This is a genomic window from Streptomyces sp. NPDC091416, from assembly GCF_044756845.1.
GTDB lineage: Bacteria > Actinomycetota > Actinomycetes > Streptomycetales > Streptomycetaceae > Streptomyces.
In genome coordinates this window covers 1-56898 of record NZ_JBIVTU010000011.1, presented here as the reverse complement: position 1 = coordinate 56898, position 56898 = coordinate 1, and the positions used below count along the sequence as shown (strand labels likewise).

50 protein-coding genes and 1 riboswitch (1 of these 51 only partly in view) are annotated in these 56898 nt (G+C 71.1%); of the genes, 15 read left to right on the top strand and 35 right to left on the bottom strand.

The window, feature by feature from the left end; translation table 11 throughout:
- The 10 genes from ACIQMX_RS29070 to ACIQMX_RS29025 form a co-directional block, all read right to left on the bottom strand.
- Positions 1 to 317: the 5' end (the start) of an MMPL family transporter gene (locus tag ACIQMX_RS29070; RefSeq protein ID WP_402482482.1), read on the bottom strand. Its footprint begins 1915 nt before the window's first position; only the first 317 of its 2232 coding nucleotides appear in the window; its start codon is at positions 315 to 317; its stop codon lies off the left edge, out of view.
- A gap of 240 nt (positions 318 to 557) precedes the next feature.
- Positions 558 to 2066, bottom strand: a complete 1509-nt coding sequence (gatB, locus tag ACIQMX_RS29065) for an Asp-tRNA(Asn)/Glu-tRNA(Gln) amidotransferase subunit GatB (RefSeq protein WP_363067864.1) — start codon at positions 2064 to 2066, stop codon at positions 558 to 560.
- 14 nt (positions 2067 to 2080) lie between these two features.
- Positions 2081 to 2323 carry a hypothetical protein gene (locus tag ACIQMX_RS29060; RefSeq protein WP_148020961.1) on the bottom strand — a complete coding sequence of 81 codons (243 nt, stop codon included), beginning with the start codon at positions 2321 to 2323 and terminating at the stop codon, positions 2081 to 2083.
- Positions 2320 to 3822, bottom strand: a complete 1503-nt coding sequence (gene gatA, locus ACIQMX_RS29055) for an Asp-tRNA(Asn)/Glu-tRNA(Gln) amidotransferase subunit GatA (RefSeq protein ID WP_363067866.1) — start codon at positions 3820 to 3822, stop codon at positions 2320 to 2322. The genes ACIQMX_RS29060 and gatA overlap by 4 nt, the downstream gene beginning before the upstream one ends.
- A gap of 2 nt (positions 3823 to 3824) precedes the next feature.
- The gene (gene gatC / locus ACIQMX_RS29050) at positions 3825 to 4121 is read right to left on the bottom strand and encodes an Asp-tRNA(Asn)/Glu-tRNA(Gln) amidotransferase subunit GatC (RefSeq protein WP_003966094.1); all 297 of its coding nucleotides are present in this window, start codon (positions 4119 to 4121) and stop codon (positions 3825 to 3827) included.
- Positions 4122 to 4501: 380 nt separating this feature from the next.
- Positions 4502 to 6679 (bottom strand): bifunctional diguanylate cyclase/phosphodiesterase, encoded by a 2178-nt coding sequence (locus ACIQMX_RS29045; RefSeq protein WP_363067868.1) that lies wholly within the window; start codon positions 6677 to 6679, stop codon positions 4502 to 4504.
- A gap of 256 nt (positions 6680 to 6935) precedes the next feature.
- Entirely contained in the window at positions 6936 to 9146 is a 2211-nt protein-coding gene (ligA, locus tag ACIQMX_RS29040) for an NAD-dependent DNA ligase LigA (protein ID WP_402482476.1), read from the bottom strand.
- A gap of 30 nt (positions 9147 to 9176) precedes the next feature.
- Positions 9177 to 10202: a methionine synthase gene (locus ACIQMX_RS29035; RefSeq protein WP_363067872.1), complete on the bottom strand. Its 1026-nt coding sequence runs from the start codon at positions 10200 to 10202 to the stop codon at positions 9177 to 9179.
- Positions 10203 to 10314: 112 nt separating this feature from the next.
- Positions 10315 to 11004, bottom strand: a complete 690-nt coding sequence (locus ACIQMX_RS29030) for an SDR family oxidoreductase (RefSeq protein ID WP_402482472.1) — start codon at positions 11002 to 11004, stop codon at positions 10315 to 10317.
- Positions 11005 to 11043: 39 nt separating this feature from the next.
- Positions 11044 to 11583, bottom strand: a complete 540-nt coding sequence (locus ACIQMX_RS29025; protein WP_363067876.1) for a TIGR00730 family Rossman fold protein — start codon at positions 11581 to 11583, stop codon at positions 11044 to 11046.
- Positions 11584 to 11660: 77 nt separating this feature from the next.
- On the opposite strand from ACIQMX_RS29025, the gene ACIQMX_RS29020 reads away from it, so the two are divergent.
- From ACIQMX_RS29020 to ACIQMX_RS29010, 3 genes are all read left to right on the top strand, one after another.
- The gene (locus ACIQMX_RS29020; RefSeq protein ID WP_363067878.1) at positions 11661 to 11996 is read left to right on the top strand and encodes a DUF427 domain-containing protein; all 336 of its coding nucleotides are present in this window, start codon (positions 11661 to 11663) and stop codon (positions 11994 to 11996) included.
- Positions 11997 to 12102: 106 nt separating this feature from the next.
- Positions 12103 to 12903 (top strand): alpha/beta fold hydrolase, encoded by an 801-nt coding sequence (locus ACIQMX_RS29015; RefSeq protein ID WP_363067880.1) that lies wholly within the window; start codon positions 12103 to 12105, stop codon positions 12901 to 12903.
- A 119-nt stretch (positions 12904 to 13022) separates the two neighbouring features.
- Positions 13023 to 13901 (top strand): GNAT family N-acetyltransferase, encoded by an 879-nt coding sequence (locus tag ACIQMX_RS29010; RefSeq protein ID WP_402482468.1) that lies wholly within the window; start codon positions 13023 to 13025, stop codon positions 13899 to 13901.
- A gap of 6 nt (positions 13902 to 13907) precedes the next feature.
- Here ACIQMX_RS29010 and mnmA read toward each other — a convergent pair whose 3' ends face one another.
- Positions 13908 to 15044 (bottom strand): tRNA 2-thiouridine(34) synthase MnmA, encoded by a 1137-nt coding sequence (gene mnmA / locus ACIQMX_RS29005; protein WP_219575558.1) that lies wholly within the window; start codon positions 15042 to 15044, stop codon positions 13908 to 13910.
- 61 nt (positions 15045 to 15105) lie between these two features.
- Here mnmA and ACIQMX_RS29000 point away from each other — a divergent pair, with 61 nt between their 5' ends.
- On the top strand, positions 15106 to 15783 hold the full coding sequence (locus tag ACIQMX_RS29000; RefSeq protein WP_363067884.1) for an N-acetylmuramoyl-L-alanine amidase: 678 nt from the start codon (positions 15106 to 15108) through the stop codon (positions 15781 to 15783).
- A gap of 102 nt (positions 15784 to 15885) precedes the next feature.
- On the opposite strand, the gene ACIQMX_RS28995 is transcribed toward ACIQMX_RS29000, so the two are convergent.
- Positions 15886 to 17055, bottom strand: coding sequence for a cysteine desulfurase family protein (locus ACIQMX_RS28995; RefSeq protein ID WP_402482465.1), 1170 nt, complete (start codon positions 17053 to 17055; stop codon positions 15886 to 15888).
- A 510-nt stretch (positions 17056 to 17565) separates the two neighbouring features.
- Between ACIQMX_RS28995 and ACIQMX_RS28990 the strand changes: the two genes are divergently transcribed.
- Positions 17566 to 21363, top strand: a complete 3798-nt coding sequence (locus ACIQMX_RS28990; protein WP_402482463.1) for a S8 family serine peptidase — start codon at positions 17566 to 17568, stop codon at positions 21361 to 21363.
- Positions 21364 to 21476: 113 nt separating this feature from the next.
- On the opposite strand, the gene ACIQMX_RS28985 is transcribed toward ACIQMX_RS28990, so the two are convergent.
- The 3 genes from ACIQMX_RS28985 to ACIQMX_RS28975 form a co-directional block, all read right to left on the bottom strand.
- The gene (locus ACIQMX_RS28985) at positions 21477 to 22487 is read right to left on the bottom strand and encodes a helix-turn-helix transcriptional regulator (RefSeq protein WP_363067890.1); all 1011 of its coding nucleotides are present in this window, start codon (positions 22485 to 22487) and stop codon (positions 21477 to 21479) included.
- Positions 22488 to 22621: 134 nt separating this feature from the next.
- Positions 22622 to 22954: a DUF4190 domain-containing protein gene (locus ACIQMX_RS28980; protein ID WP_402482460.1), complete on the bottom strand. Its 333-nt coding sequence runs from the start codon at positions 22952 to 22954 to the stop codon at positions 22622 to 22624.
- Positions 22955 to 23018: 64 nt separating this feature from the next.
- Positions 23019 to 23231 carry a hypothetical protein gene (locus tag ACIQMX_RS28975; RefSeq protein ID WP_363068009.1) on the bottom strand — a complete coding sequence of 71 codons (213 nt, stop codon included), beginning with the start codon at positions 23229 to 23231 and terminating at the stop codon, positions 23019 to 23021.
- A 65-nt stretch (positions 23232 to 23296) separates the two neighbouring features.
- Here ACIQMX_RS28975 and ACIQMX_RS28970 point away from each other — a divergent pair, with 65 nt between their 5' ends.
- Together ACIQMX_RS28970 and ACIQMX_RS28965 are read left to right on the top strand one after the other, a co-directional pair.
- A complete protein-coding gene (locus ACIQMX_RS28970) occupies positions 23297 to 23938 on the top strand; it encodes a TetR family transcriptional regulator (protein ID WP_402482457.1) in 642 nt (213 codons plus the stop codon).
- A gap of 27 nt (positions 23939 to 23965) precedes the next feature.
- Positions 23966 to 24829 carry an alpha/beta fold hydrolase gene (locus ACIQMX_RS28965; RefSeq protein WP_402482454.1) on the top strand — a complete coding sequence of 288 codons (864 nt, stop codon included), beginning with the start codon at positions 23966 to 23968 and terminating at the stop codon, positions 24827 to 24829.
- Here ACIQMX_RS28965 and ACIQMX_RS28960 read toward each other — a convergent pair.
- The 11 genes from ACIQMX_RS28960 to ACIQMX_RS28910 form a co-directional block, all read right to left on the bottom strand.
- On the bottom strand, positions 24777 to 25772 hold the full coding sequence (locus ACIQMX_RS28960; protein WP_363067897.1) for a YafY family protein: 996 nt from the start codon (positions 25770 to 25772) through the stop codon (positions 24777 to 24779). The two genes, ACIQMX_RS28965 and ACIQMX_RS28960, sit on opposite strands and share 53 nt — an antisense overlap.
- Before the next feature lie 127 nt (positions 25773 to 25899).
- Positions 25900 to 26766, bottom strand: a complete 867-nt coding sequence (locus tag ACIQMX_RS28955) for a thioesterase family protein (protein WP_363067899.1) — start codon at positions 26764 to 26766, stop codon at positions 25900 to 25902.
- Between the two features lie 149 nt (positions 26767 to 26915).
- Positions 26916 to 27575: a trimeric intracellular cation channel family protein gene (locus tag ACIQMX_RS28950; protein WP_363067901.1), complete on the bottom strand. Its 660-nt coding sequence runs from the start codon at positions 27573 to 27575 to the stop codon at positions 26916 to 26918.
- Positions 27576 to 27593: 18 nt separating this feature from the next.
- Positions 27594 to 28877, bottom strand: a complete 1284-nt coding sequence (locus ACIQMX_RS28945) for a dipeptide ABC transporter ATP-binding protein (protein WP_363067903.1) — start codon at positions 28875 to 28877, stop codon at positions 27594 to 27596.
- Complete coding sequence (locus ACIQMX_RS28940) at positions 28874 to 29959, bottom strand: ABC transporter ATP-binding protein (protein ID WP_402482449.1); 1086 nt, start codon at positions 29957 to 29959, stop codon at positions 28874 to 28876. Before ACIQMX_RS28940 ends, ACIQMX_RS28945 begins: the two co-directional genes overlap by 4 nt.
- Entirely contained in the window at positions 29956 to 30945 is a 990-nt protein-coding gene (locus ACIQMX_RS28935) for an ABC transporter permease (protein ID WP_363068002.1), read from the bottom strand. The genes ACIQMX_RS28940 and ACIQMX_RS28935 overlap by 4 nt, the downstream gene beginning before the upstream one ends.
- Positions 30946 to 31035: 90 nt before the next feature.
- A complete protein-coding gene (locus ACIQMX_RS28930; protein ID WP_402482446.1) occupies positions 31036 to 32793 on the bottom strand; it encodes an ABC transporter substrate-binding protein in 1758 nt (585 codons plus the stop codon).
- A gap of 44 nt (positions 32794 to 32837) precedes the next feature.
- Complete coding sequence (locus ACIQMX_RS28925) at positions 32838 to 33830, bottom strand: ABC transporter permease (RefSeq protein WP_219571117.1); 993 nt, start codon at positions 33828 to 33830, stop codon at positions 32838 to 32840.
- A gap of 392 nt (positions 33831 to 34222) precedes the next feature.
- Positions 34223 to 35029 carry an enhanced serine sensitivity protein SseB C-terminal domain-containing protein gene (locus ACIQMX_RS28920; RefSeq protein WP_363067909.1) on the bottom strand — a complete coding sequence of 269 codons (807 nt, stop codon included), beginning with the start codon at positions 35027 to 35029 and terminating at the stop codon, positions 34223 to 34225.
- 175 nt (positions 35030 to 35204) lie between these two features.
- The gene (locus ACIQMX_RS28915; RefSeq protein WP_402482442.1) at positions 35205 to 35975 is read right to left on the bottom strand and encodes an enhanced serine sensitivity protein SseB; all 771 of its coding nucleotides are present in this window, start codon (positions 35973 to 35975) and stop codon (positions 35205 to 35207) included.
- A 103-nt stretch (positions 35976 to 36078) separates the two neighbouring features.
- A complete protein-coding gene (locus ACIQMX_RS28910) occupies positions 36079 to 36765 on the bottom strand; it encodes an AAA family ATPase (protein ID WP_363067913.1) in 687 nt (228 codons plus the stop codon).
- 169 nt (positions 36766 to 36934) lie between these two features.
- A riboswitch (glycine riboswitch) is annotated at positions 36935 to 37027 on the top strand.
- Between the two features lie 143 nt (positions 37028 to 37170).
- Here ACIQMX_RS28910 and gcvT point away from each other — a divergent pair.
- The 4 genes from gcvT to ACIQMX_RS28890 all read left to right on the top strand — a co-directional run bounded on the left by gcvT (position 37171) and on the right by ACIQMX_RS28890 (position 41585).
- On the top strand, positions 37171 to 38286 hold the full coding sequence (gcvT, locus tag ACIQMX_RS28905) for a glycine cleavage system aminomethyltransferase GcvT (RefSeq protein ID WP_363067915.1): 1116 nt from the start codon (positions 37171 to 37173) through the stop codon (positions 38284 to 38286).
- A 92-nt stretch (positions 38287 to 38378) separates the two neighbouring features.
- Positions 38379 to 38756, top strand: a complete 378-nt coding sequence (gene gcvH, locus ACIQMX_RS28900; RefSeq protein ID WP_363067917.1) for a glycine cleavage system protein GcvH — start codon at positions 38379 to 38381, stop codon at positions 38754 to 38756.
- Between the two features lie 20 nt (positions 38757 to 38776).
- Positions 38777 to 40036, top strand: a complete 1260-nt coding sequence (gene glyA / locus ACIQMX_RS28895) for a serine hydroxymethyltransferase (RefSeq protein ID WP_363067919.1) — start codon at positions 38777 to 38779, stop codon at positions 40034 to 40036.
- A gap of 166 nt (positions 40037 to 40202) precedes the next feature.
- Positions 40203 to 41585 carry an L-serine ammonia-lyase gene (locus ACIQMX_RS28890; RefSeq protein ID WP_363067921.1) on the top strand — a complete coding sequence of 461 codons (1383 nt, stop codon included), beginning with the start codon at positions 40203 to 40205 and terminating at the stop codon, positions 41583 to 41585.
- A gap of 56 nt (positions 41586 to 41641) precedes the next feature.
- Here the strand turns inward: ACIQMX_RS28890 and ACIQMX_RS28885 are convergent, their stop codons facing one another.
- The gene (locus ACIQMX_RS28885) at positions 41642 to 43969 is read right to left on the bottom strand and encodes a family 20 glycosylhydrolase (RefSeq protein WP_402482438.1); all 2328 of its coding nucleotides are present in this window, start codon (positions 43967 to 43969) and stop codon (positions 41642 to 41644) included.
- 382 nt (positions 43970 to 44351) lie between these two features.
- On the opposite strand from ACIQMX_RS28885, the gene ACIQMX_RS28880 reads away from it, so the two are divergent.
- From ACIQMX_RS28880 to ACIQMX_RS28870, 3 genes are all read left to right on the top strand, one after another.
- Entirely contained in the window at positions 44352 to 45698 is a 1347-nt protein-coding gene (locus ACIQMX_RS28880) for an SGNH/GDSL hydrolase family protein (protein WP_402482436.1), read from the top strand.
- A gap of 800 nt (positions 45699 to 46498) precedes the next feature.
- Positions 46499 to 47479 (top strand): terpene synthase family protein, encoded by a 981-nt coding sequence (locus ACIQMX_RS28875; protein ID WP_402482433.1) that lies wholly within the window; start codon positions 46499 to 46501, stop codon positions 47477 to 47479.
- Between the two features lie 672 nt (positions 47480 to 48151).
- Positions 48152 to 48562, top strand: coding sequence for an STAS domain-containing protein (locus ACIQMX_RS28870; protein WP_363078895.1), 411 nt, complete (start codon positions 48152 to 48154; stop codon positions 48560 to 48562).
- Between the two features lie 62 nt (positions 48563 to 48624).
- Here ACIQMX_RS28870 and ACIQMX_RS28865 read toward each other — a convergent pair whose 3' ends face one another.
- Complete coding sequence (locus ACIQMX_RS28865) at positions 48625 to 48834, bottom strand: EF-hand domain-containing protein (RefSeq protein ID WP_363078894.1); 210 nt, start codon at positions 48832 to 48834, stop codon at positions 48625 to 48627.
- Between the two features lie 143 nt (positions 48835 to 48977).
- Between ACIQMX_RS28865 and ACIQMX_RS28860 the strand changes: the two genes are divergently transcribed.
- Positions 48978 to 49616, top strand: coding sequence for a GNAT family N-acetyltransferase (locus tag ACIQMX_RS28860; protein WP_402482430.1), 639 nt, complete (start codon positions 48978 to 48980; stop codon positions 49614 to 49616).
- A gap of 216 nt (positions 49617 to 49832) precedes the next feature.
- Here the strand turns inward: ACIQMX_RS28860 and ACIQMX_RS28855 are convergent, their stop codons facing one another.
- The 7 genes from ACIQMX_RS28855 to ACIQMX_RS28825 all read right to left on the bottom strand — a co-directional run.
- Positions 49833 to 51017 carry a hypothetical protein gene (locus ACIQMX_RS28855; RefSeq protein WP_402482428.1) on the bottom strand — a complete coding sequence of 395 codons (1185 nt, stop codon included), beginning with the start codon at positions 51015 to 51017 and terminating at the stop codon, positions 49833 to 49835.
- Positions 51017 to 51820 (bottom strand): polysaccharide deacetylase family protein, encoded by an 804-nt coding sequence (locus tag ACIQMX_RS28850; RefSeq protein ID WP_402482425.1) that lies wholly within the window; start codon positions 51818 to 51820, stop codon positions 51017 to 51019. The genes ACIQMX_RS28855 and ACIQMX_RS28850 overlap by 1 nt, the downstream gene beginning before the upstream one ends.
- A 374-nt stretch (positions 51821 to 52194) precedes the next feature.
- On the bottom strand, positions 52195 to 52710 hold the full coding sequence (locus ACIQMX_RS28845) for an ATP-binding protein (RefSeq protein ID WP_363078890.1): 516 nt from the start codon (positions 52708 to 52710) through the stop codon (positions 52195 to 52197).
- Positions 52711 to 52961: 251 nt separating this feature from the next.
- A complete protein-coding gene (locus ACIQMX_RS28840; RefSeq protein WP_402482423.1) occupies positions 52962 to 53729 on the bottom strand; it encodes an enoyl-CoA hydratase/isomerase family protein in 768 nt (255 codons plus the stop codon).
- A 126-nt stretch (positions 53730 to 53855) separates the two neighbouring features.
- Positions 53856 to 54299: a cold shock domain-containing protein gene (locus ACIQMX_RS28835; RefSeq protein ID WP_363078888.1), complete on the bottom strand. Its 444-nt coding sequence runs from the start codon at positions 54297 to 54299 to the stop codon at positions 53856 to 53858.
- A gap of 162 nt (positions 54300 to 54461) precedes the next feature.
- Positions 54462 to 55394 carry a proline iminopeptidase-family hydrolase gene (locus tag ACIQMX_RS28830; RefSeq protein ID WP_402482420.1) on the bottom strand — a complete coding sequence of 311 codons (933 nt, stop codon included), beginning with the start codon at positions 55392 to 55394 and terminating at the stop codon, positions 54462 to 54464.
- A gap of 114 nt (positions 55395 to 55508) precedes the next feature.
- Positions 55509 to 56898, bottom strand: a 1390-nt coding sequence (locus tag ACIQMX_RS28825) for a thioesterase domain-containing protein (RefSeq protein ID WP_402482417.1), incomplete at its 5' end; no start/stop codon positions are given.

The following is a 56898-nucleotide window of genomic DNA, read 5'->3' as shown; positions in this document are numbered from 1 at the left end:
GGCCCGGTGACGGCGCCGACGCCGGGCAGCCGTTCCACGGCGTGCAGGGTGGCGGTCATCTTCTGGGTGACGTCGGCGGCCCGCACGGTGGAGTCGTCGGTGTGCCAGACGATGGTGTCGGTGTCACCGCCGAGATCCGTGAAACCGCCCTTGAGCAGCTCGGCCGCCTGCCCGGACTCGGTGCCCGGGGCCTCGTAGTCGTTGGAGTAGGCGGAACCCGCGAACCCCGCTGCGGCCGCCGTGCCGCCGAGGGCGAGCAGCCAGATGAGGACGGCGAGGAGGCGGTGCGTGACGCACCAGCGGGCGATGGCAGCCAAGGGACGTGCTCCCTGCGGGTTCGTGGTCTCCACGGAGGTTCGGCAGAACCGTCCGTGTGAGAACGCATGACCTTGAGAACCGTCACTCTTGCAGCCAACTGTGATCGTTTGTCCGTTTCGTGGCCTTACTCACAGGACTACGAGACGGTTCCGGTGCCCGACGGCACCCGCATACGCGCAGGGGCGGTGCACCGGCTTCTCACCGGGTGCACCGCCCCTGCGCGGTCGTACGGAACGGGCTCAGCCCTCGACGCCGAGCTTCTCCAGGATCAGCTCGCGCACGCGCGCCGCGTCCGCCTGGCCACGGGTGGCCTTCATGACGGCGCCGACGAGCGCACCGGCGGCCGCGACCTTGCCACCGCGGATCTTGTCCGCGATGGCGGCGTTGCCCGCGATGGCCTCGTCCACGGCCGTGGACAGCGCGCCCTCGTCGGAGACGACCTTCAGGCCGCGCTTCTCGACGACGGTGTCGGGGTCGCCCTCGCCCGCGAGGACACCCTCCAGGACCTGCCGGGCCAGCTTGTCGTTGAGGTCACCCTTGCCGACCAGCTCGGCGACCCGGGCGACCTGCGCCGGGCTGACACCCAGCTCGTCGAGGGCCCGGCCGGTCTCGTTGGCGTTCCGGGCGAGCTCGCCCATCCACCACTTGCGGGCCTGGTCCGACGGGGCGCCCGCCTCCGTCGTGGCGACGATGAGATCGACCGCACCGGCGTTGAGGATGGACTGCATGTCGTGCTCGGAGACACCCCACTCCTCCTTGAGCCGGGCGCGGCGCAGCCGCGGCAGCTCGGGAAGGCCCTTGCGGAGCTCCTCGACCCACTCCCGGGCCGGCGCGACCGGCACCAGGTCGGGCTCGGGGAAGTAGCGGTAGTCCTCGGCGTTGTCCTTGATGCGGCCGGCCGTGGTGGAGCCGTCCTCCTCGTGGAAGTGCCGGGTCTCCTGCACGATCGTGCCGCCCGAGTTCAGCACCGCGGCGTGGCGCTGGATCTCGAAGCGGGCGGCGCGCTCGACGGAACGCAGCGAGTTCACGTTCTTCGTCTCGGAGCGGGTCCCGAACTCCTCGCGGCCGTGCGGGCGCAGCGACAGGTTCACGTCGCAGCGCATCTGGCCCATCTCCATGCGGGCCTCCGAGACGCCGAGCGCCTTGATGAGCTCGCGGAGCTCGGCGACGTACGCCTTGGCGACCTCGGGGGCCCGTGCGCCCGCTCCCTCGATCGGCTTGGTGACGATCTCGATGAGCGGGATGCCCGCGCGGTTGTAGTCGAGCAGGGAGTGGGACGCGCCGTGGATACGGCCGGTGGCACCGCCGACGTGCGTCGACTTGCCGGTGTCCTCCTCCATGTGGGCGCGCTCGATCTGCACCCGGAAGATCTCCCCGTCCTCCAGCTGGACGTCCAGATAGCCGTCGAAGGCGATCGGCTCGTCGTACTGGGAGGTCTGGAAGTTCTTCGGCATGTCCGGATAGAAGTAGTTCTTCCGGGCGAAGCGGCACCACTCGGCGATCTCGCAGTTCAGCGCGAGGCCGATCTTGATGGCGGACTCGACGCCGATCTCGTTCACGACCGGCAGCGCGCCGGGCAGCCCGAGGCAGACCGGACAGGTCTGCGAGTTGGCGTCCTGCTTGAGCTCGGTCGAGCAGCCGCAGAACATCTTGGTCTTGGTGCCGAGCTCGACATGGACTTCGAGGCCCATGACGGGGTCGTACGTCGCGAGGGCGTCCTCGTACGACTCCAGGTCAATGACAGTCACTGAAACTTTCCCTCTCAGCCCAGCAGGACGTCGTCGTCGCCGAGACGCTTGAGCTCGCGGTAGAGGATCGCGAGTCCGGTCACGATCGCGGCGGCGGATACGGCGGCGTCGATCAGCCGCAGTGTGTCGTTGTCCTGGCGGGCCATCTTCACCTGCTTGAACACGCTGAGCGCGCCGAAGGCGGTAGTACCCATGGACACGTACGCGCCGGTCTTGGACTTCTTGAAGTTCTTGGCCTTCTTAGCCATTGCGCTCATAGCGACGGAGCCTCCTCAAGCAGCGGGTGTCCCCACTTTTCCACGAATGCGGCCTCGACGGCGGCTCCGACCTTGTACAGCCGGTCGTCCTTCATGGCGGGCGCGATGATCTGCAGCCCGACCGGGAGGCCGTCCTCCGGCGCCAGGCCGCAGGGCAGCGACATCGCGGCGTTGCCGGCCAGGTTGGTCGGAATGGTGCACAGGTCCGCGAGGTACATCGCCATCGGGTCGTCGGCGCGCTCGCCGATCGGGAAGGCGGTGGTGGGCGTCGTCGGCGAGACGATGACGTCGACCTGCTCGAAGGCCTTCTCGAAGTCCCGCGTGATCAGCGTGCGGACCTTCTGCGCCGAGCCGTAGTACGCGTCGTAGTAGCCGGAGCTCAGCGCGTACGTACCGAGGATGATGCGGCGCTTGACCTCGTCGCCGAAGCCGGCCTCGCGGGTGAGCGCGGTGACGTCCTCGGCGGACTTCGTGCCGTCGTCGCCGACCCGCAGGCCGTAGCGCATGGCGTCGAAGCGGGCGAGGTTCGAGGAACACTCGGACGGCGCGATGAGGTAGTACGCCGAAAGGCCGAGGTCGAAGGACGGGCAGTCCAGCTCGACGACGGTGGCGCCGAGCGACTTCAGCAGCTCGACGGACTCGTTGAAGCGCTGGACGACACCGGCCTGGTAGCCCTCGCCCGAAAACTGCTTGACGACGCCGACGCGCATGCCCTGTACGGAGCCGTTGCGCGCGGCCTCGACGACCGGCGGGACCGGTGCGTCGATGGACGTCGAGTCGAGCGGGTCGTGGCCGGCGATGGCCTCGTGCAGCAGGGCCGCGTCCAGGACCGTGCGGGCGCAGGGCCCGCCCTGGTCGAGGGAGGACGAGAAGGCCACCATGCCGTAGCGGGAGACGCCGCCGTAGGTGGGCTTGACGCCGACGGTGCCGGTGACGGCGGCGGGCTGGCGGATGGAACCGCCGGTGTCCGTGCCGATGGCGAGCGGGGCCTCGAACGACGCGAGGGCCGCCGAGGAGCCGCCTCCGGAGCCGCCCGGGATGCGGGTGAGGTCCCACGGGTTGCCGGTCGGGCCGTAGGCGCTGTTCTCGGTGGAGGACCCCATGGCGAACTCGTCCATGTTGGTCTTGCCGAGGATGACGACGTCCGCGGCCTTCAGCCGCTTGGTGACGGTCGCGTCGTACGGCGGGACCCAGCCTTCGAGGATCTTCGAGCCGACGGTGGTCGGCATGTCCTGGGTGGTGAAGATGTCCTTCAGCGCGAGCGGGACGCCGGCCAGCGGGCCCAGCTTCTCGCCGGCCGCCTTCTTGGCGTCGACGGCGCGGGCCTGCGCGAGCGCGCCCTCGCGGTCGATGTGCAGGAAGGCGTGGACCTTCTCGTCGACGGCTTCGATCCGGGCCAGGTGGGCCTCGGTGACCTCGACGGCCGTGAGCTCGCCCGAGGCGATCTTCTCGGCGATCTCGGCGGCGGTGAGCTTGATGATGGTGCTGATGTCCGTCACTTCTAGTCCTCCCCCAGAATCTGCGGCACCTTGAAACGCTGCTGCTCCTGGGCCGGAGCGCCGGAGAGCGCCTGCGCGGGGGTGAGCGACGGACGGACCTCGTCCGCCCGCATGACGTTGGTCAGCGGCAGCGGGTGGGAGGTCGGCGGTACGTCTTGGTCGGCGACCTCGGAGACGCGGGCGACCGCGCCGATGATGTCGTCGAGCTGACCGGCGAAGTGATCGAGCTCTTCGCCCTTCAGCTCCAGACGTGCCAGCCGGGCGAGGTGGGCGACCTCCTCGCGCGTGATGCCAGGCATGCAGCGATCCTCAGGGGTTGGTGTGGTTTCTGGCCGGTGGTCGGTGGCACATTTCCACCGTCCGTCCGAAGAACGGGCCGTGCGGTGTCCGGTGCGTGCGATCGCAGGGCGCCGGAGCGCCCTCGTGACAGAGCCACGTGGGCGTTTCGGCAACGCGGCGAGCGTGCGTGCCAGGCGTCGTACGGCAGGTGGAAATGTGCCACCGGCCCCCAATCCTATGGGGTCGCCCGGACCGGCTACGGCCACCTGTGGACGACCCGCCCCACGTCCGGGGACGGCGCAGGCGCCGGCACGATCGGGCCCGTCCGGCGATTGAGGGCAAAACGGTCACCGGGCGCGCCTGTGGCCGCCACGCCGCAGCCCGCGGCCCGGCGCCCCCGTTACGTCGTCGCGGGCCGCGAATCGACCGCCCGCCCGGACGGCCGCTGCTCGGGCTCGGGTGTCACCTGCCCGGCCGCGGCACCCGTACCCGCGGCTGCGGCGGCCGCCGCGGCCGCCGCCAGTTCCGCAGGCCGCCGCCAGCCGTGCTCGCCTCGCGCCCGCAGCCATGCGGTCGTCTCCTGGGGCGGCATCGCGGCCGCCACCAGCCATCCCTGGACCGCGTCGCAGCCCAGGTCCCGCAGCCGCTCCCACGTCTCGTCGTCCTCGACGCCCTCGGCGACGACCACCAGACCGAGCGAGTGGGCCAGGTCGATCGTGCAGCGGACGATCTCCGCGTCCTCGTGGTCGATGGCGAGCCGGGCCACGAACGACCGGTCGATCTTGAGCTCGCTGACCGGCAGCCTGCGCAGGTGGACCAGCGAGGAGTACCCCGTACCGAAGTCGTCCAGGGACATCTTGACGCCGTGTCCGGTCAGCCCCGCGAGGGTGTCCGCGGCCCGCTGCGGGTCCTCCAGCAGGACGTGTTCCGTTATCTCCAGCTGGAGGGCGCCGGCCGGGACGCCGTGCCGGGCCAGCCGGGCCGCGACGCCGCCCGCGAACCCCGGGGTGTGGACATCGCGCGGGGACACGTTGACCGCGACCGGGACGAACAGGCCCTGCGCCCGCCACCGGGCGACCTGGGCCAGCGCCGTCTCCAGGACGTACTCCGTGAGGTGCGGCATCAGCCCGGACGACTCCGCTATGGCGATGAACTCGTCCGGGGGCACTCTTCCCCGCTCCGGATGCACCCACCGGACCAGGGCCTCCAGACCGGCCACCTGACCGTCGAAGCGGACCTTCGGCTGGTAGTGCAGCTCCACCTCGCCGGCGTCCAGCGCACGCCGCAGGTCGCCGAGGAGGCCGAGTCGGTCCGGGGTGTTGCTGTCGCGCTTCGACTCGTACACCTCCACGCCCGTCCGGTCGCGCTTGGCCTGGTACATCGCCACGTCCGCCCGCCGGAGCAGGCCCTCCGCGTCCAGTGCGTGGTCGGGGTGGACGGCGACTCCGGCGCTGGCCTCCAGGACCAGCGTGAGTCCGTCGAGGTCCAGCGGGGAGGAGAGCTCGGCGACCAGATGGCGGGCGACGCGCTGGGTGCTGGTGGTGGAGTCCGCCGTCGGCAGCAGGACGGCGAACTCGTCACCGCCGAGCCGGGCCGCCTCCGCCCCCCTCGGCAGCGCGAGGCGCAGCCGGTCCGCTATCTGCAGCAGGAGCCGGTCCCCGGCGAGATGGCCGAGGGTGTCGTTGACCGCCCGGAAGCGGTCGAGGTCGATCAGGACGAGACCGACCCGGCTGCCGAGGCTCTCGGCCTCCTCCAGCGCCGTCCAGGTCCGCTCCAGCAGCCACTGCCGGTTGGGCAGCCCGGTCAGCGGGTCCCGCAGCTGTTCCTCCGCCCTGGCGCGGGCGATCCACAGCGTGGAGTCCAGCGCGATCAGCGGGACCGCGAAGAGCGGCAGCAGGACGGGCATCGCCATCGCGACGACGCAGATCAGCGGCGCGATGCCGAGGAGCGCCACGGCGACGAGTCCCTGCCGCAGCAGCGCGGTGCGGGCCACCGTCGGCAGGCCGCCGCCCTGCGGCGACCGGGCGTACCACAGCAGTACCCGGGTGACGAGCAGATACGTGGAGGCGGCGAGCAGGACCTCCGGGACGGCGTCGATGCCCCAGTCGAGTGGCTGCCAGGGCGACTCGACGGTCTGCACCTCACCGAACGCCGCCAGGACCAGGGCCGCGGCGCCCACGCCCAGGATGTCCACCGCCCCGTGCAGCAGCCCCTGCCACCAGCGGTGCCTGCGGGCCACGCCGACGAGCACGACGACGACCAGGCTGACCAGGCCCGCGGGCACCCAGCCGTAGAGGAGGAGGACGGCGAGGGTGAGGGCGGCCCCGGAGCCCGTGCCGCCCCACCAGCGGTCGCGGCCGAGCGCGACCAGGTGACCGACGACGATCCCGGTCAGGACGGCCAGCGACCAGCCGGCCCGCCCGTCCGGGAAGAGGGCGTGCCCGCTGCTCACGGTCCGGTAGAAACCGGTCGCCAGCTGCACCGTGGCGAGAGCCACGACGACGGCACCCACTTTGGGCGTGAGGCCGGTGAAACCTTGCAGCCGCGACACCGGTGCGGCGTTCTCGGTCGGTTTCATTCCGTCCCTCTCACAGCCGGCGGTGCCGATGTCACCCGATGGTTCCGTTCCGTGCCACCCCGCCCCGTCCCGTGCGGTGACCGGGTGCCGCGGGCGCGTCTCCCAACAGTAGGCCGCGGAAGGGGTCCACGGGCAGCGGTCTGCCGCTCTTGCCCGAATGCGAACCGACCACCCGTCAGCATCTGCTATGCGCCGATCGGGTGAATCCGACGGTGTGTCATCTCCTCCCCGCCCTCAGCCGCGCCACTGCCGCTCCCTACTGCTCCCCGGCCGGAACCGCGGCATCGCGCGCCGCCTCGGGTCCCTGGTCGAGCAGTACGGCGAAGCCGTCCTCGTCCAGCACGGGCACTTTCAGCTGCATCGCCTTGTCGTACTTCGATCCTGGGTTGTCGCCCACGACGACGAAGGAGGTCTTCTTCGAGACGGATCCGGTGACCTTCGCCCCGCGGCTCTGCAGGGCGTCCTTCGCACCGTCCCTGGTGTGCCCGGTCAGGGTGCCGGTCACGACGACGGTGAGTCCTTCGAGCGGCCTCGGCCCCTCCTCCTCACCGGCGCCCTCGTCCTCCATCCGTACCCCGGCCTCCCGCCACTTGCGCAGGATCTCCCGGTGCCAGTCCTCTGCGAACCACTGCTTGACCGAGGCGGCGATGATCGGCCCGACCCCGTCGGCGTCGGACAGCTCCTGCTCGGTGGCCTCCTCGATCCTGTCGATCGACCGGAACTGGCGGGCCAGCTCCTGCGCGGCGACCGGCCCGACATGGCGGATGGAGAGCCCCGTGAGGATGCGGGCCAGCGGGGCCTCCTTCGCCGCGGCGATGGCGTCGAGCATGGCGACGGTGTTCTTCTTCGGTTCGCCCTGCTGGTTGGCGAAGACCGTCACGATCTTCTCCTCGCCGGTCTTCGGGTCCCGCTTGGGCAGGCCGCTGTCCATGTCGAGGACATGGGCGCGGATGGGCAGCAGCTGCTCGACGGTCAGTCCGAACAGGTCGCCCTCGTCCCTCAGCGGCGGGTCCGCGGGCTCCAGCGGCTGGGTCAGGGCTGCGGCGGCGACGTATCCGAAGTGGTCGATGTCCAGGCACTTGCGGCCCGCCAGATAGGCGACCCGCTCCCGCAGCTGCGCCGGGCAGGAGCGGGCGTTGGGGCAGCGGACGTCGATGTCGGCCTCCTTCATCGGCCGCAGCTCCGTCCCGCACTCGGGGCAGTGCGTGGGCATGACGAAGGCCCGCTCCGTGCCGTCCCGGAGGTCGGCCACCGGTCCGAGGATCTCCGGGATCACGTCGCCGGCCTTGCGGAGCACGACGGTGTCGCCGATCAGGACGCCCTTCGCGCGCACCACGTTCTGGTTGTGCAGGGTCGCGAACTCGACCTCGGAGCCCGCCACCACGACCGGTTCGACCTGGGCGTACGGGGTGACGCGGCCGGTGCGGCCGACGCCGACGCGGATGTTGACGAGCTTGGTGTTGACCTCCTCCGGCGCGTACTTCCAGGCGATCGCCCAGCGCGGGGCGCGGGAGGTGGAGCCGAGGCGGCCCTGGAGCGGAATCTCGTCGAGCTTGACGACGACTCCGTCGATCTCGTGCTCCACGGAGTGCCGGTGCTCGCCGAAGTACGCGATGAACTCCCGCACCCCGGCGAGGGAGTCCACCACCTTGTTGTACTTGGCGGTGGGCAGACCCCACTCGTGGAGCAGCTCGTAGGCGTGCGAGAGGCAGTCGATGTCGAAGCCCTCGCGGGCGCCGATGCCGTGGACCACCATGTGCAGCGGCCGGGTGGCGGTGACCTTGGGGTCCTTCTGGCGCAGTGAACCGGCCGCCGCGTTCCGCGGGTTGGCGAAGGGCTTGTCGTCGGCCTCGACGAGCCGGGCGTTCAGCTCCTCGAACCCCTCCATCGGGAAGAAGACCTCGCCGCGGATCTCGACGAGCTCCGGGATCCGGTCGCCCTTCAGCCGGTGCGGGATCTCCGCGATCGTGCGGACGTTGGGCGTGATGTCCTCGCCGGTGCGGCCGTCGCCCCGGGTCGCGGCCCTGGTCAGCAGCCCGTTCTCGTAGGTGAGGTTGACCGCGAGGCCGTCGATCTTGAGCTCGCACAGGAAGTGGTAGCCGGTCGCGCCCACGTCCCGGGCGACCCGCTCGCCCCAGGCGGCCAGCTCCTCGTCGTCGAAGGCGTTGTCCAGGGACAGCATGCGCTCGCGGTGCGCGACGGAGGTGAATTCCGTCCGGTACGGGCCCGCGACCTTCTGGGTCGGCGAGTCGGGCGTGCGCAGCTGCGCGTGCTCGTCCTCCAGCGCCTCCAGCTCACGCATCAGCCGGTCGAACTCCGCGTCGCTGACGACCGGCTGGTCGTTCACGTAGTAGCGGAAGCGGTGCTCCTCGATCCGCTCGGCGAGGAACGCGTGCCGCTCCCGCGCCTCCGCCGGCACCGCCGCCTCCTGTTCGCCTGGCAGTGACGTCTGCTGTTCGCCGGCCATCGTCCCGTCCTCCCGTTACCCGATACCCCGTTACTCAGGGTTGTCTGCGAGCGATTTCGCGGCCCGGGCGCAGTGGGCGAGCGCGGCACGGGCGTACGCGGGCGAGGCACCCGCGAGACCGCACGAGGGAGTGATCGCCACGGACTCGGTCAGAGTCCCCGGATTCAGCCCCAGCCTGCGCCACAGCGTCCTGACACCCATGACGCTACCGCCCGGGTCCGACAATCCGCCCGAGGCCGGGTCGGTGCCCGGCACCACCCCGAGGAACAGCCGGGTACCGCCCTCGACCGCTTCCCCGATCGCCTCCTCCTCACGCTCGGTGAGCAGCGAGAAGTCGAAGGAGATCCCGTCGGTCCCCGCCCGGCGCAACAGGGCGAACGGCACGTCGGGAGCGCAGGTGTGCACGAGGGTGGCGGTGTCGCCCGCCGCGCCCAGCACGTCGCGCAGGGTGTCCTCCACGACCTGGCGGTCCACGGCCCGGTAGGTGCGATAGCCGCTGGCCGTCCGGATCCGCCCGAGCAGGACCCCGGTCAGCGACGGTTCGTCGAGCTGGAGGATCACGCGGGCACCGGGCATCCGGCGCCGTACCTCGGCGAGGTGGTCGCGCAGCCCTTCCGCGAGCGAGCCCGCCAGGTCGCGGCAGGCGCCGGGGTCGCCGAGGACGGCCTCGCCGCCCCGGCGCTCCAGTGCGGTGGCCAGCGTCCACGGCCCGACGGCCTGCACCTTGAGCGGGCCCTCGTATCCCTGGGTGAACTCCTCCAGGGCGTCGAGGTCCTCACCGAGCCAGGACCGCGCCCGGCGGGTGTCGCGCCCCGGCCGGTCGCTGATCCGCCAGCCGCTGGGCTCGACGTGTCCGTACATGTCGACGAGCAGACCGATGGACCGTCCGATCATGTCCGCGCCGGGGCCGCGCGCGGGCAGTTCCGCCAGATACGGCACGCCCTGGCCGTCCCCGAAGGAGCCGGTGACGGTCTTGGCCGCCTCCCGTGCGTCGCCTCCGGGCATCGAACCGATTCCGGTGGCCGGGCACCCGCTGAACTTGCTCTTCTCGCTCACGCGGGAAGCCTACGGCGGTCTGCCGCCCGAGCCGTCGGCGGCCGGGCGGACGGCGAGACGGCGGCTCCCCGCCCCGGCCGTCAGCGGCCGGGCCGCGATGAACCCCCGGCCGTCAGCGGCCGGGGCGCACCGTGAGGTCGTTGACCTCGGCGTCGCGCGGCAGGTCCAGGGCCATCAGGATCGTGGTGGCGACGGACTCGGGGTCGATCCAGCGCGAGGCGTCGTACTCCTTGCCCTCCTGCTGATGGACCTTGGCCTGCATGGGGCTGGCCGTGCGGCCCGGGTACACGGACGTCACCCGCACCCCGTTCCCGTGCTCCTCGTGGCGCAGGGAGTCGGCGAGCGCCTTCAGTCCGTGCTTGCTGGCCGCGTACGCGCTCCACTCGGGGCTCGCGGAGAGCCCGGCGCCGGAGTTGACGAAGAGCACGTGGCCCTCGGCGACGCGCAGCTGGGGCAGGAGGAGGCGGGTGAGCTCGGCCGGGGCGATCAGGTTGGCGTTGAGCTGGAAGTGCCAGGCCTTGGGCGTGAGCTCGCCGACACGGCCGAGCTCGACGACGCCCGCGATGTGCAGCAGCGAGTCGAGCCGCTCCGGCATCGGCTGCTGGCCGAAGGCCCAGGAGAGCCGGTCCGGGTTGGACAGGTCGCCGACGAGCGTGCGGGCGCCGGGGTGGAGCGCGGCCAGTTCCTTGGCGCGGCCCGCGTCACGGGCCAGCAGGACGAGCTCGTCCCCGCGCTCCGTGAGACGACGGGCGACGGCTGCGCCGATGCCGGAACCGGCACCGGTGATGAGGTGAGTGGACATGGGCCCCATGGTCGCACCCGGCGCCCGGCCGCCGGCACGTCACTGCAGGCCGGCCCACTCCTCCAGGTACGCCAGGGCGCCGACCCCGTCCTTCGCGAAGAACACAAGGTCGGTCAGCGGGACCGGCAGGAAGCCCTCGTCCTCCATGCGCTGGAACTGCTGGCGCAGACCGTCGTAGAACCCCGCCGTGTTGAGCAGCACGACCGGCTTGGTGGTCTTGCCGTGCTTCTTGAGCTCCAGGATCTCGGTGGCCTCGTCGAGCGTGCCGGTGCCGCCCACCATGATCACGACGGCATCGGACTTCTCCAGGAGCAGCGCCTTGCGCTCGGCGAGGTCCCGGGCGATCACCATCTCGTCCGCGTCGGTCCGTGCCTTCGCGGCCAGGAAGTCCACCGACACCCCGACGAGCTTGCCGCCCGTCTCCTGCACGCCGTCCGCGACGACCTTCATCAGCCCGCTCTCCGAGCCGCCCCAGACCAGGGTGTGCCCGCCGCGGCCGATCAGCTCGGCGAATTCGCGGGCGGGCACGGTGTAGCGGTCGTCGAGGTCGGCAGCGGAGAGGAAAACGCAGATCTTCATGACTGCCACGTTAGAGGCCGGCACCGACAGCGCCGCATCCGGGGAAGAATCCGGCGGACGGCGGGGCTGAACAGAACATGACTGCCACCCGAGGACACCGCATCACCGTCGAGCCCGGCACCGCGCATGTGCGGGTGGTCCGTGACGGGGTGCTGCTCGCCGAAAGCCGCCGCCCGCTCGTCCTGCGCGAGACGGGCTGCCCGGTCCGCTACTACCTGCCTCCGGAGGACGTCCGTACCGAACTGCTGACGCCGTCGGACACCCGGACCCACTGTCCGTTCAAGGGAGACGCCTCCTACTGGTCGCTGCCGGGAGCGGCCGACCTGGTCTGGGCGTACCCGGAGCCGAAGTCCGAAGTGGCCGCCATCAGGGACCACTTCTGTTTCTACGACACCGAGACGGTGGCGGCCTGACAGCCGGCACCGCGTCAACACCCCTTCTGAGCTGCGGAGAAGAGAAACCTCAGAAAGTTCTCGCGGGGAGCGATGAGTTTTCGAAGGCTCCGCAGTCCACCTCCACATGGACAAGACTCTCTCCCGCGACGGCACCCTGATCGCCTACCGGCGGCGGGGCGAAGGACCACCGTTGATCCTGGTGGGCGGGGCTCTGCACACCTCGGAGAACGCGGCCCCGCTGGCCCGCCTCCTCGCGCCGCGCTTCGAGGTCGTCACGTACGACCGGCGCGGCCGGGGCGCCAGCGGCGACGGGTCGCCCTATGCGGTGGAACGCGAGATCGAGGATCTGACGGCACTCGCGGAGGCGGTGGGCGGCCGGCCCTCGGTGTTCGGGGCCGGGGCCGGCGGCGCGCTGGCCCTGGAGGCTGTGGCGGCCGGGCTGCCGGCCGCCCGGCTCGCGGTGTACGAGCCGCCCTACACCCCGGGCGCCGCGGGCCTGCTGTTCAAGGCCGGCTGCACGGCCCGGCTGCACCGGCTGCTGTCCGCCGGGGACCGGAGCGGGGCGGTGGAGCTGTTCCTGGCGATGACGGGGGTCACGGCCGACACGATCGCCAGGATGCGGCGGGCGCCGCTGTGGCGGACCCTGGAGTCCGTGGCACACACACTCGCCTACGACGACGCGGTGCTGGGCGACGGCGCGGTTCCGGACGAGCGGTTCGCCTCGGTGACGGCGCGGACCCTGGTGGTCTGCGGCGGCTTCAGCCCGGCCACCGCGAGGACGTCGACCCGGCTGCTGGCCGACGCCCTGCCCCGGGGCCGGCACCGCACCCTGACCGGGCAGATGCGGGAGCTGGCGCCACAGGCGGTCGCCCCGGTGCTGGCGGAGTTCTTCACGCGGGACGTGTACGTGCACCAGGCGTCCTGAGCACACGGGCGGGCCGGGGGGCCCAAGCACCCCGCGCGGTCACGCCCGTACAGGGGTCGGGCGTTGCCGTGCGGGGGTACCGGGGGGCGTCCGGTACAGGCCGTCCGGGACCATGAGGCATGACCCCGGACAGCTGGCACCTCACCCATGACGTCGACGACTTCCTCGCCCGGGCCGGAGACTTCCTGCGCTCGCGTCCGGCCCTGCACAACACGCCCCTGACGGACATCGAGAAGCTGCGGGCTCACGGGCCCACCGGCCCTGACGGCGAATCCGCCCTGTTCGGCCGGCTGGAGTCGGAAGGCCGGGTCCGCGCGATCCTCTACCTCACTCCGCGTGGCCGCCTGGGCCTCACACCCCTGTCCCCCGAGCGGACCGACGCGCTCGCGGCCCGTCTGGGAAGCCTCGGCCTCTCCCCCGCCCACGTCATCGCCGACCTCGGCACCGCCGGTGCTTTCGCCGAGTCGTGGCAGCGGCACGCGGGGGCGGCGTCCCGGCCCTTCTGGCGCACGCATCTCTACCGGCTCGGCACGCTCACTCCCCCGCGGCCGGAGGGCCGGGGGCGCGTCGTGGACGGCGGGGACCGCGACCAGGTCGTGCGCTGGTGCCGTGAGTTCTGTGCCGACGTCGGGGAACAGTCCTCCATCGACCTGATCGACGCCGGGGCCTGGGACGAGTCGCGCTTCGGCGACCGGCACTTCATCTTCTGGGAGACCCCGGACGGCACCCCCGTCTCCATGGCGACGACGTCGCTCGTCGGCGGCATGGTCCGCGTGGACCCCGTCTACACCCCGGCCCGCCTCCGCGGCCGCGGCTACGCGGGCGCGGTGACGGCCGAGGCGAGCAGGGCGGCGCTGGCGGCCGGCGCGACGGACGTCGTCCTGTTCACGGACCCGGACAACCCCACGAGCAATGCCCTGTACCGGCGCATCGGGTACGTCCATGTCGCCGACTTCGCCGGGCACGCGTTCTCCTACGGCGCGCCGCAGGCCGGATAGGGGCCCTCAGTCGGAAGCGACCGCCGCCGTCTCCCGCCGCACCGTCGTGGCGATCGTCGCCGACCCGACCACGCGTGTTCCGTCGTACAGCACGACGGCCTGGCCGGGGGCCACGCCCCGTACCGGCTCGGTGAAGGTGACGTGGAGCGTGCCGTCGAGCAGCTCGGCGCTCACCTCGGTCTCGCCGCCGTGGGCGCGGAGCTGGGCGGTGTACGTGCCGGGGCCGGACGGCGGGGTGCCGCACCAGCGGGGCCTGATCGCCGTCAGCGCGGTCACGTCGAGGGCCTCGACGGGGCCGACCGTGACCGTGTTGTTCACCGGGGAGATGTCCAGGACGTAGCGCGGCTTGCCGTCGGCGGCCGGGTGGCCGATGCGCAGGCCCTTGCGCTGGCCGATGGTGAAGCCGAAGGCGCCCTCGTGGGTGCCGAGCTTCGTACCGGACTCGTCGAGGATGTCGCCCTCCGCCTTGCCACCGAGGCGGTCCGCCAGGAAGCCCTGGGTGTCGCCGTCGGCGATGAAGCAGATGTCGTGGCTGTCGGGCTTCTTGGCGACCGCGAGACCACGGCGCTCGGCCTCGGCCCGGATCTCGTCCTTGGTGGTGAGGGTGTCGCCGAGCGGGAACATCGCGTGGGCGAGCTGACGCTCGTCGAGGACGCCGAGGACGTAGCTCTGGTCCTTGGCCATGTCGGAGGCGCGGTGCAGCTCGCGGCTGCCGTCGTCGGCGAGGACGACGGTGGCGTAGTGGCCGGTGCAGACCGCGTCGAAGCCGAGTGCCAGGGCCTTGTCGAGCAGGGCCGCGAACTTGATCTTCTCGTTGCAGCGCAGGCACGGGTTGGGCGTGCGCCCCGCCTCGTACTCGGCGACGAAGTCCTCCACGACGTCCTCGCGGAAGCGTTCCGCGAGGTCCCAGACGTAGAAGGGAATGCCGATGACGTCCGCGGCACGGCGGGCGTCACGGGAGTCCTCGATCGTGCAACAGCCCCGGGCCCCGGTCCGGAAGGACTGCGGATTGGCCGAGAGCGCGAGGTGCACGCCGGTCACGTCATGGCCCGCCTCGGCGGCGCGGGCCGCCGCGACGGCGGAGTCGACACCGCCCGACATGGCGGCGAGCACACGGAGGGGGCGCTGGGAAGTCTGAGTCATAGCTCCACCAGGGTACGGGTCCCGGGGAACCGAACGCTCGCGGATAAGCGTTGTCGATCACATGGGGACCAAGGGGACGGCGGGCGCCGAGGGCCCCGCAGGATCGGGGACCGGCAGCGGCATCAGCCGCCGCGCGGTGCTGATCGGCGGTGTCGTCACGGCGGCGGGTACGGCGGCGCTGGCACGGGACCGGCTGAAGCGGGCCTGGTGGCGGCTGCCCGGTGTGGAGAAGCCGCGCAAGCCGGGTGAGGTGGACTATGCGCGGGCGACGTGGACGGCCGCCTCCGAGGCGAACTGGCGGCGGGCGGACCGCCCCGACGACTACGACATCGACCGCGTGGTCGTGCACATCACACAGGGCGGCTTCAACAGCGCGGTCCGCGCCTTCCAGGACCCCGGGCACGGGGCGGCGGCGCACTACATCGTGCGCAAGGACGGTCATGTGACGCAGATGATCCGCGAGCTGGACGTGGCGTTCCACGCGGGCAACCGCGGCTACAACGAACGCAGCGTGGGCATCGAGCACGAGGGCTACGTGGACCGCCCGCAGGGCTTCACCGCCGCGATGTACGGGGCGTCCGCCCGGCTCACCGCGGCGATATGCGCGAGGTACGACATACCGGTGGACCGCGAACACATCATCGGTCACGTGGAGGTACCGGGGGCCGACCACACGGACCCGGGGAAGCACTGGGACTGGGACCGGTACATGAAGCTGGTCCGGGCGGCGAAGGTCTGAGGCGGACCGGCGAGGGCCCGGGCCGGACCGGCGCGGGAAGCGGCGCCGGGCCGGCCCCGCCCACCGGGCGCAAGCCGTCGGCCGACGCCCGGTCAGCGAGCGTCAGCTCAGTCCCGCCGTCCTCGCCCGCTCCACCGCCGGGCCGATCGCCCGCGCCACGTCCTCGACGTCCTGCTCGGTCGAGGTGTGGCCCAGCGAGAAACGCAGGGTGCCGCGGGCCAGGTCCGGATCGGTGCCGGTGGCCAGCAGGACATGGCTGGGCTGGGCGATCCCGGCCGTGCACGCGGAGCCGGTGGAGCATTCGATGCCCTGGGCGTCGAGCAGCAGGAGAAGGGAGTCGCCCTCGCAGCCGGGGAAGGTGAAGTGCGCGTTGGCCGGGAGCCGGCCGCCGGGAGCCGGGTCACCGCCGAGGATCGCGTCGGGCACCTGGGCCAGGACGGCGTCGACGAGCTCGTCGCGGAGCCCTCCGATCCGCCGGGCGAAGTCCTCGCGCCCGTCGGCGGCCAGCCGTCCCGCGACGGCGAACGCGGCGACGCCGGGCACGTCCAGGGTGCCGGAGCGCACATGGCGTTCCTGCCCGCCGCCGTGCAGGACGGGTACCGGGGCGTACTCACGGCCGAGCAGCAGCGCGCCGACGCCGAACGGGCCGCCGATCTTGTGCGCGCTCACGGTCATCGCGGCCAGCCCGGACCCGGCGAAGTCGACTTCGAGCTGCCCGAAGGCCTGTACCGCGTCGGCATGCATGGGGACGTCGAACTCACGGGCGACCGCGGCCAGTTCGCTTACCGGCAGGACGGTACCGATCTCGTTGTTGGCCCACATCACAGTGATCATCGCGACGTCGTCGGGATTGCGGTCCAGAGCCTCGCGCAGCGCTTCGGGGTGGACGCGGCCGTAGCGGTCGACGGGGAGGTATTCGACGGTCGCGCCCTCGTGCTCGGCGAGCCAGTCGACCGCGTCCAGCACCGCGTGGTGCTCGACGGGGCTGGCCAGGACCCGGGTGCGGCGGGGGTCGGCGTCGCGGCGGGCCCAGTACAGCCCCTTCACCGCGAGGTTGTCCGACTCGGTGCCGCCCGAGGTGAGGACCACCTCGCTGGGGCGGGCACCCAGGGCTTCGGCGAGGGTCTCTCTGGACTCCTCGACGGTACGGCGGGCCCGGCGCCCGGCGGCGTGGAGTGAGGACGCGTTGCCGGTGACGGCGAGCTGCGCGGTCATCGCCGCAATCGCCTCCGGCAGCATCGGCGTGGTCGCGGCGTGGTCGAGGTAAGCCATGGTGGGCTCGATTCTACGAGCCCGCGGCGGGGCGTACGGCGGGCGCATGGGGTCCAGGTGCCCGCGCACCGCGAAGGGCGGGATTCCGCCGCCCCCGGCCGGAGTCCGATCCGGTGGCGGGGACACCACGGCCAGAGTCGGCATTCCCGAAGACAGACAACCCGATTCCGGACAGCTCGGCCCGCCGCCCGCCGACGCGGACGCCCGCCGGGGAGGTCGCGCGGCCGGACATCCGGTGCGTATCGGGACGCGTCACGTGTCGTAGAAGCGACATGTCGCGATCGCGGCAGCCGCCGGCGTTGGAGTTCGCGCGGAGCTCCCGAAAGGCCGTGCGAGCGGGCGCGCGGGTGCCCGGCCCCGCTGATACCGCCGGTACGCCCGGTGGAGCGCACCGTGTCGTCTTGACGACATGTCGCAAGCACGGCACCGAAAAGGCTGGTGCGGCGATCAAGGAGGGCCCCAGTCTGGAGCCGCACCGCGTGTCCGTTTCCTTGTGATGGAAAGGTTCCGATGCACATACGGCTTCGCCCTGCCGCAGTTCTGGCGGCAGGCGCCCTCATCGCCACTCTGACCCCCACCGCCTTCAGCGCGAGCGCCGCCCCGGTGCCCGCCTCCCCCGGCGCAGATTCCGCCGGCCGCCCCCAGGTCGCCTCCGTCACGCTCGTCACGGGTGACCGGGTGCGGCTGGAGACGTTCTCCAACGGCCGGAAGGCCGTCTCCGTCGAGCCGGCCCCGGGCGCTTCGCAGGCCGACTTCACCCAGCTGGAGATCGACAAGCAGTTGTACGTGCTGCCCCGCGCCGCGATGCCGTACATCTCCTCCGGCAAGCTGGACCGGCAGCTGTTCAACATCACCTCCCTGGTCAAGCAGGGTTACGACGACGCCCACGCCGCCGCCATCCCGCTGATCGCCCGCTACACCGGCGGCACGGACCCCGCGTCCAAGGCGGCGCCCACCGGTTCGCGCAAGGGCCTGGTCATCAAGAGCCTGCGCGGATCGGCGCTGAAGGCCGACAAGAAGCAGGCCGGGCGCTTCTGGAAGGCCATCGACGACGACGCGCTCGCCGGGAACAACACCGAGGGCGGGGCGAAGAACGCTTTCAAGAAGGCGGCGTTCGAGGGCGGCGTCGAGAAGCTGTGGCTGGACGCCAAGGTCCACGCCTCCCTCGATCGCAGCACCGCGCAGATCGGCGCGCCCGAGGCGTGGGCGGCCGGCTACGACGGGCACGGCGCGACCGTCGCCGTCCTGGACACCGGCGTCGACGCCACCCACCCCGACCTGGCCGGGAAACTCGACGACGTACGCAACTTCACCACCGACCCCACCGCGCAGGACGGCCACGGCCACGGCACCCACGTCGCCTCCACCATCGCCGGCAGCGGTGCCGCCTCGGACGGTTCGCGCAAGGGCGTGGCACCGGGGGCACGGCTGCTGATCGGCAAGGTGCTCGACCACACGGGGTCCGGCACGTACTCCTCCATGATCGCGGGCATGGACTGGGCCGCGCACTCGGGCGCCGAGGTCGTCAACATGAGCCTGGGCGGCTCGCCGACCGACGGCACCGACGTACTCAGCCTCACTCTCAACGACCTCAGCGAGAAGACCGGCACCCTCTTCGTCGTCGCCGCGGGCAACTCGGGCGCCGACTACTCGGTGGGCTCCCCGGGCTCCGCGGCGAGCGCGCTGACCGTGGGCGCCGTCGACCGCGACGACAAGCTGGCCCCCTTCTCCAGCCGCGGCCCGCGCGTCGGCGACGACGGCCTCAAGCCCGACCTCACCGCTCCCGGCGTCGGCATCGTCGCCGCCCGCGCGGCCGGTACGGCCATGGGCACCCCGGTGGACGCGTCCTACACCGCCGCGTCGGGTACGTCCATGGCGACCCCGCACGTGGCGGGCGCGGCGGCGATCCTGGCCGGGCAGCACCCCGACTGGAACGGCCGGCAGCTCAAGGACGCGTTGATGAGCACGACGCTCACCGCACCCGGCCAGACGGTCTACGAACAGGGCACCGGCCGGGTGGACGTGGCCCGTTCGGTGCGCCAGCAGGTGCGCGCCACCGGCACCACCGCCTTCGGCAGCCTGGGACCGGACGCGGGTGCGAAGCAGGTCGGCGTCACCTACACCAACGACGGTGACGCGCCCGTAACGCTCACCCTGGACAGCACCTTCGACAAGCTCTACGGCTCCTCGGCCCCGGCAGGCGTCATCAGCATGCCCGCGCAGGTCACCGTGCCCGCCCACGGCACCACCGACGTGACCGTGACGCTCGACGCGCCCGCACTGCCTGAGGGCGTCTACGGCGGCCGCATCACAGCCACCTCGGCCGACGGACAGGCCATCGCGCACACCGTGTTCTCCGCGGCGAAGGACCCGGTCAAGCACAAGCTCACCGTGCGGGGCATCGACCGCGCCGGGCAGCCGGCGGCCGTCGACCCGCTGATCCTGCTGGGTCCCACGGGCCGCTTCGACGTCGTCCAGGCCGTGCCTGCGGGCCAGACCCTGACGGTCGACGTGCCCGAGGGCATGTACTACCTGTACGGCGTCATCGCGCAGTACACGGAGGACAACAACACCTACAGCGTGGTGGTCGACCCCCGTCTGCGGGTGCGCGGCGACGCGGACCTGGTGCTCGACGCGCGCAAGGCGGTTCCCGTGGAGATCCGGACCCCCCAGCGGGCCGAACAACGGGGCCCGCTGGTCTTCTCCACCCACTGGAAATCCGGCGACCGGGAGTTCGCCAGCTACTACACCAGCGGACACAGCGGCGGGACGCTCCTCTACGTCACCCCCACCGAGGAGTTCACCGAGGGAACCTTCGAGTTCTCCTCCCGCTGGCAGCTGGCCGCGCCGATGATCAGCGCACGCGCGGTCTCCGCCGGCGCCGCGGGCGGCGTCGCCCTCCGTCTGATCCACAACTCCCCCGCCATGGACGGCGTGCGGCGCCTGCGGGTGGTGGACGCCGGTCACGGACGCCCCGAAAACTACGAGGCGCTGCGTGCACGGGGCACGGACCTCCGCGGAGCGGCCGTACTCGTGGAGCTGGAGGGGGTGGAGTACGACGAGGCGGTGACCGCGGCCGCCCGGGCAGGAGCCGCGGCCGCCGTCATCACCGCCGAGAAGTACGCGACCGCGACCTGGCAGCCGGTGGGTCCGCGGCTGCCGGCGATCGGGCTGTACGCCTCCCGGGCCACCGCTCAGCGGCTGCGCGCGCCGGGCACCGTGCTGGAGCTCAAGGGAACCCCGGAAAGCCCCTACCTCTACGACGTCGTACAGCTCTCCGAGCAGCGTGTGCCCGAGCACGTGGTCCACAAGGTCGGGCCGCGGAACACGGCCACCGTGGTCTCGCGCTACCCGGACACGAGCGAGGCACGCTACGTCGCGGAGAACCGCGAGGCCTGGCGCCCGTGGGAGAGCACGTACCTCGCCATGCAAGCGCGGTATGTCCGGACCGGGCAGGCACGGACGGAGTACCTGAGCGGTCCCGCCGACACCCGGTGGCTGCACTGGGTCAACCCCCGCAACACCTGGGCGTCCCAGGCGGTGGGGACCGGCATGCTCGGCCCCGTGCGCACCTACCGGCCCGGTGAGCACACCACGGAGAGCTGGTACGCGCCCGTGGTGCGCCCGGCGATCCCGCGCGGGGTCGAAGGACTCGCCTCCCGCAAGGACGACCAGCTGACCGTCAAGATCCCCGAGTTCGCCGACACCGCCTCCGGCCACTACGGCTACGCCCTGCCCGGGAAGGACGCCAACACCCCCTACCCCGACGAGACACGCGCCGTACTGCGTCGCGACGGCGAGGTCCTCGCCGAAGGCCCCCGGGCGTGGGGCGCGTTCCCCGCGGGCGGGGACGACGGCCGCTACCGGCTGGACCTGGACGTGAAGCGCACCGGTCCCGAGGGCACCCTCTCGCGGGCCACCAGCACCCGCTGGTCGTTCACCGCTCCTCGTCCGGCCGAGGGCCAGGAGTCACTGCTCCCGCTCCTCCAGCTCGACTACGACGTGGCCACGGACCTCCGGGGTTCCGCTCCTGACTCGGGGGCCTTCGCCTTCGGCGTGAGCGCCCGCCACCAGGACGGTCTGACGGGCCGTTCCGTGAAGGGCATGGAGGTGTCCGTCTCGTACGACGACGGCGCACACTGGCGGACGGCGACGACGTCCGCCCGGGGCGACGGCGCCTACCGTGTCCGGGTCACCCACCCCCGGGCCGACCGCACCAGCGGATACGTCACGCTGCGGGTCCGCGCCTGGGACGACGCGGGCAACGAGGTGACGCAGGAGATCGAACGGGCGTACGCGCTCAGGTAGTACAACGAGATCCGGGAAGCCGCGACCGGCCACGGTCGCGGCTTCCGCACGTCCGGACGCCACGAGCGCGCGGGCCGGGCGTCGCCGGGCAGGCGGGAGTTCCGGAACACGCGCTACGACAGCCAGTCGCGCCGCGCCGCCTGCCACACCAGCTGCGTACGCGTCGTCGCGCCCGCCCGCTGCATCAGCGCGGTGATCCGGCGCTGCACCGTTCGGTGGCTGACGCCCAGCTGGGTCGCGATCGCCTTGTCCGCCACGCCCGCGACGACCAGGGAGAGCAGATAGCGCTCGTCGTCGGCGACGCTGTCGCCCGATCCCATGCCGCCGGCGAAGTCGGCCAGTTCGCCCGATTCCGTGACGTGCAGCGGGGTCCCCGCGGCCCACTGGATGTCGAACAGGGCGACCAGGGCGTCCAGGAGGCTGCTGCTGCGGATGATCGCGGCCGTCGGCTCGCCGCGGGCGCCGCTCGCGCTGCCGGGCACCAGCGGGCAGACGGCGACAGAACTGTCGACGATGACCATGCGCACGGGGAGCGTGCTGGTGGCGCGGGCCACTTCACCGGCGCGAATGCCCTGCGCGACGTTGTCGACCATGCCCGGCTCCTCCAGGCAGGCCCGTTCGTAGATCGCCTCGTAGCGGATGCCCTGGGTGAGCAGCTCGAACTCCTCGTCGTTGTCCTGGGCGCGCAGCGCAACGGGCTCGGCCTTGCAGAACCACCGCAGGTCGCTGCGGGCCCCGTAGGCGAGTTGGCGCAGCTGCTGACGGATGGCGCCGGTCCCGGTGATCACCTCGACCAGTTGCCCGGCGTCATGCCGCCGGCCGCCCGCCCGGTACTCCTCGGCCAGCTGTTCCACTCCGCGCCGCGCCCACTCCAGCGCTTCCTGGCCGCGCGCGAGCAGGGGCTGCAGCGCCACGTCCGGCGGGACGGGTACGTACCGCATGCCGCCGTCGCCCGGCAGCCGCCCGACCAGACCCTTGTCGTGCAGGGAGGACAGCAGCAACGCCGCCTCGCGTTCCCGGATGTGGAGCCGTTGGACGATCTCGTCCACGTTCGCACCCCGCACCTCCACCAGGAGGCGGTAGACCCGTTCCTCCGCCGCCCCGATCCCCGCTATCTCCAGCACGCGCTTTCTCCCTTGCCGCAGCCCACCCCGAGCGGACGCCCACTGTGCCAGCCATGATCGAACGGGATGCGGGCCGCCTTGGCAATGGATCAGGTGTCGTGCGGGCGGCAGGAGTGCCCGGGTCCGCGCCGGGTTCAGCCGCCGAAGTTCCAGACGACGACGCCGTTTCCGGTGACGAGGAAGGCCAGGACCACCAGGTCGGCGATGCCGAGCGCGAGGCCGAGGAGGGCGCGGCCGCGGCGGGCTGTGGAGCGGGTCAGGGCGACGAGCGCCATGACGATGGCGGCCGGGCCGAGCAGGAGGTTCATCACCAGGAGGCCGACGAGGCCGAGCACGAAGGACGCGACGGCCAGACCGTCGCCGTCCCGGGTGGGCCGCTCGGCCGGAGCGGCCGACGACGGGCCGGCGGCGCCGGCGGGGGTCCGGGCGGTGGCTTCGGAGCGGCGGGGAATCGCGGTGAGTGTCATCGTGCGGACTCCTTCGGATCTGGACGGTCTGGATGCCCTGCGGTGATCGTGGACGGCCGGGCGGTCACCGGGAGCGGCGACGGCTGCCGGTCCGCTCGCGCACGGCGAAGACCAGGAGCCAGCAGCCGATCAGGGCGCCGAACACGAGGGACAGCGGAAGCGGGATCTGGACCACCGATCCCAGCACGATCCCCAGCAGGAGCAGGGCGGCGACGAGGACGATCATGATCAGCCTTTCCTTGATCGGGAGTCCCTGATTGGGAGTACGACTGTTCACTGACTCATCAGTCTAGACCCGCGCACCACTTCCCCGACCCGGAGAACAGTTGTTTACTGAATGGCATGAGTCACACGGCCGGCATCCGCCAGACCCAGAAGCTGAAGACACGCCAGGCACTGCTGGATGCCGCCCTCACCCTGCTCGAGGACCAGAGCCTGAGCAGTCTGGGGCTGCGCGAAGTGACCCGCGCGGTGGGCGTCACCCCCACGGCCTTCTACCGGCACTTCGACGACATCGCCGCACTCGGAGTGGCCCTGGTCGAACAGACCCTGGGCAGCCTGCACGGAATGATCGGCGCGATCCTCGCCGAGACCGGCGACAGCGAGGTCCGGCTGGACCGCAGCGTCGACCTGATAGCGCGCCACGTCCGGGAGCAGCCCGCGCACTTCCGCTTCATCGCCCGCGAGCAGCACGGCGGCGTCGGCCCGGTCCGTGAGGCCATCGCGGAGCAGCTCCGGCGGTTCGCGCGGGAGGTGGCGGCGGCGCTCGCGGAAGAGCCCGAGTCACGGGGCTGGAACGAGGAGGACCTGCTGATGCTGGGCGGCCTCTACGTCGACCACATGGTGATCACCGCTTCGGCCATGCTCGACTCCGGCCCGGACGGGGACGAGCAGGTGACCCGCGTCGCCCGGCGCCGGCTGCGGCTGGTCACGCTCGGCCGCCTGCACTGGCTGGACGGGGCCGAGCCGGGCGCCGGAACCTGAAGGGGCGGAGCTCCTAGGCTGTGGCGCATGAGCGATGAGACATGGGTCCTGGACCGTACGTTCAACAGCTCCGCCGGAGAGGTCCGCTGGGCCGTCCTGGGCCCGGCCGGGGCGCCGCCCGTCGTGCTGGTGCACGGCACCCCCTTCTCCTCGTACGTCTGGCGAGGCATGGCCCGGGCGCTGGCCCAGGAGCACCGGGTCTTCGTCTGGGACCTGCCCGGGTACGGGGAGTCCGCGCAGTTCGAGGGCCAGGACGTGTCGCTCTCCTCCCAGGCCCGGGTCCTCACCGAGCTCCTCGGCCACTGGCAACTGACCGAACCGGCCGTGGCAGCCCATGACTTCGGCGGCTGCGTCGCCCTGCGCGCCCAGTTGCTGCACGGCGCCCGCTACCGCCGCCTGGCCCTGGTCGACCCGGTGGCGGTGGCCCCCTGGGGCTCGCCCGCCTACCGGCTGCTGGGCGGACACGCGGAGGTCTTCGGGCAGTTGCCACCCGCCCTGCACCGGGCGCTGGTGCGGGAGTACGTGAGCTCCGCCGGCGGCCCCGGACTGCCCCCGGCGGTCCTGGACCGGCTCGTCGCGCCCTGGTGCACCGAGGCGGGCCAGCCCGCCTTCTACCGGCAGATCAGCCAGAACGACCAGCGGTTCACCGACGAGATCCAGCACCGGTACGGGGAGATCGATGTGCCGGTGCTGATCTGCTGGGGCGCCGAGGACACCTGGATCCCGGTCGCCCGCGGCCATGAACTGGCCGCGCTCGTCCCCGGCAGCGAACTGCGGATCATCGACGGTGCCGGGCATCTCGTGCAGGAGGACGCACCGGCGGAGCTGACCGCCGCGCTCACCCGGTTCCTGCGGACACCCCCGGTCCCGGAGCCCCGTACAGGGCCATGACCGCGGCCGCGTGCGCGGCCATCACCGCGCGGGCCTCCGGCGGGGCCAGCACCTCGACGTTCGGGCCGAAGGAGAGCAGGGAGCGGGCCCACTCCACCGACTCCACGGCGAGTTCGGCCCGCACCCACTCGCCGTCCTCCCCGCCCTCGGGCGCCGGCTCCCGCGTGAGCACGCCTGCGTTCAGCCGCAGGAAGAGATCCAGCCGGGAACGGTGCACCCGCACCCGCAGGGTCACCTCCCCCGGCCGCTCCTCGACCTGCCGGCGCAGTTCCTCCCAGACGTGCGCCAGTTCCACGCCGGGCCTGCGGACCACCGTCTCGTCGGTGAGTGCGGCCTCCCGGACCCGGTCGGCGCGGAAGAGCCGTGGCTCCCCCTCACGGTCGGCGACCAGGTACCAGACGCCCGCCTTCACCACCAGGCCGTAGGGGTCGACGGTGTAGGCGCGGGCGGTCCGCGTACCGCTGTGCCGGTAGCGCAGCCGCAGCCGCCGGTCGGCGAACACCGCGTCATGCAGGTCGCCGATGTCGACGGCGGCACCCCCGCCACTCCTCCAGCGCACCGGGTCGACGAGGATCCGGCGGCTGGTCAGCTCGGCGGCGGGGCGGTGCGGGGCGGGCAGCGCCGCCATCACCTTGCGCAGCGCGGAGCCGATCGCCTCGTCGAGGCCCAGCGCGGCGTGGGCGCCGTCCGCGGCCAGGACGAACAGGGCGCGCGACTCGTCGGCGGTCAGCCCGGTGACGTCGGTGCGGAACCCCGGCAGCAGGGCGATGCCGCCGTGGCGGCCGCGTTCGGCGTAGACGGGCACACCGGACGCGGAGAGCGCCTCGACGTCCCGGTAGATGGTGCGTACGGAGACGTCGAGGCGCTCGGCGAGCTCGGTGGCGGGCACCAGACGGCGGGTCTGGAGCAGCAGCAGGATCGAGAGCAGCCGGTCGGACTTCACCGGACCAGCATCCCCCGGGCGAGCGTCCCCGCGGACCGGACGGGCGGTTCCGGGCCGAGAGTCCCCGACCGGCGGTTCCGGACCGGAAGCCCCCGGCCGAGTCCCCGACCCGCGGGGGCGCGCGGCTTCAGCTGCGCGGTGCGCGGGCCAGCTGGCGGGACTGGGCGACCAGCCGGTCCGCGCTGTCCCAGACGTCCGCGTCCTCCTCCAGGAAGCCGCCCGCCAGGTTGCGGGTGGTGATGGAGACGCGCAGCGGGCCCGGGGCCGGGCGGCAGCGGATGTGGGCGGTGAGCTCGATGGTCGGGGTCCAGCCCTTGAGCCCGAGCTCGAACGAGGTCGGCGGCAGCGCGTCCACGGTCAGGAGCAGTGACAGCGCGTCGGCGTCGCGGCCGTCCGCGAGCCCGAACCAGCCGCGCATCTCGCCCTTGCCGGACGGCTGTCCGATGGCCCAGCCGATGGTCGCCGGGTCGAGCTTGATGTCGAGCCGCTCGGTGATGGCGGAGCTGCCGGGGATCGGGGCGGGGCCGTCCGACGGTCCGAGGCAGTGCTCACGGGGAGGGATGGCCGGAGGTTCGGCCGAGGTACGGATCTCGTCGGTCAGGGCGTCCAGGTCGCCGTAGGTGGCGATGACCCGGATGCGCTCGACCTCGGTGCCGTCCTCGGCGTACTGGAAGAGGGAGGCCTGGCCGGTGGAGAGGGTGCGTCCGCTGCGGACGGTCTGGGTGCGGATCACCGCGGGGCCGGGAACGGACGCGGTGAGGTAGTGCGCGGAGACCGAGAAGGGATCCGCGTGCGGCAGGGCCTCACCGAGCGCGCGGCCGAGCATGGCCAGCAGATAGCCGCCGTTGACTGCGTGGATGATCGTCCAGCCCGCGGAGAGCTCGGCGTCGTAGACGCCTTCCTCGCGGAGGGTGACGGCGGTGTCCCGGTCGAACTCGCTGTCCCCGATGGTCGCCTGGGCGGTCGGTGCCGCCTGCGTCGCTGCCTGTGCCATGCAAGCACCGTACATCGATCTCATTACTGAGCGGTAGCTTTTTCTGTGGCCGAAACAGAAGACCCGGTGGCCGGGACGCACGGCCTATGGGTCTTCCGTCCGGACCGGGCCGGATCCCGCGAGCCCGGCATGATCCGGACGGGAGGCCCTCAGCCCTCGTCCGGCGTCGCCGAGCGACGGTTGTAGGCGCGGGGGGCCCGCCAGTGGTAGCGCAGCGCCAGCAGGCGCAGGACGAACGCCGTGATCACCGCGCAGCCGCTGGTGAAGGCGTTCAGGGCGTCGAAGCGGATGCAGAGCACGATCATGGCCGCCCCGACGATGGCGGGCACCGCGTACAGGTCACGGTCCCAGCGCAGCAGCGACGGCACCTCGTTGGCCAGCACGTCGCGCAGCACACCGCCGCCGACCGCGGTGGTCAGGCCCAGCGCCGCCGACGCGGTCAGTCCGAGGCCGTAGTCGTACGCCTTCACCGTCCCCGTCACGCAGAAGAGCCCGAGGCCGGCCGCGTCGAAGACGTTGACGCCGACCTGGATCCGTTCGACGTGCGGGTGCAGGAAGAAGACCAGGCCGGCGGCGAGCAGCGGGGTGGTGAAGTACCCGAGGTCCGTGAAGGCGGCGGGCGGCACCGCGCCGATGATCACGTCACGGAACAGCCCTCCGCCCAGCGCGGTCACCTCGGCGAGCACCGCGATGCCGAAGACATCGAAGTTCTTGCGTACGGCGAGCAGAGCGCCGGAGATCGCGAAGACGAAGATCCCGGCGATGTCGAGCGCATGCTGGACGGAGGGCGTGAACAGTTCGTTGAGCACCGGGCAATTGTGCCGGTCCTACTCCTTGGTGCTGTCCTCGGAGGCTCCCGAGGGTGTCGCGGCGGAATCCTCACTGCCGGTTTCGCCGTCGCCGTCGGGCGCGGACGCGGCGGACTCCTCCGTCGCGCCGGCCTCCGCTGGCGCCTCGGCCTCCTCGGCCGGAGCGCTCGCTTCCTCCGCCTCCGCGACCGGCGCCGTCGCGCCCGTCGACTTCACCGTGATGACGTCCGCGACGAGCGGAGCGTCCCCGGGCGCCAGATCCTCGCCGTTCTCCGGGTGGTGGCAGGCCACCTGGTGCCCGGTCTTCAGCTGGAGCAGCGGCGGCTCGGTCGTCCCGCAGATCTTCGTCGCCTTCCAGCACCGGGTGTGGAACCGGCAGCCGGTGGGCGGCGAGATCGGCGACGGCACATCGCCCTTGAGCAGGATGCGGTCGCTCTTGGCACCGCGCCGGCGCGGATCCGGCACGGGCACCGCGGACATCAGCGCCTTCGTGTACGGGTGCATCGGCGCCTCGTACAGCGACGTGCGGTCCGCGAGCTCGACGATCTTGCCGAGGTACATGACCGCGATCCGGTCCGAGACGTGCCGGATCACCGACAGGTCGTGCGCGATGATCATGTACGTGAGGCCGAGCTCGTCCTGGAGGTCGTCCAGCAGGTTGACCACCTGCGCCTGGATCGACACGTCGAGCGCCGAGACCGGCTCGTCCGCGACGACGAGCTTCGGCTTCAGCGCGAGCGCCCGGGCGATGCCGATGCGCTGGCGCTGACCGCCGGAGAACTCGTGCGGATAGCGGTTGTAGTGCTCGGGGTTGAGACCGACCAGCTCCAGCAGCCGCTGGACCTCCGCCTTCACGCCGCCCTCGGGCTTGACGCCCTGGAGCCGGAAGGGCGTGCCGACGATCCCGCCGACCGTGTGGCGCGGGTTCAGCGAGCCGTACGGGTCCTGGAAGATCATCTGGATGTCGCGGCGCATCGGCCGGAGCTTGCCCGCGGACATGTGGGTGATGTCGCGGCCCTGGAACTCGACCTTGCCGCCGGACGGCTCAAGGAGCCGGGTCACCAGGCGGCCCATGGTCGACTTTCCGCAGCCCGACTCGCCGACGACGCCCAGGGTCTCCCCGGGACGCACGTCGAAGGTGAGCCCGTCCACGGCCTGGACCGCGCCGACCTTGCGCTTCAGGATGCCCTTGGTGATCGGGAAGTGCTTGACCAGGCCGTCGACCTTGAGGAGCGGCTCGGGACCGGACCCGTCCGACCCGGCCGCGGCGGGCGCGGGAGTCTTCTTGTTCAGCTCAGTCACAGCTTCGGCGCAATCTCTTCGGTCCAGATCCGAGTCCGCTGCTCGCGCGACATGTGGCACGCGGAGTAGTGCCCGTCGCTGACCTGCTGCAGCTCCGGACGCTCGGTGCGGGTGATGTTGTCGGGCGGCACGTCGGCGTACGGGCAGCGCGGGTGGAAGGCGCAGCCCGACGGAACGTTGATGAGGCTGGGCGGCGATCCCTTGACCGGGATGAGCCGCTCGGTCTGCTCGCGGTCGATGCGGGGCATCGAGCCGAGCAGGCCCCAGGTGTAGGGGTGCTGCGGCTCGTAGAACACCTTCTCGGCCGTGCCGCGCTCGATGCACCGTCCCGCGTACATCACGAGCAGGTTGTCCGCGATCTCGGCGACCACGCCGAGGTCGTGGGTGATCATGACGACCGCGGAGCCGAACTCCTTCTGCAGGTCGCGGATGAGGTCGAGGATCTGCGCCTGGACGGTGACGTCGAGGGCGGTCGTCGGCTCGTCGGCGATGAGCAGCTGCGGGTTGTTGACCAGGGCCATCGCGATCATCGCGCGCTGACGCATACCGCCGGAGAACTGGTGCGGGTAGTCCTCGTAACGGCGGTGCGGCTCGGGGATGCCCACGCGGTCGAGCATCTCGATGGCGCGCTTCTTGGCGGCCTTCTTGTCGACCTTGTTGTGGACGCGGTGGGCCTCCACGATCTGCGCGCCGATGCTGTAGTACGGGTGCAGGGCGGAGAGCGGGTCCTGGAAGATCATGGCCATCTTCTGGCCGCGCAGCTTCCGTACGCGCTCGGGGCCCGAGCCGATGAGCTCCTCGCCGTCGAGCCAGATCTCGCCACCGATCCGGGCCCGCTCGGAGGTGTGCAGGCCCATGATCCCCAGCGAGGTCACGGACTTGCCGGAGCCGGATTCCCCGACGATGCCGAGGGTCTGGCCGGCCTCCAGGTCGAAGCTCACGCCGTCGACGGACTTGACCAGGCCGTCGTCGGTGTCGAAGTGGACGCTGAGGTTGCGTACCGAGAGGAACGCGTGGTCGTCGCCGGACCGCTGGGCCGGGACGGCATCCGCCGCCTGGGACTTCTTGGTTGCGCCGCTCATGAGAGCCTCACCCGGGGGTCGATCGCGGCGTACACGAGGTCCACCAGCAGGTTGCAGATGACGATGAAGAAGGCGGCGACCAGGGTCACGCCCATCACCTTGGGAAGGTCGGCGGTGGTCACGCCCTGGATGGCGAAGGCGCCCAGGCCCTGGAAGGAGAAGACCCGTTCGGTGATGACCGCGCCGCCCAGCAGCAGGGCGAAGTCCATTCCGAAGATCGTGATCAGCGGGGTGAGCGCGGAGCGCAGCCCGTGCTTGATGACGACCTTGCGTTCCTGGAGGCCCTTGGCCCGCGCGGTTCTGATGTAGTCCTCGCCCATCGTCTCCAGCATCCCGGCCCTGGTGAGCCGGGCGTAGAGCGCGGAGTAGAGCAGTGCGAGGGTGCACCAGGGCAGGACCAGACTGCTCGCCCAGGCGACCGGGTCGTCGGTGAACGGTACGTACTCCCCGTTGCCGAAGAGCGCCAGGACCACCAGACCGGTGAAGAACATCGGCAGCGAGACACCGGCGAGGGCGACGCCCATGGAGATGCGGTCGAAGAAGGAGCCCCGCTTCAGCGCGGAGACGACACCGATCGCGACACCGGACACCACCCAGATGACAGCGGCACCGACGGCCAGCGAGAGCGTGACCGGGATGCGGTCGACGAGCTGCGGCCAGATCTCGGTGTGCGTCTTGAACGAGTACCCGAAGCAGGGCGCGTTGCAGGTGACCGGGTCGGGGCCGAACTGGTACTCGGCGCCGACGACGATGCCCTTGATGAAGTGCCAGTACTGGAGATACAGGGGCTGGTCGAGCCCCAGGTTCTTCTTGACCGCTGCGATGACGTCGGGGTCGGGGCTCTTGCCGACGTACTGGGCGGCCATGGAGTCGAGGGTCTGCCCGCCGAGGCGGGGCACCAGGAAGAAGATCGCGAACGTGACTGCGCTGACCACCAGCAGCAGCAACACCGCGGCGAATACGCGTCGGATGATGTACGCAGCCACAGCCGTGCGGCGCCGGGCGGGCGGACGGGTCACGCCCGCCGGCCCGGCGCCTTCACCTGCCTTTCAGGGGATGCTTTTGATGAACAGGTGTTACTTGGTGGACGTCATGAGCACGTAGTCGTACATGCCGAGGTACGCGTCGGTGACGGTCACGTTCGCCGCGGAGGCCGGGCGGTACAGCAGGTTCTTGCGGTAGAAGAGCGGAACGACCGAGGCGTTCTCCATGACCTTCTGGTCGACCTCGCCCCACGTCGCGTTGCGCGCCGTGGTGTCGACGGTGCCGATGCCCTTGACCAGGAGCTCGTTGATCCCCTTGTCGTTGAGCTCCATCAGGTTCGTGCCGCCGGACGGCTTGATGGCCGAGCCGTTCACGATCTGGTCGAGGAAACCGAAGCCGGTCGGCCAGTCGGCACCCCAGGCCATCATCATCATGCCCGCGTTGTTCTTGTGGACCCAGTTCGGGACACCCGCGAAGTCGGTGAAGTACTTGTCCGCCGGGAACTGCTTGATCTCGGCGGTGATACCGATCGCCTTCAGGCTGCCCTGGAGCTGCGTGGCGGCGGTGACCTCGTCAGGACGGTCGGAACGTGCCGTCAGCGTGGTCTTGAAGCCGTCCGGGTGACCGCACTTGGCCAGGTGCTCCTTGGCCTTGGTCACGTCGCCCTTGCTGCCCTCGCTCGGGTACAGGTCGAACTTCTTGTAACCGGCGACGGTCGGGGGGATGACCGTGCTGGCCGGGTCGCCCTTGACCGAGCCGCCGATCGAGTCGACCATGCTCTGCTTGTCGACGGCGTACTGGACGGCCTTGCGGCACTCGGCGTTGTCGAACGGCTTCACGTTGACGTTCAGCGCCAGGTACTGCAGGGCGCCGGCGTACGGGTTGTCCGTCTTCGCCTTCTCGGACGCCTTGGCGAGCACCTTGGGCTGGGTCTTGGACTGCAGACCCGTGCCCGCGATGTCCGCGGTGGTGACGTCGTTGAGCAGGTGGTCGTCGACCGTGGTGGGGTTGACGTTGAACTTCAGCTCGATCTTGTCCGGCAGCGCCTTGCGGATCGGGTCCGTCTTGGCGTCCCACTCCGGGTTGCGGACGAGGGTCGCGCCCTTGCTCTCGTCGTACGCCGAGAACTTGTACGGACCCGAGGAGACCATCTTCTGCACGTAGCTGGCGCCCGTGTCGGCCTTCTGCTGGATCGGCGCCGTCTGCGAGAAGGCGGCGAGGTAGTCCATGTCGGCGAACGGCTTGCTGAGGTGGAAGACGATCGTCTGGTCGTCCGGCGTCTCGATGGACTTGAGGCCCTCGGCGGACTTGTCCTTGTACGGACCCTTGTACTTGTCGCCGCCCTCGAGGTACGCCTTGAAGTACGTCGGGCCGTTGGACAGGGCCTCCGGCGCGAAGTTGGAGCGCTCGACGGCGTACTTGACGTCCTTCGAGGTGATCTCGGTGCCGTCCTCGAACTTCACGCCCTTGCGGAGCGTGTACGTCCAGGTCTTGGCGTCCGCGCTGGCCTTGCCGAGGCCGGTGGCCAGGTCGGGAACGACCTGGAGGCTGTCCTTGCCGGCGGCCGGCTTGAAGGTCACCAGCGAACGCGCGTACAGGCGGGCGAAGTTCTGCACCCAGCCGTAGTACGTGTTACCGGGGTCCAGGGAGTCCGGGCCACTGGTGTGCTCGTACGTGACCGTCCCCCCCTTCTTGTCGGTCGCGTTGACGATGCTCGACAGGCCGGCGTCCGCCTTGGCGCTGCCGCCGCCGCCCTTGCCGCCGCTGTCCGAGTCGCCGCTGCACGCCGAGGCGCCGAGCGTGACCGCGACGGCCACGGCTATGGCGGCTGCTGTCTTTCTGTTCTGCATGGTGAGGAAAGCCCCCTCGCTAGTCCAGTGCGGCATTGCCGCGATTACTTGCCACGAGGGTCGAGTGCGTCACGCAGCCCGTCCCCCAGCAGATTGAAGGCCAGCACGGTGATGAAGATCGCCATACCGGGGATGACCATGAACATGGGGTCCACCTCGTAGAGGTCGACCGCCTGGGTGAGCATGCCGCCCCAGGACGCCTGCGGCGGCGCGATACCCACGCCGAGGAAGGACAGGGACGCCTCGAAGAGGATGTTCGTGGGGATCAGCAGCGTCGCGTACACGAGGATCGGCGCGATCAGGTTGGGCAGCAGCTCGCGGAAGAGGATGAACGGTCCGCGGGCGCCCAGCGATTTGGCCGCTTCGACGAACTCGCGCTCCCGGAGCGACAGGGTCTGCGCGCGGACGATGCGGCCGATGTAGGGCCAGCTGAAGAAGCCGATGACGAAGATCAGGACCGCGATCCGCAGTGTGAGCCCTTCCAGCCCAAAGGCGTTGCCCTGGAGGGAGGCGGAGATGGAGATCGCGAAGAGCAGCAGCGGGAAGGCGAGGAAGGTATCCATCAGCCGGCTGATGACGCCGTCCACCCAGCCGCCGTAGAACCCCGCCACGACGCCCATGACCACACCGATGACGACGGACAGCATCGTGGAGCCGACGGCGACCACGAGCGAGACCCAGGAGCCCTCGAGGATGCGCGCGAGGATGTCGCGGCCGGTCTGCGGCTCGACACCGAGCGGGTGGTCCAGGCTCATCCCGCCGAAGTCGCCCTTGGGCGCCAGCATGACGGGGTCGACCAGGCTCTGGTTGAACGCGTTGGGGTCGAGCCCCAGGAGCGACTGGAGCGGCTTCGACAGCACGGCGGCGAGGATCAGCAGCACGACAACGATGCCGCCGGCCATGGCCGCCTTGTCCCGCTTGAAGCGGGTCCAGGCGATGCGGCCGAGCGAGCGGCCCTCGATCTCCTTACGGCCCGCGCCTTCCAGCACCGCTTCGGGCTGTGCATCCGCCCTGGTGGTCTCGATAGGTGCCGTCATTGCGCTGGAGACCCCTCTCGGCCGGCGGTGGCCGGCCCATGACCGCCGCTGCAGCGGCTTCTTCAACCTGAATCGTGCGACGGTGCGCGGCCGTACGGGCCCTGCTCGTGAGTGGGGCGCGAAGGGCATGGAGCACCTGCTCCGTGGAGTCTTCAGCCCTTTTGCGATCACCCGCCAGACCTGACGGTGAATGTTTGCTCAAACGTGATGCGTTGAGTGATCTTCCGTTATCCGGACAGCTTGATCGAGTGAGCGGACTACTCGGCCGCTAATCCACCAGAACGGACATGACGCCCAACCGGCGCCATTGGGTGGCTATTTGGGTGACCGTGGCGGGCGCCTTGTCCGTCGAGGAGCCGTTTGTCCGGTCTGCGGGAAGGGCCCGGACGGGCTCAGTAGGCGCGCGGGGCGGGGCCCGGCGCCTGCGGGTATCCGTAACCGGGAGCGACGGCCGCGCCGCGGCCGGCCGGGGCGTGCGGCTCGCGGTCGTAGAACGGACGGGAGTTGACGCGCAGCCACATCGCGACCGGGTCGTACTCGTCGGCCATCGCGACGGTGGACACCGGGAGCCCTTCCGGGACCGTGCCGATGGACTGCTGCATCATCGCGCGCACGGCGTCGACGGACGGGCCGCTCGTGTCGTACAGATCGAGACCGATGGCGAGGTACGGGGCGCCGAGCGCGGGCTGCACCCAGGCGCGGCGCAGCGAGCGGATCGCGGGGGTGTGGTGGGCGTGCTGGGTGAGCTGGGCGTAGAACTGCGGGATCTCGATGCCGGGTTCACTGATCCGCAGCGGGCCGGCGGGCATCCGGTCCAGGCCGGTGGCGATCCGGCGCAGGTCCAGCCAGGGAATGCCGACTCCGCCGCCCGGCGCGTGCGGATTCAGCCAGATGCCCCAGCGGTCGGGGAACAGGGCGCGGGCGATGTCCCGGCCGCCGACGACCTCGTGGTCGCGGTTCCAGCCGCTGGCGGAGAGCTCCTGGGACGAGGTGACACAGGGGGCGTAGCCGAGGCCGTCGATCTCCATGTTGCCGTACTGGGCGTCGGGCGAGCCGGCCCGGCCGTGCCAGAGCAGCATCCAGATCCGGTCGGCCGCCAGTGCCTGGAGGAGGGCCTCGTACGCGTCGAAGCGCCCGGGCGTCACTTGGCGCAGCATGTGCTCGACCTGCCCGGCCGCCGCGCTGCCTGCCGCACTCACCCTGGGTCCCGCCCCTCTTCGATCCAACGTCTCGGCTGCCGCTCCCGGGCTCTCGGGGACGGCTCGGTGCCGAGGCACCAGCCATCAAACCAGCTTATGCGGCGGCCCTGACACCGACTTGACTCCGCGGGACCGGGCCGTCGTCACGCGGCGCCCCGGTCCCCGTGCCGTACCGCTATGCGGCGGGGCGCCGGTAGAAGGGCCGCACCCGTGCGCGCATCCAGTCGGCCACCGGGTCCTGGGCGACGTCGAGCAGCACCAGGTTGACCGGCCACGGCACCTCGACGCGCCCCAGGGCCCGGCCGAGGGCGTCCATGGGGGCGTTGCGCCCGGCACCGTCCCAGGTGGAGAACTCGATGCCGACGAAGAGGACGGGGTCGCCGCCCTCGATGCTGGCCAGGGCGCGGCGGGCGCTGAGCACGACGCCGCTCTCCTCGAACTCGCCGGCCGCGGCGGAGAGGAAGTCGACGGGCTCCTCCTGCCAGTCCGGTTCGTACAGGCGGACCCGGCCGCCGCTGGCCGGCCCGTCCAGTACGGTGCGCCCGGCCCGGCAGAGCTCGGCGACGGCGGGCGGCGGAAGCGGCACACCGACCGCGCCGCCCGGGTTCACCGCGATGCCGAGCTGCGGGGGCAGGCCCCGGGCGAACTCGCGTGCGGGGGCCACGGTGAACGACATGTGCGCGCCGACGACGGTGAGGAACTGCTGTTCGGAGCTGAACACGGGGACGTACGGGGCGCCCTCGACGTCCAGCGTCGGAAGATCCAGGTCGGTGGCGTCCGGCGAGCCGCCGTTGGGCAGGGGCACCCAGAGGTGGCTGCGGCCCAGCACCTCCACCAGCCGGCCGCCCGCCTCGGGGCTGCCGAGCGAGGCGCTCAGTACTTCTTCGAGCTCGTTGGCCGGCCATCCGCCCTGCGGATGGGGCCCGGCCGGTGCCGGAATGTCCACTGTTTCCCTCTCTCACCCCATGTCGTGCAGCAAGAGGTTAACGCCGCGGCCCCGCATACCCGCCAGTCGCCCACCGGCTGTCCAGCCATCGGACAGGACGTTCTCAGGCCTCACTCTGTGCGTCTGCGAATGTGATCCGCGCCAGCAGGCCCGCCGCTTCCCGGTCCAGCAGCACGGCCGAGGCGCAGCCGAGCGGCAGCAGGCCCGACTCGGTTTCCCTCAGGAGGCGTCCCACGGCCTTGCGGTGCCGGGCGAAGGCGTATCCGGACACCCCGCGTCCGCGTTCGCGCTGGCCCTCCCGCGCCGCCCGCGGGGTGACGTCGAGGAGGACGAGGTGCAGGGTGCGCCCGCGGCGCCGGGCGTCGCGGGCCAGCCAGCCCCGCACCCAGGCCTGGGTGCCGCAGTCGTGGACGACGACGGAGGCGCCGGAGCGCAGCACCCGCCACAGCCCCCAGTAGTGGGCGACGCGGACGAGCGGGCGGTACAGGGCGTACGGGAGTAAGCGGGGCAGCCGGGCGGCCCAGCGGTCCCTAGTGTCCTGGGAGTCGATGGCGTGCGCCGAGACGGCCCGGGCGATGAGCGTCGACTTGCCGCTGCCGGGCAGCCCGGAGACCACCACCACATCGCCGGCCGTGAAGTGCAGAGCGCGGGGGCTGCGCCCGTCCCGCTGCCGCAGGTCCCGTACGACGGGCGCGTGCGGGCCCACGATCTCCCTGGCCGGCGCCCCCGGCTGCGCGGGCAGTGCGCCGTGCGCGACCCCCGCGGTCGTCGCGTACCGCTGCAACGTCATCGCCCTCCCCCTGTCGGCTGACCCACACCTGCCCAAGAAGTGTAAAGAAAAGGTAATGCGGCACAACCGTCCGACCCGCCGGATCCCCCAGGAGACCTGCATCGGCACCGGCCCCCCACTCTCCCGCAATGCGTGCGATGATGACCCCGTCAACTGCATAAAGGCCGCTCGAATCCGCGCGGGAGAGTCCCGGCCCCGTGCCGGGCGCCGAAGGAGCAAGTTCCTCCCTTGAATCTCTCAGGCCCCGTACCGCGTGGATGAGGCAGATCTGAAAAGCGAGTCGCCCCGGCGACTCCACCCAAGGTGCAAGCCGAACCCCTGCGGGGTCTCTCGGCGAACCTCTCAGGTTCCGATGACAGATGGGGAGGGATCGTCCTCGTCGTCATGCCCTGGGAGCCTTCATCCATGAGCACCGCCCCCCGTCTCACCGCCCTCGATGCCCTGCACCGTCTCCTGGGCGCCACCATGACCGACTTCGCGGGCTGGGACATGCCGCTGCGCTACGCAAGTGAGCGCGACGAGCACAACGCCGTACGGACGCGGGCCGGTCTCTTCGACCTCTCCCACATGGGCGAGATCACCGTCACCGGCCCCCAGGCCGTCGACCTGCTGAACTTCGCGCTCGTCGGCAACATCGGCACCGTCTCCGCGGGCCGCGCCCGCTACACGATGATCTGCGCCGAGGACGGCGGCATCCTGGACGACCTCATCGTCTACCGCCTCGCGGAGACCGAGTACATGGTGGTCGCCAACGCGGGCAACGCCCAGATCGTCCTGGACGCGCTGACCGCGCGCGCCGAGGGCTTCGACGCCGAGGTCCGCGACGACCGCGACGCGTACGCGCTGCTCGCCGTCCAGGGCCCCGAGTCCCCCGCCATCCTGGCCGCCGTCACCGACGCCGACCTGGACGGCCTGAAGTACTACGCCGGGCTGCCCGGCACGGTCGCCGGGGTCCCCGCGCTCATCGCCCGTACCGGCTACACCGGCGAGGACGGCTTCGAGCTGTTCGTCGCGCCCGCCCACGCCGAGCAGCTGTGGAAGGCCCTCACCGAGGCCGGCGCCTCCCGTGGCCTGATCCCGTGCGGGCTCTCCTGCCGCGACACGCTGCGCCTGGAGGCCGGCATGCCGCTGTACGGGCACGAGCTGACCACGGCGCTGACGCCGTTCGACGCCGGTCTGGGCCGGGTCGTGAAGTTCGAGAAGGAGGGCGACTTCGTCGGCCGCAAGGCCCTGGAGGCCGCCGCCGAGCGCGCCGAGACCGCGCCGCCCCGCAAGCTCGTCGGCCTGGTGGCCGAGGGCCGCCGGGTGCCGCGCGCCGGGTTCTCCGTCGTCGCGGACGGCCAGGTCATCGGCGAGGTCACCTCGGGCGCGCCCTCGCCCACGCTCGGCAAGCCGATCGCCATGGCGTATGTCGACGCCGCGCACGCCACGCCCGGCACCCAGGGCGTCGGCGTCGACATCCGGGGCAGCCACGAGCCGTACGAGGTCGTGGCGCTGCCGTTCTACAAGCGGCAGAAGTAGCTTCCGCGCACGTCGAGAAGTGACGCAGTCGCGTCTCACACCGTAAGACCACCGTTCATCAGCACTCCCCCGCGTACAGGAGAATTCAGGTCATGAGCAACCCCCAGCAGCTGCGGTACAGCAAGGAGCACGAGTGGCTGTCGGCCGTCGAGGACGGTGTGGCCACGATCGGCATCACGGAGTACGCGGCCAACGCGCTCGGTGACGTCGTCTACGCCCAGCTCCCCGAGGTCGGTGACACGGTGACCGCGGGCGAGACCTGCGGCGAGCTGGAGTCGACCAAGTCGGTCAGCGACCTGTACTCGCCGGTGACCGGCGAGGTCACGGCCGCGAACGCGGACGTCGTGGACGACCCGTCGCTGGTGAACTCCGCTCCGTTCGAAGGCGGCTGGCTGTTCAAGGTACGCGTCACGGATGAGCCCGCCGATCTGCTCTCCGCCGACGAGTACACCGCGTTCTCCGGCAACTAAAGACCCCAAGGGACCACCTGATGTCGCTTCTGAACTCCTCCCTCCACGAGCTGGACCCGGACGTCGCCGCCGCTGTCGACGCCGAGCTCCACCGTCAGCAGTCCACCCTCGAGATGATCGCCTCGGAGAACTTCGCTCCGGTCGCGGTCATGGAGGCCCAGGGCTCCGTCCTGACCAACAAGTACGCCGAGGGCTACCCCGGCCGCCGCTACTACGGCGGCTGCGAGCACGTCGACGTGGTCGAGCAGATCGCGATCGACCGCATCAAGGCGCTCTTCGGCGCCGAGGCCGCGAACGTGCAGCCGCACTCCGGTGCGCAGGCCAACGCCGCCGCGATGTTCGCGCTGCTGAAGCCGGGCGACACGATCATGGGCCTGAACCTGGCCCACGGCGGTCACCTGACCCACGGCATGAAGATCAACTTCTCCGGCAAGCTGTACAACGTGGTCCCGTACCACGTCGACGACACGGGTGTCGTCGACATGGCCGAGGTCGAGCGCCTCGCCAAGGAGTCCAAGCCGAAGCTGATCGTGGCCGGCTGGTCCGCCTACCCCCGTCAGCTGGACTTCGCCGCCTTCCGCCGCATCGCGGACGAGGTCGGCGCGTACCTGATGGTCGACATGGCGCACTTCGCCGGTCTGGTCGCCGCGGGCCTGCACCCCAACCCGGTGCCGCACGCCCACGTCGTCACCACCACCACGCACAAGACCCTCGGCGGTCCGCGCGGCGGCGTGATCCTCTCCACCCAGGAGCTCGCCAAGAAGATCAACTCGGCGGTGTTCCCGGGACAGCAGGGCGGCCCGCTGGAGCACGTGATCGCGGCCAAGGCCGTCTCGTTCAAGGTGGCGGCGACCGAGGAGTTCAAGGAGCGCCAGCAGCGCACCCTGGACGGCGCCCGCATCCTGGCCGAGCGCCTGGTCCAGCCGGACGTCACCGAGGTCGGTGTCTCCGTCCTGTCCGGCGGTACGGACGTGCACCTGGTCCTCGTCGACCTGCGCAACTCCGAGCTGGACGGCCAGCAGGCCGAGGACCGGCTCCACGAGCTGGGCATCACGGTCAACCGCAACGCCATCCCCAACGACCCGCGGCCGCCCATGGTCACCTCGGGTCTGCGGATCGGCACGCCGGCGCTCGCCACCCGCGGTTTCCAGGGCGAGGACTTCACCGAGGTCGCCGAGATCATCGCGTCGGCGCTGAAGCCGTCGTACGACGCGGACGACCTGAAGGCCCGCGTCGTCGCGCTCGCCGACAAGTTCCCGCTGTACCCCGGTGTGAAGTAGCCGGACCGGCTCGTTTGCACGTCGGGGCGGGGCACCGCGCACACTGAACAGTGAGCGCGGTGCCCCATCCCTTGCCCCCGCTCCCTTGTCCCGCTCTTCGGGCCCACCCCGCCCGTACCGCACCACCCGGCAGACAACGGCGTCTACCAACCCTTAGGAGTCACCCGTGGCCATCTCGGTCTTCGACCTGTTCTCGATCGGCATCGGCCCGTCCAGCTCCCATACGGTCGGCCCCATGCGCGCGGCCCGTATGTTCGCGCGCCGGCTGAAGAACGAGGGCCTGCTGGCCCACACCGCCTCGATACGCGCCGAGCTCTTCGGCTCGCTCGGCGCGACCGGCCACGGCCACGGCACCCCCAAGGCCGTGCTGCTCGGCCTGGAGGGCGAGTCCCCCCGTACCGTCGACGTCGAAACGGCCGACGACCGGGTGGACGCCATCCGCTCCACCGGCCGGATCAACATCCTCGGCATGCACGAGATCGCCTTCGACGCCGACAAGCAGCTGGTCCTGCACCGCCGCAAGAGGCTGCCGTACCACGCCAACGGCATGACCGTCTTCGCGTACGACCACGAGGGCGCCCCGCTCCTGGAGAAGACGTACTACTCGGTCGGCGGCGGCTTCGTCGTGGACGAGGACGCGGTGGGCGAGGACCGGATCGTCCCCGACGACACGGCACTCAGGCACCCCTTCCGCACCGGCGACGAGCTGCTGCGCCTCGCCCGGGACACGGGTCTGTCGATCTCCTCCCTGATGCTGGAGAACGAGCGCGCCTGGCGCACCGAGGACGAGATCCGCTCCGGGCTGCTCGACATCTGGCGCGCCATGCAGGCATGCGTCTCCCGCGGCATGTCCCGCGAGGGCATCCTGCCCGGCGGCCTCAAGGTCCGCCGCCGCGCCGCGAACACCGCCCGCCAGCTGCGCGCCGAGGGCGACCCGCAGACCCACGCGATGGAGTGGATCACCCTCTACGCGATGGCGGTCAACGAGGAGAACGCCGCGGGCGGCCGCGTCGTCACCGCCCCGACGAACGGCGCGGCCGGCATCATCCCGGCGGTGCTGCACTACTACATGAACTTCGCGGCCGGCGGCGCCACCGAGGCGGAGAAGGACGACAGCATCGTCCGCTTCCTCCTGGCGGCCGGCGCCATCGGCATGCTGTTCAAGGAGAACGCCTCCATCTCCGGCGCCGAGGTCGGCTGCCAGGGCGAGGTCGGCTCCGCCTGCTCGATGGCCGCGGGCGCCCTGGCCGAGGTCCTGGGCGGCACCCCGGAACAGGTCGAGAACGCCGCGGAGATCGGCATGGAGCACAACCTCGGCCTGACCTGCGACCCGGTCGGCGGCCTCGTCCAGATCCCGTGCATCGAGCGCAACGGCATGGCGGCGGTGAAGGCCGTCACCGCGGCCAAGATGGCGCTGCGCGGCGACGGCAGCCACAAGGTCTCCCTCGACAAGGTCATCAAGACCATGAAGGAGACGGGTGCCGACATGAGCGTCAAGTACAAGGAGACCGCGCGCGGCGGCCTCGCGGTGAACATCATCGAGTGCTGAGGTCCGAGCCCTGAGCAGATCGGTCCCGCCCGCACCGGGCGGGCGGGACCGAGAGGTCAGAGGCGGTCCCGCGGGTGAACGGGGGCCAGTCGCGCCGGGCGGTCGTAGGTGGCGCAGGCGGCCTCGGGTGCGGAGGTCAGAGCTGCCTTGATGTCCGTGGGTGAGAGGGCTTCGGTGTAGAAGGACAGGGCGGCAAGGCCCATGAGCGGCTGCGAGGTGCCCATGATCCGGGCTCGCGGCAGCGGCGCGGTGCCGGCGATCCGGCCGGCGGACTCACCGTCGAGGAAGAGGCTGATGGCGGAGCCGTCGCTGACGAGGGCGACGTCCGTCCACCGGTCGGCGGGAAGTCCGCGGCCGAAGGACGTCCTGATTCCGTCATGGGTGACGGTGGTGTCCGTGGGGCCCAGCTCGATCGTGGTCGTGCGGTCGAGGTCGGAGAGGAACGTCGCCGTGGCTGCCAGGCGTACACGGGCGGTCAGTGTCCACGGGCCGGGCAGGTCGGCGGCACCCAGCCAGTACCCACTGCCGTCCACTTGCTTGGTCCAGCCCTCCTGCGGGTCCTGGACCGTGACGGTACGGATTCCGATCGGGGTCATGCCGCCGAGTGAGCACACATCGCGCAGGCCCCGTCGGCTCGTCGGACTGTGCGCGTCGTAGGTACCGGGCGGGAAGGCGGGGTCCATCACGTAGTCGTGGATCGGACGCCCGTCGTCGGTGTGGTGGGGAAGCAGCACCCCGGTGTACCCGGGGGCCTTACCGATCGCGGCAAGACGCGTGTCGAACGTGGCGAACTCCTGCGCGCTGCGCGCGGTGGTGTTCCACTGCCGGTCTGCCACGGTCGCGCGGGGATGCCAGGTCAGGGACTCCAGCCACTGCCCCTCGGCCCAGCCGAGGTCGTCGCCCCACACGTGCATGCCCCATCCGAGCACCGAGGCGGAGGCCGGCGGATTCCAGGTACGCGCGATCTTCTCCTCCTTGGGACGGATGTGGTGCGCGGGCACCGCGTAGAACAGGCTCTGGTTGGCGAGGATGAGGTCGTAGCCGGCCAGCCGCGGGTTGGTGCCGTCACCGGTCCAGTCCATGACGATGACGTCGTGGTTCAGCGGGACCTGCACGGTGGAGGCCTCGGAGCCGTTGTAGACGATCGACCGGCGGCCTGCGGCCCGGACCCGGGTGTCGAGCGTGTTGAGGAAGTCGATCGCGACGTCGGACACGTTGGAGTACCGGGGGGAATCGGCGATGAAGCGCTTCAGGGCCGGGCAGCGCGCCATGTCGGGCGGAAGCTCGTCGCCGCCGAGATGCACCCAGGGCGCGGAGAACCACGGCATGAACTCGTCCAGCACCTCCTTGGACGTCTTCATCGCCTTGTCGTTCATCAGGTTGAAGGTGAAGTCGTCGGTGAGGTGGGAGTAGGAGTAACCGGTGCAGGTGTTGTCAGCGGTCGCTCCGGTGTCGCGTTCACCGAAGCCCGGCGCCGCCTCGCCCGGTCCGTCGCCCATGCCGACATGGAAGTAGGCGGACTTCGGGGAGGCGTGTGCGGGGAACTCGAACGACGGGACGAGGAAGACGTTGTTCTCGGCCGCGATCCGGTCCAGCTCGGCGATGGTTGCGCGGTCGTAGCCGAAGCCGCGCTCGGCGAGGCCCGGCCAGCGCGGGCTGTCGAGCCGGAAGCCCTCGGCATCATCGAGGTGCAGCACGAGGAAGTTCTGCTTCAGATAGCCCATCTGCCGTATGACGTCGGTGACTTCCCGCGGGCTCCAGTACTCGCGGGAGACATCGACGGTGTTCATGCGCAGCTGGGTGTCGGGGTCGTCGACCAGCACGCCGCGGGGCAGGGTCCGCTCGTCACCGGCGGCCCGGAGCAGCTGGATGAGCGTACGGGTGCCGTAGTAGACGCCGCCCGCGGTGGTGGCGGTGATCCGCACACCGCGGCCGATCTCCAGGCGGTACCCGTCGGGGCCGAGCTCACCCACCAGGTCCCGGTCCAGCGCGACCTGCACGGCCGACGTGTGGCGGCCGGGCGTAACGGTGACGGGCATGTGCAGGCCGGTGGCCGCCGCCACATCGCGCGCCGCGTGCCGGGCGACCGTGCCCAGGGATCGGTGGAACACCGCCGGGGCGCTGTCCGGGGTCATCCCGGGAACGACGGTCCAGGCGTCGGCGGTGCGCGAGTCGACGTCCAACTGCGCCGTCCGTCGCAACTGGATCGTTCCTCCGCCGGGCGTCCAGGATTCCGGCTTGGGTACGACTGCCGTCAGCGGGTCGACCACGACCACGGACGGCGGCGATTCCCGGGCGGCTGCGGGCGGGCCTCCGATACCGACGGCGGTCGTCAGCATCAGCGCGAAGGCGACGAGGGCACGAGCACGGAACCGCTGGGACATTCCAGTCTCCTTGTGAGAGGTCTAGACCCTAGGGCGGCCCCACCTTCACATTGCGTCACGACAGGGTCAAGAGGAGTGACGGGAAACGTTGTCATCCTCCCCACCGCTGCCACCCTCCCCACGGTTGCCGCCCTCCCCACCGTTGCCACCCTCCCCACCGTTGGCGCGGGCGCTACCGGCGCGGGGATGGAGCAGGAACGGCGGAAGGACTGGATCGTCGAAACATTTCGAATGATTGACCGCAACAATCGATGGCACTAGCCTGCCGCGTGATCCGGCGGGCGCATGGACGGGTTGCCGTCCGTGCGCGTGGACGCTTCCCGCTTCATCCCGCTCTCCCCACCACAGCCCCGTTTCCCCACCGCACAGAGGGAACACCTCCATGAATCGAAGATCGTCACTGATCAGCCTGATCACCGCGGGAGCGCTCTTCGCGTCCCTGACCGCCATCTCGCCGGCGCTCGGGGCCGGCGAGGGCAAAGGAGCGGACCGCGCGCCCGGGCCCGAGGAGCGGAACGCGCACTGGGTGGCCGCGTGGACGTCGATGCCGCAGCTGACGGAGCCGTCCAACATGCCGCCGGCTCCCTTCACCCAGGACGACGCCGTCCTGACGGACACGACGCTGCGGCAGACCGTCCACGTCTCGGCGGGCGGTGACCACATCCGGCTGCGGTTCTCCAACGCGTTCGGCGGCGCGGCGCTGCCCATCACCAAGGTGTCCGTGGCGCTGCCGCTGGACGGCCGGGCGGGCACCGGCGCCATCCGGGAGGGAACCACGCGCAGGGTGACCTTCGGGGGCGGCTCCTCGGTGGCGGTCCCGGCCGGCGCGCAGGCCGTCTCCGACCCACTGGACTTCCGGCTGGAACCCGGCTCCAATCTGACGGCCACGGTCTATCTGGCCACCGGTCAGGCGTCCACCGCCCTCACCTCGCACCCCGGCTCCCGCACGACCTCCTACCTCCGGTCCGGGGACCACGTCCAGGACCCGGATCTGCCCGGAGCGACCACCACCGACCACTGGTACCTCCTCAGCGGCGTCGAGGTCTGGTCCGGGCGCGACACCTCCGCGACGGCCGTGCTCGGCGACTCGCTGACGGACGGCCGGGGCTCCACCACCAACGGGAACGACCGCTGGCCGGATGTGCTCCAGCAGCGGCTGGCGACCGGACCCGGCCCGGTACGGACCTCGGTCGTCAACCAGGCGGCCGGCGGGAACCGCCTGCTCAACGACGGCCTGGGCCCGAACGGACTGGCCCGGCTGGACCGCGACGTACTGGCCCAGAGCGGCGTCGACCGGCTGATCGTCTTCGAGGGCGTCAACGACCTCGGGACGGCGCCCGCCACCCCCGCCGCCCAGAAGCAGGCGGCGCACGATGTCATCGCGGCGTACGACCAGATCATCACCCGGGCCCACGCCCTGGGGATCCGGGTGTACGGGGCCACACTGACACCCTTCGGCGGCAACACGGGCTACGACGACGCGGACGGGTACCGCGAGGAAGCCCGGCAGACCGTCAACTCCTGGATCCGTACCGGTGGCCGCTTCGACGCGGTCATCGACTTCGACCGGGCCGCACGCGATCCCCACCACCCCCGCGCGCTGCACCCTTCGCTGGACGTGGGCGACCATCTCCATCTGAACCCCGCGGGCTACCGGGCGCTGGCAGGCGCCGTTCCCGCCCGCCTGTTCCGGCCGTCTCCGCTCCCGGCGGGCTTCGGCTACAACTGACCGGCACACAATGACGGCCCGCGCACCCGCGAAGGGTGCGCGGGCCGTCTGTCTGCCTACCTGTCCGTCTGTCTGCCTGCCCGCCTGCCAAGATCCGGTTCCGGGCACCCACCCCCCACATGCGACCACGCGCGAGGCCCCGGCGGACCGGACGGCCGCATCCGGAAGGCTCGGGGCGGGACACTTTCGGCCGAGTAATCGGTTGCCGTCGGCCACGCCCCCATCACGCCGAGCGCGCCCCCAGAAGTGCGCCAACTTCCCATAAGTGAGCAGGTGTTCAAGAAGAACGCACATTTTCAGTCACACGTGACTTCCCTCCTCCGCATACTGGGAGTTCACTGGTCGTGACGAGTGGTGACGCGATCGCCGTGCACGTCAGGCGGTGCGTGCTGCCCCGGGCCCCGTGGAGCCCGCTTCGACAGCCCGGCCCTGCGGAGGAAAGAGGACAGCGATGACAGCCGCCCCTCCCGTGACGCCTCCTCGTCGGGATCCGGCCGTCCGGCACGGCCATGGTGTCCGAAGAGCGCCTCGGGTGACCCGTCGCGACCGTCCGCCCCGCCGGCCTTGATCCATTCCTGCGGCCATCGCCGCCGCAGCCGTCTCACGGCCGTACCGCCCGATACCGACGCGGACAGGCACCCCCACGGTGACACGGCTTCGTCGAAGCGCCGATCGACGACTCGCGTTCACCGTCTGCCGCTCCGGTCTGTGCTGCGCGGCCTCTGCGCGCATCCCCCTTCCCTGTTCGTACCGTTCAGACGAGGTGCACCATGAGCAAGCTGGCGCTTCCAGAATTCCACATGCCATTCGCGAGCGCGGGGTGTCATCCGGGAGTCGAGCAAACCCGGCAGGCCGCCTGGGAATGGGCGGAGGCCAGCGGCCTCGTCCTGTCACCGGTGGCCCGCAAGAAGATGATCCGGACCCGTCCGGAACTATGGATATCCCTGATATTCCCCGAGGCGTCACAGAAGCATCTCGACCTCTTCTGCCAGTGGCTGTTCTGGGCCTTTCTCGTCGACGACGAGTTCGACGACGGCCCGGCCGGCCGCGATCCGCAGCTGTGTGCCCGCGCGATCGCCCGCCTCGTGGACGTGCTCGACGGCGCACGGGCACCGATCGGCCCCATGGAACACGCCCTGGACGAACTGCTGGTCCGCACCTGTACGGACAGGCCTGTGCACTGGGTCCGGCAGTTCCGCCGCGACACGGCCGCCTGGCTGTGGACGTACTACGCGGAGGCGGTCGACCGGGCCGCCGGGCACGTTCCCAGCACGGCCGACTTCGTCAAGCACCGTCGTGATTCGGTGGCCATGCAGCCATTTCTCGATCTGCACGAGATCACGGCGGGAATCGACCTGCCGGAATCCGCCCGAAGCCTTCCCGCCTATATCGCGCTGCGCAATGCGGTGGCAGATCATTCGGGACTCTGCAACGACATCTGCTCCTTCGAGAAGGAGGCCATGCTCGGATACGAGCACAACATGGTCCGGCTCATCCAGCGGGACCGCGGCGGCACACTCCAGGAAGCCGTCGACGAGGCCGGGATTCTCCTGTCCCGTATTGCAGACCGGGTCCAGCGGGCGGAGAGCGAACTGGTCGAGGAGATGGAGGCGGCGGGAATCGAGGGAATCCCGCGCATCGCCCTGGAACGCTGCGTCCGGGACTACCGGGGGCTCGTCCGGGGCGACTTCGACTACCACGCACGGGCGGAGCGCTACACCCGCCCCGACCTCATGGAGATCGACGAACAGGCCTCCATATCCCGGAACTTCGCCGCCTGACGGAACGCACGCCACACAGGTACACGTTCACGACGGCGAGTTCTGGCCAATTGCCGTCGGCGCGGTACACGGCTTTCCGGCCGCCTCGCAGCGGCCGGAAAGCCGTGGCGCCCGAACCGGCCACCACTCGCCGGCGACACCCCCGGCACCGGCGACGGCGCCGGAGAAGGCCGCGGGCAGCACCGTGGGGGTTCCCGGTGCCGGGCGGACGTAGCCGGCCCGGCACCGCCACCCCTGGCCGTCGCGCCCAGGAGCGGGAACAGGCCCAGGAGCGGGAGCAGGCGCGTAGGAGCGGGCGCGGGAACAGGTCCAGGAGCGGGCGCGGGAGCGCCCGCCGGCCCGCGCGTCGCGGCCGGAAAGCACCTCACCGCCGTCGCGAGCGGGGGCCCTCGGGGCAGTGGCGGACGGGCGCGGGCGCACAGGACGGGATCGCCGGCCGCACGCTTGCGGCTCTCGGCCGACAACCATACGAGTCACCCGCCGCCTTCCATGGGAACAGCCAAAGTTCACCCGGAAGAAGGCATTGGGGAAAGCGCGAACGTTTCTGCATCGCCATCCGGCGGACCCCCGGGTTAGGTTCACCGACTGTCACCTCACCGACCGTCCCCCACCGGCTGTCGCGCGGGCCCCAGGTACGTCCTGGAGGCCCGACGCTGCGCGGAGAGGCATCAGATGACCGAGACGCCGGCCCCCACGGCAGCCCCCGTGCCGGCCCTGCTGCCCGAGCCGTGCGGCCGGGTGTACCGCCGGGACGGATGCACGGTGGTGGCACTGCGCGACGAGATCGACATCGCGACGGCCGCGCTCATCGCACCGGCCCTGGACGACGCGACGTCGGACGGCTCGCCCCGGCTGGTGGTCGACCTGTCGGAGGTGAGCTTCCTCGACTGCTCGGGGCTGTCGCTGCTGTGCCGGGCCCGTCGGCGTGCGCTGGACCGCGAGGGGCGGTTCTGGCTCGTCTGCGCCTGTCCGCGGATCCTGCGCCTGCTGCGGGCCGGCCGGCTGCACGATCTGTTCGGCCCGCTGGCGACCCCGGACGAGGTCTTCCGCGCGGTGGAGACCGCCGCGCCGGCCGTGCCCTGAGCACGGCCCCCGGAATGCCCGAGGCGCGGCCCCCGGCCTGTCGGCCGGGGGTCCTGCGGACGTCAGTTCTGCGCGGCCCAGAACTCGTCGAACGTGAGGAGCCCGTCCCCGTTCGTGTCGTGCGAGTTGATCACGGCCTGGGCGACCGTCTCGGTGACGTAGGGGTCACCCAGCTGAGCCATGACGCTCTTGTATTCGACCGCCGAAATCAGCCCGTCGCCGTTCAGGTCGTACCGCTCGAATGCCTTGCGAGCCGACTCGATGTCCGCCACTTTTCCGCCCCTTCGTATGACTGTCTGACGGAGGTCAGATTAACGGGCCCGACGGATGGCCCCGGCGGCGGCCGGTCGCCGATCATGGAAGGGCCGCCCACCCCCCGGTGGACGGTGGGCCCGAGCGGGGAGTACACGGCGCGATGAGCGAGGCACTGGAACGGATTCTGGACGCCGCGGCGCACGGACGGTTCCCGCCGCCGGACGGGTCCACGACCGTGGTGCGGCAGCCGAACGGACGGGACGCGGGAGTGCTGGCGTTCACCGCGCACTCGGTGGTCTTCCTCGACGAGGACCCGGGATGGGTGCACGACACCCTCGCGGCCACCCCCGGCGACGCGCTCGCCGCGACGATGAATCCGCGCTTCCTGGGCGCCCTGATGGCCCGGACCGGACGGCACATGAACACCATCGACCTCCTCACGGTCGCGCCCGCGCTGCCGGGCACCCCGGACCTCGACCTGCGGGAGATCCGCGACCCGGAGCACCCGCGGGTGGCGCGGGCGATGAAGTTCCGCGACGAGGTGCGGGTCTGGGGGGCCGAGGGCGGTGTGGTGATCCTCGGCCGCGGGGTCGCGGGGCGCTGGGAGACGGCGGTCGAGGTGGCCGAGGAGGCACGCGGTCGGCGGCTCGGCGAACGTCTGGCACGCGCGGCCCGGCAGCTGGTGCCGGACCCGGTGGTGTGGGCGCAGCAGTCGCCGGGGAACGCGCGCAGCGTCCGGACGTTCCAGGCGGCGGGCTACCGGCCGGTGGGGGCGGAGGCCCTGCTGGTCGCGGGCTGAGTCCCGGGGGCGGGGAGTGGGAGCCGTCGCGGACCGAGCCGTCAGCCGGTCCGGAAGACGGAGCCGTCACGGACTCGGCCGGTCCGGAAAGAGGGCGGCGCCGCGGACCGAGCCGTCAGCCGGTCCATGGAGACGGAGCCGTCACGGACCGGCCCCGGCCGGGGGGTGTGTTCGGGCGGCGGGTGGTCGCGTCGGCCGTGTCGCCGGTCGGCCGCCTCAGCGGAAGACGCCGGTGTGGCCGAGTGAGTAGCGGCCCGGCTGCGGGTAGACGGCGAGGCCGTGCGGTCCGCTGCCCACCGGGATCCGGGCCAGCTGCTTGCCGGTGGTGGTGTCGATCGCGTACACCTCGGCGTCGTAACGCCCGGACAGCCACAGGACCTTGCCGTCCGCCGAGACCCCGCCCATGTCCGGGCTGCCGCCGTTGGGCAGGCGCCACTTCTTGGCCAGCTTCTTCTGTGCGAAGTCGAACACGGAGACCGAGCCCTCGCCGCGGTTGGAGATGTACATCTCCTTCGCGTCGCGGCTGACGTAGAGCCCGTGGGTGCCCTTGCCGGTGGGCAGCAGCTCGGGCGTGGTGAACTTCTTGCCGTCCAGCACCCACATGCCGTTGGCCATCATGTCCGCGATGTAGAAGGTGCTGCCGTCGGGGGACAGTTTGACGTCCTGCGGCATCGCGCCCTTGAACGGCAGCTTCTGCTGCCCGACGACCTCCATCTTCGCCGTGTCGACCTTGAGGAGTTCGCCGGAGAACTCGCAGGAGACGATGAAGTACCGGCCGTCCGCGGAGAAGTCCGCATGGTTGACGCCGGCGCAGCTCACGGGCACGGTCTTGGCCGTCTTCATGGTGTGCGCGTCACGGAAGACCAGTTCGCGGTCCATCGAGGCCATCACGATGGAGTACGTGCCGTTCGGTGTGAAGTAGAGGTTGTACGGGTCGGAGACGGCGACCGTCTTCCCCGCCTTCCCGGTCGCCGGGTCGATGGCAGTGAGGCTGTCCCCGACGTCGTTGTTGACCCAGAGCGTCTTGAGGTCCCAGGACGGGACGACGTGCTGCGGCTGGCGGCCGACCGGGATCGTCTCGATGACCTTGTACGTGGCGGGGTCGATGACCGACACGGTGTCGGAGTTGGTGTTGGGCACGTACACGCGGGATGGGAAGTCCTTGACCGCCGGCGACAGCTTTCCCGGGGCATCGGCGGCGTACACGTTCTTGGCGTCGAGCACGGGCGGCATCCCGGGCAGCCCCGGCGGCGCGGGCGGGGCGACGGGCTTGGCGGGCGGGGCGGCTGCCTCGGAAGGACCGTCGGACGCCGCCTTGTCCGCGGGGCTGCCGCAGGCGGTGAGTGCGGCGAGCAGGACGCCCCCGAGCAGGGCCGCGGTGCGTGTGGTGGAGGAAGACATCAGGTCAGCAACTCCGTGGTCGTCACCGCGCGCAGTCCGCGGCGGTCGAGTTCGGTGAGGAGGAGGGGCAGCGCGGCGACCGTGTCCGCATAGCCGAAGTGCATGCTCACCACCGATCCGTTACGGATCTCTCCGGCCACCTTGCGCGTGACGGCCGTGGCGCCGGGCGAGGTGAAGTCGAGGGAGTCCACGTCGTACGAGAGGACGTGCGGATATCCGGCACGGGCGGCGAGCCGCTGGACGAGCGGGGTGGCGTAGCGGGTGCGCGAGGGCCGGAACCAGGTGCCGATGGAGCCGGTGAGCCGGCGCAGCCGCTGGGCGCAGTCGGTGATCTCGGCGTACGCCCGTGTCTCGTCCATTGACGAGATGTCGATGTGGTGCTGGGTGTGGTTGCCGAGGTCGTGGCCGCCGTCGAGGATCCGGCGGGCCATCCCCGGGTGCTCGTCCAGCCAGCTGCCCACGGCGAGCACGGTGACCCTCGCCCCGGCGCGTTCGGCCGTGCCGAGGACGGTACGGGCGACGGCGGGATCGCCCTGGCCGTGGAAGGTGAGGGCGACGCGGGCCCGGTCGCGGGGGCCGTGGTCGATCTGTACGGGCTGCCCGGGGATGCGGTGCGGGGTGGGCGCGGGGGCGTGCGCGCCGGTGGAGGGCCGTTTCTCCGGTTCCGGGCGGGTGGGGGATGCCGCCGCCGGACCGGCGGAGTCCGGGTCCGCGCAGCCGGCGGCAAGGGCGGCCGCAAGGGCGGCGCCGGCTCCGGCGCGCAGGGCGCTGCGGCGGTGCACCGGGCGGTCGGGGGCGTTCATGCGCAGAACATTAAGTGTGCTGTGTCAGGAAAATACCAAATGACCCACCAAGGCCGCCGAAGGTCACACGGATGCGCACGACCACGTTCGACCGATCAATGAATCACTCACACAATCCCCCATGCACGCACCGATTGCCAGGTGGGTGACTCAGCACACCTGCGATTCATCGAAGAAATGTCCTGATTAAATATATTGTGCCCAAGTTTGCGGCTTTGGCCATGCTGTTCCCCGTCTGCCATAGTCGGAGACACGACCCTCCATTGACCCGGGCCAGGTCGTCCTATGCGGCCGTGAAAACACCCCCCATTTCACGGTCCCCACACAGCAGCCCCCGCAGCGCCGCACCCCGGCCGACCGGGGGCTTCTGTGCGTCAGCGGTCGGAGATCCGCATCTCGAACCAGGTGGTCTTGCCGCGCGGCAAGAGGTCGACGCCCCACCGGTCGGAGAGCTTGTCGACGAGGAAGAGCCCGCGACCGCTGATGTCCATCTCCTGAACGGGCATCAGGCACGGCAGTCCGCGCGAGGGGTCGCGTACCTCGATCCTGATCCAGCCGCGACGGCGCATCATCCGTAAACCGAAGACCCTGGCGCCGGTGTGCCGCACGGCGTTCCCGACGAGTTCGGACACGAGCAGAACGGCGTGCTCACCGGTCTGCGGGGAGAGCGCCCACTGGCGCAGCACCACGCAGGCCGTGATCCTGCGGGCCGTGGCCGCGGACTCCGGGCGGGAGGGCAGCCGGACTTCCCCCTCCGTCGGATTCCCGAACAACTCCAGCGCCTTGAACGCCTGTTCGTCCTCGACGGCCGGCATCCTCCGTGCCGCTGTCGCGCTGTTGCGCTGTCGCGGCTGCTCCACACCCTCCAGGCCCGCCATGGACACCATCATGGCTGCACAAGGGGCACCCCGTGACCGTTCCACGGGAATCCCCGACCCGGAATAAGGCCCTCCGCAGTCGGCTCCAGGCATATGCCACTGGCAGAATGCACCACCTGACACCCCTGCCGACCTGCGCGGATACCCGAGCCGAACGAGTTTGCCAGGATCGAGGGGAAGCCGAGCCTTAAGGTTGCCTTAAGGCTCAGCTAATCCGCCCACACGGATGAACGCGCTTCCGGCCGTTCCCAACTGGCGTTCGGTCAGAGGAATTTGGCCTTGCCCGGTCCATCTTCCACAAAACTGCGCATTCCGCGCTCCCGGTCCTCGGTGGCGAAGAGGCCGGCGAACCAGGTCCGCTCGATCGTGAGGCCGGTGTCGATGTCCGTCTCCAGTCCCGCGTCGACGGCCTCCTTGGCGGCGCGCAGCGCGAGCGCCGGGCCCTTCGCCAGCTTGGCGGCCCAGGCGTGCGCCTGCTCGTACACCTCGGCGGCGGGCACCACCCGGTCCACCAGCCCCATCGCCAGGGCCTCCTCGGCCTTCACATGACGGCCGGTGAAGATCAGGTCCTTGGCCTTGGAGGGGCCCACCAGCCGGGCGAGGCGCTGGGTGCCGCCCGCGCCGGGGATCAGTCCGAGCATGATCTCCGGCTGCCCCAGCTTGGCGTTGTCGCCGGCGATCCGGAAGTCCGCGCAGAGGGCCAGCTCACAACCGCCGCCGAGCGCGTAGCCGGTGACGGCGGCGACGACGGGCTTGGGGATCCGGGCCACCGCGGTGAAGGAGTCCTGCAGCGCCTTGGACCGTACGACCATCGCCGCGTGGTCCATCGCCTGCATTTCCTTGATGTCCGCGCCGGCCGCGAACACCTTCTCGCCGCCGTAGAGCACCACGGCACGCACGTCGTCGCGCCGGGACGCCTCTTCGGCGAGCTCGCGCAGCCGGTCCTGGGTGGCGACGTCCAGGGCGTTCATCGGAGGACGGTCCAGCCGGATCGTGCCGACGCCGCCGCTTACTTCGAGGGTTACGGTCATGAAAGGCAGGTTAACCGGCGCTAACAGCGGCCCGGACGGGCCGGGGCCGGTGCGGTTCGTCACAGCCGGCAGCAGCCCCGGGGCCCAGGGACCCTCGCCCCGGGCCCCGGGGCTGCGGCTACCTGTTCAGCCCTCGATCCAGCCGTGGTTCTTGGCGAACTGCAGCATCCCCTGGCGTACCTGGAGAATGTGCGCCGCGGTGAGCCCTGGGGCCGATTCCAGCAGCACTTCCGTGATGTCCCTTACGTACTCCTCGGCGTTGAGCACGTCGCACAACACGTCGTCGCCGTCCGCGGCCTGCCTGCTCAGAGGCTCGGAGCGCTGCGTAAAGACGGACGCCACCACCGGCGCGGCCGCGACGCCGCCGCCTGCGGCCAGGCGCACCGCGGACGCCTTCAGACCCCGGTCACCCTGCTCGATCTCGAACTCGACCATCAGGCCGGGCCGGAGCGTCTCCTCGGCCATGCGAAGGTCGTTCACGTGCAGGAAGACGTCCTCACCCCCGTGGTCGGGGGCGATGAACCCGTAACCCTTCGCGCTGTCGAAACGCACCACGCGACCATTGACCATGGGAAACACCCTCTCAACGAGTCCCGGACCCGTGTCCGGGACACCCCTGTCGCTCCGGGCCGCCCGGACCACGTGCACCCACTCCGGACGCGCCTTGCGACTACCTGACCACTAGCGTCCCAGATGTTATGGCTCTCCAGGGGCATCCGGGCGCATCCGGACCTACGCTTCGGCGAGGTCCGGCTGTCGCACCGGCGGGTCCACCTCGTCGAGGAACGTCCGCATGACCTGACGGAAGTGTTCCGGTTCTTCGAGGTGCGGAAGGTGGCTGGACTCCTCGAACACCTCCCAGCGCGCTCCCGGGATGAGGTCCTGGAACGGCTGGACGGTCGCGGGGGTGGCTTCGTCGTGGCGGCCGGATATGAGGAGCGTGGGCACGGCGACATCGGGGCAGAGGTCGATGACCGACCAGTCGCGCAGCGTGCCGTTCACGTGGAACTCGCTGGGGCCGTTCATCGCGTAGTAGACGGTGGGGTCGTTGTACACCTCGTAGAACGAGGCCAGGTAGTCGCGGGGCCAGGGCGTGAGACGGCAGACGTGCCGCTCGTAGAACGTGCGCATGGCCGCGTGGTACTCGTCCGTCTCGGTGGTTCCGGCGGCCTCGTGGCGGAGCAGCGTTTCGTTGACACCGGGGGGCAACTGGTCCCGGAGGATCTTGGCCTCCTGGAGCCAGAGCGGATAGGAGGCGGGCGAGTTGGCGATGACGAGCCCGCGCAGACCGGCCGGACGTGCCGCGGCGTGCTGCGTGATGAGCATGCCGCCCCAGGACTGCCCGAACAGTACGTAGTTGTCGGCGATCCCGAGACCCGCGAGCAGGTTGTCGAGCTCGGCGGCGAACAGGTCGACCGTCCAGAAGTCCGCTCCCCGGTCGGGCAGATGGGTCGACCCGCCGTTTCCGATCTGGTCGTAGTGCACGACGGACCAGCCGTCGTCGGCCAGGTCGGAGAGGTTCTGCAGATAGTCGTGGGTGGATCCCGGTCCTCCGTGCACGACGACGAGCGTGGGCCGGTCGGAGCGGAGGTCGCCCGTCACCCGGTACCACGTCTCGTGCTCGCCGAACGGCAGGGTTCCCTTGGCGCTGGGTGCCACGGTCACGTCACTTCGCCTCGCTTCGCTTCGCTTCGGTTCGGTTCGATCGCTTCGATCGCTTCGATTCGGACCGGTCCGGACCGATTCGGTCCGGACCGTCCTTGATTCGGCCGCACTGGGTCACTCGGCGTCGGGCGCCGGTTCCTGCGATGCCAGCCATGCGTCGATGACGTGTGCGGTCTGATCGGCGCGGTCCTCGACGAGGGTGAAGTGGTTGGCGCGGACGGTCCGCAGGGTGTGGGCCGCCTCCCAGGGCTCGGCCCGGCCGCTGACCAGGTCGGGGGACATGTCGTCCCCGTCCGGGACGAAGGACTGGGTGCACTGGACGAAGAGCACCGGGGCCTCGACCGGGTTGAGCGGGAGTTGCGGGACCAGCTCCACCCAGCGGCCCATCGCGGAGAGCCTGCTGCTGTCGAACCGGCCGAAGACCGCCTCCTTGTCGAACATGCCGAGTGCGAGGCCGTCGAGGGGCACGCCGTCGCTGCCGCCGTCATGCACCTTGAACGTGTCGAGCAGGATGACGCCCGCCGGGCGCACACCGCATTCCCGTTCCAGATGACCGGCGGTGGCGTAGGCGAGTGTGCCTCCGGAGGAGTAGCCCAGCAGCACGAACGGCTTCCCGTCGGCCGTGTCCAGCACGCTCCGGGCGAGGGCCTGGACCGCCGCGTCGGAGGACGTGGGCAGACTCTCGCCCGCGAGGAATCCGGGGACAGGCAGCGCGGATATCTTGTGCCGGCCTCCGAAGTGGGACACCAGACGCGCGTGCTGATGGACACCGCCGGTGGCCATGGGGGTACTGAGGCAGATGAGATGCGGTCCCTCGGGGGCGTCCGCGAGACGGACTGCTGAGGGGAGCCGGTCGATCTCGTCCACCGAGCCGAAGCCCGGCCGCACGTCGGCGGCCGCTTGGAGGAGAGCGAAGCCCTTGTCCGCCCGGCCGGAGACGACAGCGGCGTGGAACATGTCGCGGAGCGTCTCCGGCTGCCCGGCGGCCGAGGCGGCCTCGGCCTCACCCGTGCCGGTCGCACTCTGCTTCCCGCCGAGCCCCTCGGATGTTCCCGCCGATGCCCCTGGTTCGGCGCTGTCGCCGGTCGCGAGGGGGCCGGCCGCCAGGAGATCCGTACGCAGCAGCCGGGCGAGCTCCGCCGGGCTCTTGCTGTCGAAGACCACCATGGGAGGCAGCCTCAGTCCGGTGTCCTTCATCAGCGCGTTGCGGAGTTCCATCGCGCTCAGCGAGTCGAACCCGGCCTCCAGGAAGTCCCGTTGCGCGTCGAGGGCGTCCGCACTGCTGTGACCGAGGAGCGCGGCTGCCCGCTCCAGGACGAGCGTCGTGAGGAGCGCCTCCTGCCCGGCCTGATCGGCCTGTGCGAACCGCAGCCGCAGGGACGTCGCGTCGGCCCTGGAGACGGTGCTGCGCCGCCTGGTGGTGGGGGCGAGGTCGCGGAGGAGCGCGGGGATGGTGTCGGTACGGGCACGCAGTGCGGCGACATCGACCGGCAACGGGACCAGA

Coding starts and splice junctions, on each gene's coding strand:
- ACIQMX_RS29060 (WP_148020961.1), bottom strand. CDS start 2,323: ATGAGCGCAATGGCTAAGAAGGCCAAGAACTTCAAGAAGTCCAAGACC.
- gatC (WP_003966094.1), bottom strand. CDS start 4,121: ATGCCTGGCATCACGCGCGAGGAGGTCGCCCACCTCGCCCGGCTGGCA.
- ACIQMX_RS29045 (WP_363067868.1), bottom strand. CDS start 6,679: ATGAAACCGACCGAGAACGCCGCACCGGTGTCGCGGCTGCAAGGTTTC.
- ligA (WP_402482476.1), bottom strand. CDS start 9,146: ATGGCCGGCGAACAGCAGACGTCACTGCCAGGCGAACAGGAGGCGGCG.
- ACIQMX_RS29030 (WP_402482472.1), bottom strand. CDS start 11,004: ATGTCCACTCACCTCATCACCGGTGCCGGTTCCGGCATCGGCGCAGCC.
- ACIQMX_RS29025 (WP_363067876.1), bottom strand. CDS start 11,583: ATGAAGATCTGCGTTTTCCTCTCCGCTGCCGACCTCGACGACCGCTAC.
- ACIQMX_RS29020 (WP_363067878.1), top strand. CDS start 11,661: ATGACTGCCACCCGAGGACACCGCATCACCGTCGAGCCCGGCACCGCG.
- ACIQMX_RS29015 (WP_363067880.1), top strand. CDS start 12,103: ATGGACAAGACTCTCTCCCGCGACGGCACCCTGATCGCCTACCGGCGG.
- ACIQMX_RS29010 (WP_402482468.1), top strand. CDS start 13,023: ATGACCCCGGACAGCTGGCACCTCACCCATGACGTCGACGACTTCCTC.
- mnmA (WP_219575558.1), bottom strand. CDS start 15,044: ATGACTCAGACTTCCCAGCGCCCCCTCCGTGTGCTCGCCGCCATGTCG.
- ACIQMX_RS29000 (WP_363067884.1), top strand. CDS start 15,106: ATGGGGACCAAGGGGACGGCGGGCGCCGAGGGCCCCGCAGGATCGGGG.
- ACIQMX_RS28995 (WP_402482465.1), bottom strand. CDS start 17,055: ATGGCTTACCTCGACCACGCCGCGACCACGCCGATGCTGCCGGAGGCG.
- ACIQMX_RS28990 (WP_402482463.1), top strand. CDS start 17,566: ATGCACATACGGCTTCGCCCTGCCGCAGTTCTGGCGGCAGGCGCCCTC.
- ACIQMX_RS28980 (WP_402482460.1), bottom strand. CDS start 22,954: ATGACACTCACCGCGATTCCCCGCCGCTCCGAAGCCACCGCCCGGACC.
- ACIQMX_RS28970 (WP_402482457.1), top strand. CDS start 23,297: ATGAGTCACACGGCCGGCATCCGCCAGACCCAGAAGCTGAAGACACGC.
- ACIQMX_RS28965 (WP_402482454.1), top strand. CDS start 23,966: ATGAGCGATGAGACATGGGTCCTGGACCGTACGTTCAACAGCTCCGCC.
- ACIQMX_RS28955 (WP_363067899.1), bottom strand. CDS start 26,766: ATGGCACAGGCAGCGACGCAGGCGGCACCGACCGCCCAGGCGACCATC.
- ACIQMX_RS28940 (WP_402482449.1), bottom strand. CDS start 29,959: ATGAGCGGCGCAACCAAGAAGTCCCAGGCGGCGGATGCCGTCCCGGCC.
- ACIQMX_RS28930 (WP_402482446.1), bottom strand. CDS start 32,793: ATGCAGAACAGAAAGACAGCAGCCGCCATAGCCGTGGCCGTCGCGGTC.
- ACIQMX_RS28925 (WP_219571117.1), bottom strand. CDS start 33,830: ATGACGGCACCTATCGAGACCACCAGGGCGGATGCACAGCCCGAAGCG.
- ACIQMX_RS28910 (WP_363067913.1), bottom strand. CDS start 36,765: ATGACGTTGCAGCGGTACGCGACGACCGCGGGGGTCGCGCACGGCGCA.
- gcvT (WP_363067915.1), top strand. CDS start 37,171: ATGAGCACCGCCCCCCGTCTCACCGCCCTCGATGCCCTGCACCGTCTC.
- gcvH (WP_363067917.1), top strand. CDS start 38,379: ATGAGCAACCCCCAGCAGCTGCGGTACAGCAAGGAGCACGAGTGGCTG.
- glyA (WP_363067919.1), top strand. CDS start 38,777: ATGTCGCTTCTGAACTCCTCCCTCCACGAGCTGGACCCGGACGTCGCC.
- ACIQMX_RS28885 (WP_402482438.1), bottom strand. CDS start 43,969: ATGTCCCAGCGGTTCCGTGCTCGTGCCCTCGTCGCCTTCGCGCTGATG.
- ACIQMX_RS28880 (WP_402482436.1), top strand. CDS start 44,352: ATGAATCGAAGATCGTCACTGATCAGCCTGATCACCGCGGGAGCGCTC.
- ACIQMX_RS28875 (WP_402482433.1), top strand. CDS start 46,499: ATGCCATTCGCGAGCGCGGGGTGTCATCCGGGAGTCGAGCAAACCCGG.
- ACIQMX_RS28870 (WP_363078895.1), top strand. CDS start 48,152: ATGACCGAGACGCCGGCCCCCACGGCAGCCCCCGTGCCGGCCCTGCTG.
- ACIQMX_RS28860 (WP_402482430.1), top strand. CDS start 48,978: ATGAGCGAGGCACTGGAACGGATTCTGGACGCCGCGGCGCACGGACGG.
- ACIQMX_RS28855 (WP_402482428.1), bottom strand. CDS start 51,017: ATGTCTTCCTCCACCACACGCACCGCGGCCCTGCTCGGGGGCGTCCTG.
- ACIQMX_RS28850 (WP_402482425.1), bottom strand. CDS start 51,820: ATGAACGCCCCCGACCGCCCGGTGCACCGCCGCAGCGCCCTGCGCGCC.
- ACIQMX_RS28845 (WP_363078890.1), bottom strand. CDS start 52,710: ATGATGGTGTCCATGGCGGGCCTGGAGGGTGTGGAGCAGCCGCGACAG.
- ACIQMX_RS28840 (WP_402482423.1), bottom strand. CDS start 53,729: ATGACCGTAACCCTCGAAGTAAGCGGCGGCGTCGGCACGATCCGGCTG.
- ACIQMX_RS28835 (WP_363078888.1), bottom strand. CDS start 54,299: ATGGTCAATGGTCGCGTGGTGCGTTTCGACAGCGCGAAGGGTTACGGG.